At 64.0% G+C, this 57,671-nt stretch carries 49 protein-coding genes (2 of these 49 cut by a window edge); 24 read left to right on the top strand and 25 right to left on the bottom strand.

Annotated features, from left to right (window positions below; all coding sequences use genetic code 11):
* The 8 genes from FJ948_RS04880 to FJ948_RS04845 all read left to right on the top strand — a co-directional run.
* A protein-coding gene (locus FJ948_RS04880) for a hypothetical protein (RefSeq protein ID WP_140702040.1) crosses the window boundary here: on the top strand, positions 1-646 show its 3' portion. The gene continues 410 nt to the left of window position 1, outside the view; only the last 646 of its 1,056 coding nucleotides appear in the window; the start codon falls outside the window, past its left edge; the stop codon is at positions 644-646.
* The gene (locus tag FJ948_RS04875; protein WP_140702038.1) at positions 646-2,142 is read left to right on the top strand and encodes a sugar ABC transporter ATP-binding protein; all 1,497 of its coding nucleotides are present in this window, start codon (positions 646-648) and stop codon (positions 2,140-2,142) included. Before FJ948_RS04880 ends, FJ948_RS04875 begins: the two co-directional genes overlap by 1 nt.
* A 376-nt stretch (positions 2,143-2,518) precedes the next feature.
* Positions 2,519-2,929, top strand: coding sequence for a carboxymuconolactone decarboxylase family protein (locus FJ948_RS04870; protein ID WP_140615468.1), 411 nt, complete (start codon positions 2,519-2,521; stop codon positions 2,927-2,929).
* A 242-nt stretch (positions 2,930-3,171) separates the two neighbouring features.
* Positions 3,172-4,008, top strand: a complete 837-nt coding sequence (locus FJ948_RS04865) for a metallophosphoesterase (protein WP_140702036.1) — start codon at positions 3,172-3,174, stop codon at positions 4,006-4,008.
* Positions 4,005-5,162 carry an ABC transporter ATP-binding protein gene (locus FJ948_RS04860; protein ID WP_140702034.1) on the top strand — a complete coding sequence of 386 codons (1,158 nt, stop codon included), beginning with the start codon at positions 4,005-4,007 and terminating at the stop codon, positions 5,160-5,162. The genes FJ948_RS04865 and FJ948_RS04860 overlap by 4 nt, the downstream gene beginning before the upstream one ends.
* On the top strand, positions 5,155-6,078 hold the full coding sequence (locus FJ948_RS04855) for a sugar ABC transporter permease (protein WP_140702032.1): 924 nt from the start codon (positions 5,155-5,157) through the stop codon (positions 6,076-6,078). Before FJ948_RS04860 ends, FJ948_RS04855 begins: the two co-directional genes overlap by 8 nt.
* On the top strand, positions 6,075-6,905 hold the full coding sequence (locus FJ948_RS04850; RefSeq protein ID WP_140702030.1) for a carbohydrate ABC transporter permease: 831 nt from the start codon (positions 6,075-6,077) through the stop codon (positions 6,903-6,905). The genes FJ948_RS04855 and FJ948_RS04850 overlap by 4 nt, the downstream gene beginning before the upstream one ends.
* Positions 6,906-6,976: 71 nt before the next feature.
* Positions 6,977-8,242 carry an ABC transporter substrate-binding protein gene (locus FJ948_RS04845; protein WP_140702028.1) on the top strand — a complete coding sequence of 422 codons (1,266 nt, stop codon included), beginning with the start codon at positions 6,977-6,979 and terminating at the stop codon, positions 8,240-8,242.
* 175 nt (positions 8,243-8,417) lie between these two features.
* Here the strand turns inward: FJ948_RS04845 and FJ948_RS04835 are convergent, their stop codons facing one another.
* The 13 genes from FJ948_RS04835 to FJ948_RS04775 form a co-directional block, all read right to left on the bottom strand.
* A complete protein-coding gene (locus tag FJ948_RS04835; protein WP_140702026.1) occupies positions 8,418-9,701 on the bottom strand; it encodes a type II toxin-antitoxin system HipA family toxin in 1,284 nt (427 codons plus the stop codon).
* The gene (locus FJ948_RS04830) at positions 9,701-10,045 is read right to left on the bottom strand and encodes a helix-turn-helix transcriptional regulator (RefSeq protein ID WP_140702024.1); all 345 of its coding nucleotides are present in this window, start codon (positions 10,043-10,045) and stop codon (positions 9,701-9,703) included. The genes FJ948_RS04835 and FJ948_RS04830 overlap by 1 nt, the downstream gene beginning before the upstream one ends.
* 135 nt (positions 10,046-10,180) lie before the next feature.
* Entirely contained in the window at positions 10,181-11,065 is an 885-nt protein-coding gene (locus FJ948_RS04825) for an amidohydrolase (protein WP_181173554.1), read from the bottom strand.
* Positions 11,065-12,201 (bottom strand): VWA domain-containing protein, encoded by a 1,137-nt coding sequence (locus FJ948_RS04820; RefSeq protein WP_140702021.1) that lies wholly within the window; start codon positions 12,199-12,201, stop codon positions 11,065-11,067. Before FJ948_RS04820 ends, FJ948_RS04825 begins: the two co-directional genes overlap by 1 nt.
* 199 nt (positions 12,202-12,400) lie before the next feature.
* Entirely contained in the window at positions 12,401-13,279 is an 879-nt protein-coding gene (locus FJ948_RS04815) for a MoxR family ATPase (protein WP_140702020.1), read from the bottom strand.
* A gap of 9 nt (positions 13,280-13,288) precedes the next feature.
* Complete coding sequence (locus FJ948_RS30875; protein WP_135919316.1) at positions 13,289-14,290, bottom strand: molybdopterin cofactor-binding domain-containing protein; 1,002 nt, start codon at positions 14,288-14,290, stop codon at positions 13,289-13,291.
* Between the two features lies 1 nt (position 14,291).
* Positions 14,292-15,659: a xanthine dehydrogenase family protein molybdopterin-binding subunit gene (locus tag FJ948_RS30870; protein WP_140702019.1), complete on the bottom strand. Its 1,368-nt coding sequence runs from the start codon at positions 15,657-15,659 to the stop codon at positions 14,292-14,294.
* Positions 15,660-15,785: 126 nt separating this feature from the next.
* On the bottom strand, positions 15,786-16,268 hold the full coding sequence (locus FJ948_RS04800) for a (2Fe-2S)-binding protein (RefSeq protein ID WP_140702018.1): 483 nt from the start codon (positions 16,266-16,268) through the stop codon (positions 15,786-15,788).
* Positions 16,269-16,323: 55 nt separating this feature from the next.
* Positions 16,324-17,124, bottom strand: coding sequence for an FAD binding domain-containing protein (locus FJ948_RS04795; RefSeq protein ID WP_140702017.1), 801 nt, complete (start codon positions 17,122-17,124; stop codon positions 16,324-16,326).
* An 11-nt stretch (positions 17,125-17,135) separates the two neighbouring features.
* A complete protein-coding gene (locus FJ948_RS04790; protein ID WP_140702016.1) occupies positions 17,136-17,579 on the bottom strand; it encodes an SRPBCC family protein in 444 nt (147 codons plus the stop codon).
* 114 nt (positions 17,580-17,693) lie between these two features.
* Positions 17,694-18,521: an AraC family transcriptional regulator gene (locus FJ948_RS04785; protein WP_140702015.1), complete on the bottom strand. Its 828-nt coding sequence runs from the start codon at positions 18,519-18,521 to the stop codon at positions 17,694-17,696.
* A 170-nt stretch (positions 18,522-18,691) separates the two neighbouring features.
* Positions 18,692-19,690, bottom strand: coding sequence for an ABC transporter permease (locus FJ948_RS04780; protein ID WP_140702014.1), 999 nt, complete (start codon positions 19,688-19,690; stop codon positions 18,692-18,694).
* Positions 19,691-19,751: 61 nt separating this feature from the next.
* Positions 19,752-20,495, bottom strand: coding sequence for an ATP-binding cassette domain-containing protein (locus tag FJ948_RS04775; protein WP_027047043.1), 744 nt, complete (start codon positions 20,493-20,495; stop codon positions 19,752-19,754).
* A 444-nt stretch (positions 20,496-20,939) separates the two neighbouring features.
* Between FJ948_RS04775 and FJ948_RS04770 the strand changes: the two genes are divergently transcribed.
* Together FJ948_RS04770 and FJ948_RS04765 are read left to right on the top strand one after the other, a co-directional pair.
* Positions 20,940-21,929, top strand: coding sequence for a sugar-binding protein (locus tag FJ948_RS04770; protein WP_140702013.1), 990 nt, complete (start codon positions 20,940-20,942; stop codon positions 21,927-21,929).
* 184 nt (positions 21,930-22,113) lie between these two features.
* A complete protein-coding gene (locus FJ948_RS04765; protein WP_140702256.1) occupies positions 22,114-22,896 on the top strand; it encodes a FadR/GntR family transcriptional regulator in 783 nt (260 codons plus the stop codon).
* 14 nt (positions 22,897-22,910) lie between these two features.
* On the opposite strand, the gene FJ948_RS04760 is transcribed toward FJ948_RS04765, so the two are convergent.
* A complete protein-coding gene (locus FJ948_RS04760; RefSeq protein WP_140702012.1) occupies positions 22,911-23,849 on the bottom strand; it encodes an NAD(P)-dependent oxidoreductase in 939 nt (312 codons plus the stop codon).
* A 119-nt stretch (positions 23,850-23,968) separates the two neighbouring features.
* On the opposite strand from FJ948_RS04760, the gene FJ948_RS04755 reads away from it, so the two are divergent.
* The 3 genes from FJ948_RS04755 (at position 23,969) to FJ948_RS04745 (ending at position 26,344) form a co-directional block, all read left to right on the top strand.
* Positions 23,969-24,865, top strand: a complete 897-nt coding sequence (locus FJ948_RS04755) for an NAD(P)-dependent oxidoreductase (RefSeq protein WP_140702011.1) — start codon at positions 23,969-23,971, stop codon at positions 24,863-24,865.
* 101 nt (positions 24,866-24,966) lie between these two features.
* Positions 24,967-25,743, top strand: a complete 777-nt coding sequence (locus FJ948_RS04750; RefSeq protein ID WP_140702010.1) for a FadR/GntR family transcriptional regulator — start codon at positions 24,967-24,969, stop codon at positions 25,741-25,743.
* A gap of 157 nt (positions 25,744-25,900) precedes the next feature.
* Complete coding sequence (locus FJ948_RS04745; protein ID WP_140702009.1) at positions 25,901-26,344, top strand: SRPBCC family protein; 444 nt, start codon at positions 25,901-25,903, stop codon at positions 26,342-26,344.
* A 36-nt stretch (positions 26,345-26,380) separates the two neighbouring features.
* On the opposite strand, the gene FJ948_RS04740 is transcribed toward FJ948_RS04745, so the two are convergent.
* A complete protein-coding gene (locus FJ948_RS04740) occupies positions 26,381-26,671 on the bottom strand; it encodes a DUF3175 domain-containing protein (RefSeq protein WP_181173553.1) in 291 nt (96 codons plus the stop codon).
* A 170-nt stretch (positions 26,672-26,841) separates the two neighbouring features.
* On the opposite strand from FJ948_RS04740, the gene FJ948_RS04735 reads away from it, so the two are divergent.
* The 7 genes from FJ948_RS04735 to FJ948_RS04705 all read left to right on the top strand — a co-directional run bounded on the left by FJ948_RS04735 (position 26,842) and on the right by FJ948_RS04705 (position 34,847).
* Positions 26,842-28,071, top strand: coding sequence for an MFS transporter (locus tag FJ948_RS04735; RefSeq protein ID WP_140702007.1), 1,230 nt, complete (start codon positions 26,842-26,844; stop codon positions 28,069-28,071).
* A gap of 160 nt (positions 28,072-28,231) precedes the next feature.
* A complete protein-coding gene (locus FJ948_RS04730; protein WP_140702006.1) occupies positions 28,232-29,260 on the top strand; it encodes a LacI family DNA-binding transcriptional regulator in 1,029 nt (342 codons plus the stop codon).
* A gap of 308 nt (positions 29,261-29,568) precedes the next feature.
* Positions 29,569-30,696, top strand: coding sequence for a sugar ABC transporter substrate-binding protein (locus FJ948_RS04725; RefSeq protein ID WP_140702005.1), 1,128 nt, complete (start codon positions 29,569-29,571; stop codon positions 30,694-30,696).
* Positions 30,697-30,770: 74 nt separating this feature from the next.
* Entirely contained in the window at positions 30,771-32,318 is a 1,548-nt protein-coding gene (locus tag FJ948_RS04720) for a sugar ABC transporter ATP-binding protein (protein WP_140702004.1), read from the top strand.
* On the top strand, positions 32,315-33,295 hold the full coding sequence (locus FJ948_RS04715; RefSeq protein ID WP_140702003.1) for an ABC transporter permease: 981 nt from the start codon (positions 32,315-32,317) through the stop codon (positions 33,293-33,295). Before FJ948_RS04720 ends, FJ948_RS04715 begins: the two co-directional genes overlap by 4 nt.
* Positions 33,292-34,296: an ABC transporter permease gene (locus tag FJ948_RS04710; protein WP_181173552.1), complete on the top strand. Its 1,005-nt coding sequence runs from the start codon at positions 33,292-33,294 to the stop codon at positions 34,294-34,296. Before FJ948_RS04715 ends, FJ948_RS04710 begins: the two co-directional genes overlap by 4 nt.
* 2 nt (positions 34,297-34,298) lie before the next feature.
* Positions 34,299-34,847, top strand: coding sequence for a gluconokinase (locus FJ948_RS04705; RefSeq protein WP_140702002.1), 549 nt, complete (start codon positions 34,299-34,301; stop codon positions 34,845-34,847).
* Here FJ948_RS04705 and FJ948_RS04700 read toward each other — a convergent pair.
* The 3 genes from FJ948_RS04700 to FJ948_RS04690 all read right to left on the bottom strand — a co-directional run bounded on the left by FJ948_RS04700 (position 34,842) and on the right by FJ948_RS04690 (position 37,693).
* The gene (locus FJ948_RS04700; protein ID WP_140702001.1) at positions 34,842-35,996 is read right to left on the bottom strand and encodes a hypothetical protein; all 1,155 of its coding nucleotides are present in this window, start codon (positions 35,994-35,996) and stop codon (positions 34,842-34,844) included. The genes FJ948_RS04705 and FJ948_RS04700 overlap by 6 nt on opposite strands.
* 10 nt (positions 35,997-36,006) lie before the next feature.
* Positions 36,007-36,456, bottom strand: a complete 450-nt coding sequence (locus tag FJ948_RS04695) for an Rrf2 family transcriptional regulator (RefSeq protein ID WP_140702000.1) — start codon at positions 36,454-36,456, stop codon at positions 36,007-36,009.
* A gap of 250 nt (positions 36,457-36,706) precedes the next feature.
* Complete coding sequence (locus FJ948_RS04690; RefSeq protein WP_140701999.1) at positions 36,707-37,693, bottom strand: sulfate ABC transporter substrate-binding protein; 987 nt, start codon at positions 37,691-37,693, stop codon at positions 36,707-36,709.
* A 243-nt stretch (positions 37,694-37,936) separates the two neighbouring features.
* On the opposite strand from FJ948_RS04690, the gene FJ948_RS04685 reads away from it, so the two are divergent.
* Both FJ948_RS04685 and FJ948_RS04680 read left to right on the top strand, forming a co-directional pair.
* Positions 37,937-38,218, top strand: coding sequence for a DUF1778 domain-containing protein (locus tag FJ948_RS04685; RefSeq protein WP_140701998.1), 282 nt, complete (start codon positions 37,937-37,939; stop codon positions 38,216-38,218).
* On the top strand, positions 38,218-38,703 hold the full coding sequence (locus tag FJ948_RS04680) for a GNAT family N-acetyltransferase (protein WP_140702254.1): 486 nt from the start codon (positions 38,218-38,220) through the stop codon (positions 38,701-38,703). Before FJ948_RS04685 ends, FJ948_RS04680 begins: the two co-directional genes overlap by 1 nt.
* Positions 38,704-38,746: 43 nt before the next feature.
* On the opposite strand, the gene FJ948_RS04675 is transcribed toward FJ948_RS04680, so the two are convergent.
* The 7 genes from FJ948_RS04675 to FJ948_RS04640 all read right to left on the bottom strand — a co-directional run bounded on the left by FJ948_RS04675 (position 38,747) and on the right by FJ948_RS04640 (position 51,564).
* Positions 38,747-39,787 carry a sulfate/molybdate ABC transporter ATP-binding protein gene (locus tag FJ948_RS04675; RefSeq protein ID WP_140701997.1) on the bottom strand — a complete coding sequence of 347 codons (1,041 nt, stop codon included), beginning with the start codon at positions 39,785-39,787 and terminating at the stop codon, positions 38,747-38,749.
* Between the two features lie 72 nt (positions 39,788-39,859).
* A complete protein-coding gene (gene cysW, locus FJ948_RS04670; RefSeq protein WP_140701996.1) occupies positions 39,860-40,744 on the bottom strand; it encodes a sulfate ABC transporter permease subunit CysW in 885 nt (294 codons plus the stop codon).
* On the bottom strand, positions 40,737-41,588 hold the full coding sequence (gene cysT / locus FJ948_RS04665; protein ID WP_140701995.1) for a sulfate ABC transporter permease subunit CysT: 852 nt from the start codon (positions 41,586-41,588) through the stop codon (positions 40,737-40,739). The genes cysW and cysT overlap by 8 nt, the downstream gene beginning before the upstream one ends.
* Before the next feature lie 22 nt (positions 41,589-41,610).
* A complete protein-coding gene (locus tag FJ948_RS04660; protein WP_140701994.1) occupies positions 41,611-42,639 on the bottom strand; it encodes a sulfate ABC transporter substrate-binding protein in 1,029 nt (342 codons plus the stop codon).
* A 211-nt stretch (positions 42,640-42,850) separates the two neighbouring features.
* On the bottom strand, positions 42,851-43,573 hold the full coding sequence (locus tag FJ948_RS04655) for a M15 family metallopeptidase (protein ID WP_246677449.1): 723 nt from the start codon (positions 43,571-43,573) through the stop codon (positions 42,851-42,853).
* A gap of 228 nt (positions 43,574-43,801) precedes the next feature.
* Entirely contained in the window at positions 43,802-45,892 is a 2,091-nt protein-coding gene (gene pbpC / locus FJ948_RS04645; protein WP_246677448.1) for a penicillin-binding protein 1C, read from the bottom strand.
* Positions 45,893-46,065: 173 nt separating this feature from the next.
* Positions 46,066-51,564, bottom strand: a complete 5,499-nt coding sequence (locus tag FJ948_RS04640) for an alpha-2-macroglobulin family protein (RefSeq protein ID WP_140701991.1) — start codon at positions 51,562-51,564, stop codon at positions 46,066-46,068.
* 281 nt (positions 51,565-51,845) lie between these two features.
* On the opposite strand from FJ948_RS04640, the gene FJ948_RS04635 reads away from it, so the two are divergent.
* Both FJ948_RS04635 and FJ948_RS04630 read left to right on the top strand, forming a co-directional pair.
* Positions 51,846-53,774, top strand: coding sequence for an autotransporter assembly complex family protein (locus FJ948_RS04635; RefSeq protein WP_140701990.1), 1,929 nt, complete (start codon positions 51,846-51,848; stop codon positions 53,772-53,774).
* Position 53,775: 1 nt separating this feature from the next.
* Positions 53,776-57,671, top strand: partial view of a translocation/assembly module TamB domain-containing protein gene (locus FJ948_RS04630; RefSeq protein WP_140701989.1) — the 5' portion only. The gene runs 2,158 nt beyond the window's last position; the window shows 3,896 of its 6,054 coding nt (coding positions 1-3,896); its start codon is at positions 53,776-53,778; the stop codon falls past the right edge of the window.

The following is a 57,671-nucleotide window of genomic DNA, read 5'->3' as shown; positions in this document are numbered from 1 at the left end:
GTCGCAATGGGCGGCCGATCTGATGAAGAAGGGCGCGTCCGGTTCGCTTTGGGAGCGGGATGCGGCAGGCGGCGAGTTCCGCAAGCTGGCTGGCGACATCGCGTTCCCATACGGGCTCCATCCCCTCGGTGGAGACGTGCTGGTGAGCGAGAGCTGGCGCCATCAGCTTGTCCGTTTCGATGGCACGACCGGCAATCGCTCGACCGTGCTGACGCATCTGCCCGGCTATCCCGCGCGGCTCGCGCCTGCCGCCGATGGCGGCGCATGGCTTACCCTGTTCGCGCCGCGCAACCGGCTGATCGAATTCGTGCTGCAGGAGACGCACTATCGCCAGGACATGATCGGACAGGTGCCGCCGGCCTACTGGATCGCGCCGGCGCTGGCGTCCAACCGCAGCTTCCTCGAACCGCTGCAATGCGGCGGCATCCGCACCATGGGCATCCACAAGCCGTGGTCGCCGAGCCGCTCCTACGGGCTGGTGGTCAGGCTCGATCAAAACATGCAGCCGCAATTCAGCTTGCACAGCCGCGCCAACGGCACGCGCCATGGCATCTGCAGCGTGGCGGAATGGGATGGCAGGCTGTTGATCGCTTCGAAGGGCGGCGATTGCGTGCTGGCCGTCGACCTTGCCTCGGGAGGTTTCTGATGGAACCGATCGTTCGCCTGGAGAATGTCACCAAGAATTACCGCGGCGTGCCGGCGGTGAAGAACGTCACCTTCGAGCTGCGCAAGGGCGAAATCCATGCGCTGCTCGGCGAGAACGGTGCGGGAAAATCGACACTGACCAAGATCATCGCCGGTGTCGTCGACGCCACATCAGGCAAGATGTTCCACAAGGGCCAGGAGATTGCCTACGCCTCGCCGCACGCCGCGCTCGAGGCGGGCATTGCCATGGTGTTTCAGGAGACCAGCCTGGTGCCGTCGATGACGGTGGCGCAGAACCTCTATCTCGGTACTGAAAAATTCCTCAACCGGCTGCGCGGCACGTATATTTCAGCACAGCAGTTCCTGCAGTCGCTGAATTTTCCCGTCGATCCCAACGCCATGGTGGCAACACTGGGCGCCGCCAAGCGGCAGATGGTCGAGATCGCGCGCGCCGTGCACCACAATGCCGAGATCATCATCTTCGACGAACCGACAGCGACGCTGACACCGGAGGAAAAGCGCCACTTCTTCGCGCTGATCCGGAGGCTGAAGGCGAGCGGCGTGTCGATCGTCTTCATCAGCCACGCGCTGGAAGAGGCGCTCGCAATCGCCGACCGCATCACCATCCTGCGCGACGGCGAACTGGTCATCACCGACGACACTTCGGCCTTCGACCGCGACAGAATTGTCGCCGCCATGGTCGGACGCACACTGTCGGGCCAGATCTATCGCCAGCGTGACGAGGCCAGGCTGCGCAAGGCCGGCAAGAAAGTGCTCTCGGTGCAGGACATTTCGATGAGCAATGTCGTGCGCAACACTTCGTTCTCGATCTTCGAGGGCCAGATCACCGGTGTGTTCGGCCTCATCGGCTCCGGCCGCACCGAGACCTTCAAGATCGTGTCCGGCATCTACAAGCGTGATTTCCTGCGCGGTGGCGCGATCGAACTGAACGACAGGCCGGTGCGCTACCTCGTGCCGAGCGAAGCGGTTGCCGACGGCATCGTCTATGTCACCGAGGATCGCAAGAGCGAGGGCATTTTCGAGACGATGGGAATTGCCGAGAACCTGTTCGGCGGGCTGCTGGCGGCGGGCCGTGAAAAGGCCTGGGTGATCAACCAGCAGGAGATGCGGCAGCTTTCGGCGGAATGGACGAAAACCCTCAGCATCAAGGCGATCAACGACAATGCGCGCGTGGTCGAGCTGTCGGGTGGCAATCAGCAGAAGGTGGTGATCGGCAAGGGGCTGGTGCAGCAGCCGCGCATCGTCATCTTCGACGAGCCGACGCGCGGCGTCGATGTCGGCGCGATCGCCGAGATACACCAGATCATCAACCGGCTGGCCGACGAAGGATTGGCCGTGGTGGTGATCTCGTCCTATCTGCCGGAGATCATGAACCTGTCGGACCGCATTCTTGTCTGCCGGCAAGGCCGGATCGTCGAGGAGTTTTCACCGGCGGAGGCGACGGAGGAGAAGATCATGTATGCGGCGGTGCATTAGATTCGCTGAGGCTTGGCGGTACATGCACGTTGGCAATTGGCGAAAACGCCCGCCCCTTCGTCATCCTGGGGCGTAGCAAGGAGCGAAGCGACGCGGCGCAGACCCCAGGATCCGTGCCGGGACTCAGGTGTGCTGCTGCGGTGCAGGATTTGGCTCCGCCGCGCTCTACGGTGAAAGTCACGGAATGGATCCCAGGGTCTTCGCGACGGCGCTTCGCGCCTGCTCCGCCCAGGGATGACGAAGTTTGGGTACTTCGGCCGAACCTTCAATGTCCTGCGCCGTTGAGCGCCAAAAACTGAGGCAAAAAAGTCGGTTAGCCATATTTGCTCGAAACTTGATTCAACGACCTAATTCATCCAAACGAAAGGACCAGATCATGGCCACCACAAGACTCCTCAGCGATGCCGAGGTCGAAAAAATCCCGGCGGTGAAGGCGGTGTTCGACGACATCAGGGCAACGCGCAAATCGGATTTCGTCAACAATTTCTGGCGTGGGCTGGCCAATGATCCGGCGGCGCTGAAGCGGATTTGGGAGCAGTTGAAGGTGGTGATGGTCGCCGACAGCGCCATCGATCCGCTGACCAAGGAAATGATCTACATCGCAGTGTCGACGGCCAATGGCTGCTCCTACTGTGTCCACTCGCACACGGCCGCCGCCCGTGCCAAGGGCATGACCGACGCGCAGCATGGCGAGCTGGTGTCGATCATCGGCCTCGCCGGCCAGACCAACCATCTGGTGACGGCGATGCAGATCCCGGTCGACCCGCAATTCGAGGTGAAAAGCTAGAGCCATTTCCGGGAAGGCGCATTACGGCTTTCCATCCGAAATTGCGTAAAAACAAAGAGTTGGAGCGGTTCGGCAATTCTATCAAACGCTGAACCGCACCGGCGGCCAGCCGGCCCATCGGCGCGGCGCGAACATTTGTCCCCAGCCTGTTAAGGAAGTGACATGTAACGGCACTAAGGAGACCCTACGCGAAGTTGCGCGCCGGTGGTTCTCCGGCAGCCGGCTCTCGCAGTGGAGCCGGCATGAAAATCGTCCAGATCACCGATACCCATTTCAGCCCGACCAAGCCGCATTTCAACGGCAATTGGCAGCCGCTCGCGGCCTGGATCGAGCAAAGCGGCGCTGACCTCGTCGTCCATACCGGCGATCTCAGCGTCGACGGCGCCGACAAGGACGACGACATCAGCTTCTGCATGGATCTGATGCGGGAAATCTCGGTTCCGATGCTGCTGGTGCCCGGCAATCACGATGTCGGCCATCTGCCCGGCTCGCTGCAGCCGGTCAATGCGGAACGTCTTGAGCGCTGGCGCCGGCTGGTCGGTCCCCATTATTGGATGGAGGACGCCGGAAACTGGCGATTCATAGGGCTCGACAGCCTGTTGATGGGCTTTGACGATGCCGAGGACGAAAGCCAGTTCGAATGGCTGCGCGCGGCGCTGGAAAGCCGTGGCGGCAGGCGCATCGCCATTTTCGCTCATAAGCCCTTATTCATCGATGAGCCGGGCGAGGGCGACACCGGTTACTGGAGCATCCGCCCGGCACAGCGCCGGCGTCTCTACGACCTGATCGCGGACCACGATGTCGCGCTGTTCGCCAGCGGGCACCTGCACCGGGCATGGCAAGGCAAATACCGAAACACTTCGCTGGTCTGGGGTCCGTCGGCGGCCTTTGTCGTCGGCGACATGGAGCGCGACATGCCGGGCGAGCGGCTGCTTGGCGCCGTCGCGCATGAATTCGGCGACACCGTCACCAGCGAGATCGTCGCCATCCCCGGCATGACCGTGCATGTCCTCGATGACGTGGTCGAGGAGGTTTACCCGCACGAGGCGCACAAGGTCCGCAAGAAAGTCGCATCATGAGCGCGCTCTCGCTTTGCGACTTGAAGAAGTCCTTCGGTGGCAACGCCATTCTGAACGGTGTCAGCCTCGATGTCGAAGCGGGCGAGTTCATCGCCCTGGTCGGTCCCTCGGGCTGCGGCAAGAGCACCTTGCTGCGCATTCTCGCCGGGCTCGATCATGCCGACAGCGGCGAGATCTTCGTCGGCGGCAGGGACATGTCGGCGGTCGCGGCGGCCGACCGCAACGTCGCCATGGTGTTCCAGTCCTACGCGCTCTATCCGCATCTGACGGCCGGCCAGAACATCGCGGTTCCCTTGGCCATGAAGCGGTTGAGCCGGACGCAGCGCCTGCCGCTGGTCGGTTCGTTCCTGCCAGGACAGAAAGAGATCCGCGCCGGCATTTCGCGGGATGTGCGCGAGATGGCGACCGTGCTCAAGATCGACCATCTGCTCGACCGCAAGCCTGGTCAGATGTCGGGTGGGCAGCGGCAGCGCGTGGCCTTGGCCCGCGCCATGGTGCGCCATCCCTCGATCTTCCTGATGGACGAACCGCTTTCCAACCTCGATGCCAATCTGCGCGTCCATGCGCGCGGCGAGATCGTCGAGCTGCACCGCCGCGCCGGCGTGCCGACGCTCTATGTGACGCATGACCAGGCCGAAGCGCTGTCGATGGCCGACCGCGTGGCTGTCATGATCGGCGGCAATCTGCTGCAGCTTGCCGCGCCGGAGGCGATCTACAACGATCCCGCCCATATCGAGGTCGCCCGCTTCGTCGGTCAGCCGAGGATCAACATCCTGCCCGCGCTCGCTGACGCTGGCCGTGTCGATTTCCAAGGCATCCGGCTTGCCCTGCTGGAGAAGGTGGCGAATGGCCCGGTCAGCCTCGGCATCCGGCCTGAATTCGTCAAGCTGTCGCCCAGCGGGCGGAGCGGCCTTGCCGGGCGGATCGAGCGCCTCGAATTCCTCGGGTCGGAAGTCATTGCCCATTGCAGGCTCGACGCGTCCGGCGACACCGTCATCGCCAAGCTCGCACCGCATGAGGCGAGGGACCTGATTACGGGAATGCCGGTGGGTATCCTTCTGTCCCCTGAACAGGCCATGGTCTTCGGGCCGGAGGGACGGCGGCTGCGTACGGCAAGTGCCGCGCCGGCACGGCAGGAGCCGGCCTATGTCTAGCATCGCGCTGGCGGGTAATGTCTCCAGCGTCGCGGCATTTCATCGGCGCAGCGAGGACCGTACCGCCTGGTTGCTGGCGGCTCCGGCGATCGTGCTGTTGCTGCTGTTCGTGCTGTTGCCGGTGGCTGCCGTCATCTTCCTCGGCTTCACCGATTTCGAACTCGGCTATGGCAAATTCCGCCTGGTCGGCTTCGAGAACTACGCCCATCTGATCACCGATCGAACCTTTCGCAAATCATTGTGGAACACATCGGTCTATACGGCGATCGTCGCACCGGTCTCGATCATCCTCGGTCTCGGCGTCGCCCTGCTGATCGAAGGCGAACCGCGTGCGCGCGGCTTCTTCCGCACCGTCTATTTCCTGCCGGTGGCGTCGCTGATCGTCGCCATGGCGACCGTCTGGCAATATCTCTTCCATCCGACGATCGGGCCGATCAACGAGTTGCTTGCGCTGGTCGGCATTCCCGGCCCGAACTGGCTCGGCGCCTCGAATACCGTGCTTTACAGCCTGTCGATCATCGGCGTCTGGCAGTCGGTCGGTTTCAACATGGTGCTGTTCCTGGCCGGCCTGACGGCGATCCCGCGCGAACTTTACGCCGCCGCTCATGTCGACGGCGCGAAATCGGCGCTCGACCGGTTCTTCCTTGTCACCTGGCCAATGCTCGGGCCGACGACGCTGTTCGTCGTCACCATCAGCATCACCAATGCGGTTAAGGTTTTCGAGACGGTGAAGATGCTGACCGATGGCGGCCCCAACAAGGCCTCCGAAGTGCTGCTGTTCACCATCTACCAGGAAGGCTTCGTCTATCTGCGCGTCGGCTATGCCTCGGCGATGACGGTCGTCTTCCTGGCGATCCTGGTCGTGCTGATGCTTCTCCAATACCGCGTGCTCGACCGGCGGGTGCATTACACATGACCAGCCTGCCTGCCGGCCGCATCATCCGCTTCGCGCTGCTTTCGCTCGGCGCGCTGATGATCCTCGCGCCCTACATCTTCATGATCTCCACGGCGGGCAAGACGCAGAGCGACATCTTCACCTCGTCGCTGTCGCTCATCCCCGAGCACTTCTACTTCGCCGAGAATTTCGCCAAGGCGTTAGCCAAGGTGCCGATGGCAACGCTGCTGTGGAATGGCGTCATCGTGTGCGGCCTGATCTTCTTCTTCCAGGTGCTGGTCGCCATCCCCTGCGCCTACGCCATGGCCAAGCTGAAATTCCGCGCCGCGCGATTGATGATGGTGCTGGTCATGCTCGGCCTGCTGGTGCCGATCCACGCCACCGCGCTGCCGCTCTATGTCGCCTTCGACCGCATGTCGCTCTTGAACAGCTATACCTCGCTGGTCGCGCCCTTCACCATTTCGGTGTTCGCGATCTTCATGTTCCTGCAGTTCTTCCGCGCCATGCCGGACGATCTTATCCACGCGGCGCGGCTCGACGGCATGTCCGAACTCGGCATCGTCGCCCGCGTCATCGTTCCCAACGCCTGGCCGGCGGTCACCGCCTTCGCGATCTTCTCGGTGGTCGCGCACTGGAACGATCTCTACTGGCCGCTGATCGTGGTCAGCAAGCAGGCCTACGCCACGCCGCCGCTCGGCCTGATGTATTTCCGCGCCGCCGAGGCCGGCGACGACTACGGCGCGCTGATGGCCGCCACGATGATCATCACCCTTCCACTCGTCGTCGCCTTCCTGTTCGCACAGAAGCGCTTCGTCGAGGGCATCACCATGACCGGCCTCAAAGGCTGAGCTTGCCAACAACTGAGTGGGCCAACAACTGATTGGGCCAACAACCGACTGGCCAAAAAGGAGCACGAGCAATGAAGCATTTTTCCAGGATTTTCGCCGCGGCGGCGGTGTCGCTTGCGGCGGCCCTGCCAGCCTATGCCGAGACGACGCTGACAGTTCATTATCCCATGCCCGGCTTCTTCAAGAACGTGATGGACACGATCTCGAAGAAGTTCATGGAAGAAAATCCCGACATCAAGATCCAGTTCGCCAGCCCGTCCGCGACCTATGAGGAAGGCATCCAGACCATCCTTCGCCAGGCCGGCACCGACGAGATGCCCGACATCACCTTTATCGGCCTCAATCGCCTGCGCATGCTCAACGAGCGCGACGTTGCCGTCGATCTTGGCCCATTGGTCAAGAAGGAAGGCAACATGGCGGAGCTCGGCTTCTCCGACACCATCCTGAAGCTGGCGCAGGTCAACGGCAAGCAGGTCGGCCTTGCCTTCGCCACCTCGAACCCGATCATGTATTACAATGCCGACCTGGTGAAGGCCGCCGGCGGCGACCCGGACAATCCGCCCAAGACCTGGGATGAGGTGATCGCGCTCGGCGGCAAGATCAAGGCGCTCGGCAATGGCGTCGACGGCATCGACTTCCGCTGGCAGGGCGACGATTGGATGTTTTCGGCGCTGCTGTTCGGCGCCGGCGGCAAGATGCTGAACGAGGATGAAAGCAAGGTAGCCTTCAACGGGCCGGAAGGCGAGAAGGCGATGGAGATCCTGGAGCGGATGGTGAAGGAGGGCGGCATGCCGGTCTTCACCAAGCCGGCTGGCGAGCAGGCTTTCGCGGCCGGCAAGGTCGGCTTCGAATTCCAGACCACCGGCGCGCTGGTCAACACCATCAAGAATGTCGGCGACAAGTTCACGCTGCGCACGGCCAAGATCCCGCTGATCGACCCGGTCACCGGCCATCTACCGACCGGCGGCAACGCCGTGGTCATCCTGACCAAGGACGCCGCCAAGCAGGACGCCGCCTGGAAGTTCGCGAAGTTCGCCGCCGGTCCTTATGGCGCGTCTGTCGTTGTGCCCGGCACGGGCTATGTCCCCAACAATGAACTGGCGGCGAAGTCTCCGCAATATCTCGGCGATTTCTACAAGAAGAACCCGCTATTCCAGGCCGGGCTCAGCCAGATGCCGCTGATGGTTCCGTGGTATGCCTTCCCGGGCACCAACGGTGTGAAGGTGACGCAGACCATCGTCGACAACCTGTCGCGGATCGTCGACCAGTCGGCAACGCCCAAGGAAGCGCTCGCCGACGCGGCAAGCGACGTCGAAGGCATGCTACCGACGCAGTGAGGGGATGGCATAGTACGGCCGCGCCAGTGCGGCGCGGCTGTACCCAAGCGCATGACCAACGTGAGTATGGCGAACTGGTGCCGATTATAGGACTGGCATGGCAGGGCAACCACTTGGTGAGGCTGATGCAGATCCTGGTCGATCCTGAATTCGAGATGAAAAGCTGATTTGGCGCCTACCGTCTTGTCTCCTGCACCAGGGCAAGTGTGTCCAAGCGGTTGACGATTTGATTGGCCCGCGTTTCCTCCAGGAGATCAAAACATGCTCTGGGCCATAGCTCGAGAGCTTTCTTGACGACAGCTTTCATGTCCCTCTCGATCCAGTCGGGGTCGAGCTTCAGGAATTCGGCAACACGCCGAAACCGTTTGAAGGTGACATTCGCGAATGCGTGTGTACCTGCAAACCGAAGTGCCAGATCGTCATTGGGTGCATAGAAAATGGTCGGAACAATATCGTAAGCCGGCGAAAGTCTTATCTCGCGATTGTCGGGAAACCAGAATGACCAGTTCTTGAGATGATCGTCTCCGTTTCCGATCAGGACGTCGGCAACGATCCGGCGAAATCCCTCCATAACGTCGGCCCGCCAGTCGGTGCTGAAGCGGCGGATCATGTTGAGGATGGTTTCGTAGGTGGCCATCGTATATTTACGCTCTCCAGTGGCCCCAACGATCTGGGCCGCATCTTCCATATGGATGCGCTGTTCTTCACCTGGCCGGTCGAAACGATCGGCAACGAAGGCCTGCTTGCCGCCTTCGAAAAAGGACGCCGGAATGGATTCGATGGCGCTGGTTGGGATGAGGCGACAATCCGCTGTGTTGACGCCAATCATCCGCGAAAGGGTCATGGCGGCATATTCCGCCTCTGGCAAACCAGGATATCGAGGGGTAGGCACCTTCAATATACAGCGACTTTCTCCGGCCCTCGCCGGGACGGTGAGACGGTCGCCTATAGCCAGGGCGCCGAATTTCAGCTGTACGCCAGCGAGTGAGAATTTCACAACACCCTCTGGGCGCACGAGATCAATGCCTTGAGCATTTTCGAGACGAAGCGGCCCGGCCGAAGCGGATGGCCCAGTTTCCGGCGTGGCTAGAACCGCGCCTGGCAAATCCGCACCAAGTCGTGTCAGCAAATCGAATTGGTCATGATTTCCTGGTCCCATCTCAGTCATAACCAGGTCGCGTAGGGCCCCTTCGGGGAGCAGTCCGGAAAACCACGGGGGCAAATAGCCGTGAAGGCCTATCTTGTCGCCGCGCGCCGCAAGCCGTGCCCGTGTGGCTTCTTCGTCACCCGGCACCACCCAGGCGAGGCTGAGAATGGGTCGATCCGGATTTCTCAGATAGGCCTCGTCGACCACGAAGGTGGTGGCTCTGTCGCGGTCGCGCGCCAGGATTCCCACGCGGATTCTTTTGCCGTGCCGATCCAAAAGATACACACCCAGAACCGCGGCTGGCTCCACCATTACTTGTCCCCCTCATCGGACAGGTCGACGAACACGTCTTCGAAAGCGGTGGATTGGCCGGATGATGTCTCACGCTCCACCCTCTTGGAGGAAATCAATTCGCGTGCGGCGGCAAGCTTGGAATTGGGTACAAGCAATGGCGTCAGGTCAAGAGCGTCACAGATATCGACCAGCAGGGAGAGCCTGTCTCGTCCGATGCGCTCTTTGGCAAGGTCGCGTTCCAGCTCGGAAATACGTGCACGGTCCCGCCCCAGTCGTTCGGCAAGAGCTGGCTGTGTTAATTGCCGACGCTGCCTGGCTTCCTTGATTTGAGCTCCAAGGGATTGAAAAATCGACTGGGACATGCGCTTTTCCGCTCTTTATGTGAAAAGAAGCGGAATTACGCATATTTTATCATTAGAAACATGTCAAGCGGAATTCCGCTCTTGTATGGAAATAAGAGCGGAATTCCGCGCTTCTGTGAAAGCCGTAAGCCCGGTTCAGGGCCGGTAGATCCGCTCAGCCGTGTTCCAGAAGATATCCGCCTCGGCGGCCGCGCCATGCTTCGCTACAGCCTCCCGATGCGCCTTGATCAGTTCGGCGTGGCTGGTCCACAGCTTCTCGATGGGAAAATTCGAGCCGAACATCAGGTGATCGGCTCCCAGAATCTCGATCGCGTTGTCGACGATATAGGCGATCAGCGCCGGGTCGTTGCGGTGGACGAAGGTGCCGAGGCCGGAGAGCTTGGCATGGAAATTCGGTGCCGCTGACAGCATGCGCAGGCCGGCCTTCCAGGCCTCGGTGGTTTCCGGTTCCATGCCGGTCAGCATGCCGGCATGGGTGAGAATGAAATTGGTTTGCGGGTTTTCGCCGACCAGCGTCAGTCCGTCCTTCATCTGGGCGGGGAACAACTGCAGGTCGAACGATAGTCCGTAATCCTTCAGCCTCGCCACATTGGCGCGCACCTTCGGATCGATGACCTGATCGGCGGAGGCGGCGAAGCGGAAGGCCGGCGTCTCGTGCCAGTGCAGTTGCATGCGCACGCCGCGCAGCAGCCTGTATTTCATCAGCCGATCGATCTGCGGCCTGACATCGTCGACCGTCATGTCGGCATAGCCGACAATGGCGTGCGGCCAGCCGGTCTCGTCAGCCGTCTTCTGCAGGAAGGCGACTTCCTTCTCGAAATCCCCCTTGGCCCAATTGGTCTGGACATAGACGGCCTTCTCGACGCCAGAACCTTGCTGGTCGGCGAGAAACTCCTCGATCGGATAATCGCGGCGGATCGGCTCGTAGGGGCCGAAGATGCGCGGCACCATCGGCCCGACCAGCCAGGGCTGGTCCTGCTGGCGCCAGATGTGGAAATGCGCGTCGATGGCTTTCTGCATCAGGATACCCTTTTCCAGAGTGTCGCAGCCGCCGGGGCAGGGCGGGCAAGCGACAGGATGAAATCGGTGAGACCGGCGAGTGACGAACCGTCGACCAGATCGTCGAGCACTGGCAGGATGGCGCTGAGCGCGGCGGTTTCCGGCCGGAAGCGAGGGTCGCCGGCCAAAGGGGTCGCCAGCGACAGCCGGAAGGCGCGGGCGCTCAGCCGGCGGATGGCCGTTTCCAGTTCGGCATGGCCGCCACGCTCCAGGGCGTCCGACAGGATGACGACAGCGGCGCCGCGCGCGAAGGACGAGAAGCGCGGCACCGAGAGGAAGGCGAGCAGTGTCGGCCCCATGCGGGTGCCGCCGTCCCAGTCGTCGACCTGGGCGGCCGCGCGCGCCAGCGCCTGATCGCGGTCGCGGAGGCGCAACGCCGCCGTGATGCGGGTCAGCCGCGTGCCGAAGGTGAAGATTTCCGCCCGGTCAGCACCCTGCACGGCGGCATGCGCCAACTTGAGATAGTCCGCCGTGTGCAGCTTCATCGAGCCCGAGACGTCGATGAGGATCAGCAGCTTGCGCGGCACGGTCTGGCGGCGGCGCAGCAGCGGCGAGGGGACATCGCCATCGGCGCTGACGATTTCGCGCAGCGAGCGGCGCAGGTCGAGCTTGCCGCGCGAATGGGTGCGCACGGTACGAAAGGAGCGGCGGGCGGGCAGGGCGGATGACAGTTGGCGGCGAAAGGCGGTCAGCCTGTCGTCGTCGCGCTGGAAGTCACGGGTGCTCAACTGCTCCAGCGCCGAGGACTGTTCGCCACCTTCTTGACTGTGCTCGGCGTCGGTCCGCTCGTCGTCGGCGCCGCCATCATCCTTGATACGGGTTTCCTCGTCGGCTTCGCCTTCGACCACGGCTGATGTGCTGCCATGGAAATAGCTTTGGAAATGAGCCTCGAACTCGTCGCGGCGGTCGGGGGGCGGCGCCAGCGTGGCAAGGGCGGCCTGGCGGATATCGGCCATCGAGCGGGGGCCGAGCAGGGTCACGGCTTGCATGAAGTTGGAGACTTGTTCGGGGGCGATGGCGAAACCGTAGTTGCGTAGCAGCCGGGCGAAGCCGAGGAAGGCAGCCGCGGCGCGGGGCAAGCTTGTTTCCCGCATCATTTCGTGGCGCCCCCCTCTGTCCTGCCGGACATCTCCCCCTCTAGGGGGGAGATTGGCAGCTTCGATGCTTCGCCTGGTTCCGCGATGTCGCGAATTAGCGAAAGCCGGGATGACAGCCGATCTCCCCCCTAGAGGGGGAGATGTCCGGCAGGACAGAGGGGGGCGCTGTCCCGCCAGCGTTGCCCAATGAGGTCCCGGCTCACCCCAGCGCCTCCTCGACAATCCGGCCAAGCTCCGGCGCGATGTAGGACAGGTCTTCCTCGTCCTTGATCAGCACGCCGATGGCGCGGCGGAAGGCTTCCGGCCAGGGGCTGCCGCCTTTTTCGAGGATGGTCGCGGCATTGGCCCATTCGACCGCCTCGGCGATACCCGGCGGCTTGGCCAGAGGGCGGGCACGGATGGTCTGTACCGCCGCCGCCACGGCACGCGCGGTGTCTTCGGCCACATCGCCGGCGCGCAGCATGATGATCGCGGCCTCGCGCTCGGCGTCGGGATAGCCGATCCAGTGATAGACGCAGCGGCGGCGCAGCGCCTCGGCAAGTTCGCGGGTGCGGTTCGACGTCAGGATGACGATCGGCTGTGCCTCGGCGCGGATCGTGCCGCGCTCGGGAATGCTGATCTGGAAATCGGAGAGGAATTCGAGAAGCAGCGCCTCGAATTCATGGTCCGAGCGGTCGATTTCATCGACCAGCAGCACGCGCTGCCGCGGCGCCTTCAGCACCTGCAGCAGCGGCCGGGCAATCAGGAAACGATCATCATAGATGTCGATCTCCTGTTCGCCGGCGTGGCGGATGGCGAGCAGTTGGCGCTGATAATTCCATTCGTAGAGCGCGTGCGCGGCGTCGATGCCTTCATAGCATTGCAGCCGCACCAGATCGCGGCCGAGCAGTTGGGCGATCGCCTTGGCCGCTTCCGTCTTGCCGACGCCCGGCGCGCCTTCGAGCAGCAAAGGCTTGCCCAGCCGGATGGCGAGAAAGATGGCGGTGGCGAGGCTGTCGTCGGCGAGATAGCGCGAGGCGGCAAGATGCTGCGCCACCGCCTCCGGTGACGTCGCGACAGCCTCGTTGACATCAGGCATTTCGGCCACTCAGTTCGCTTGCGCCTTCAGCGCGCGCAAAATGCGCTCGGGCGTGATTGGCAGCGTGTCGATGCGCACGCCGACGGCGTCGAAGACGGCGTTGGCGACGGCGGGGATCTGCGGGTTGGCGCACATTTCGCCCGGACCCTTGGCTCCATACGGTCCATCGGCCGAAGGCCGCTCCAGCACGATGATTTCGGTTTCGGCGAGGTCGCCGGGGCCGGGCATCAGGTACTGGTTGAAGTCGGTGCCGCCATGGTCGCGGTTGGGATAGTAAGGCTCGGTCGTCTCATAGAGCGCGTGGCTGATGCCCATCCAGGAGCCGCCGACCAGCTGCTGCTCGACCATTTTGGGATTCAACGCGCGGCCGATCTCGAAGACGTTCTTCACCGTCAGCACCGTGACCTCGCCGGTCTCGTCGTCGACTTCCACCTCGGCCACCGTGCAGGCATGCGCATAACAGGTCGACGGCTTCATCGCGCCGGTTTCTTTCTCCGGATAGGAGCGCGGGATCAAAAACATGCCGCGGCCGGAGATCGAGCGGCCGCGCTTGAAATGCGCCGACAGGGCGACATCGAAGATCGAGATCGACTTTTGCGGCGCGCCCTTGACCAGTATGTTGCCCTGGCCGTCGGTTTCGAGGTCGGAGGCGTTCACTTCCAGCTCTTCGGCCGCCACTTCCAGCATGACCTGGCGCGCTTCCTTGGCGGCCTGGATGACGGCATTGCCGGCGCGGTGGGTGCCGCGCGAGGCGAAAGTGCCCATGCAGTGCGGGCCGGTATCGGTGTCGGCGGTGTCGACGACGACACGGTCGGTCGGCACGCCGATCGTCTCGGCGCAGATCTGCGCCATGATCTGCTTCATGCCCTGGCCGAGATCCACACTGGACAGCGTCACCATGAAATTGCCGGTCGGGGTCGAATGCACCAGCGCCTGGGTCGGGTCGCCGCCGAGGTTCATGCCGGTGGGATAGTTGATCGCGGCAACGCCGCGTCCGCGCCTGATCGCCATCTCAGGTTCCCTTCACGTAGGAGGACATCGCCATGTATTTCTCAGCCACCGGCCAGTTGGCGGCGCGCGAGGCTTCCTGCATGCACTCGATCAGCGCTGCCCCCTCCGTCGGCTGGCGATGCGCCTTCATGTCGCCGTCGCGATAGGCGTTGATGAAGCGGAATTCGAGCGGGTCCATGCCGATCAGCCGCGCCAGCTTGTCCATCTGCACCTCCAGCGCGAAGTCGCCGATGGTGACGCCGAAGCCGCGCATGGCCGAGGATGGCGTGCGGTTGGTGTAGACGCAGTAGGTGTCGATCCAGACATTGGGGATGGTGTAGGGGCCGGGATAATGGCCCGCGCCCTTCTGCGCGCCATAGGGCGAATGGCGCGAATAGGCGCCGGCATCGGTATAGCCGGTGACCTTTCGGGCGACGATGCGGCCGTCCTTCATGACGCCGTCCTTGATGACGACCTTTTCGGCCGCGCGCGGCGACGAAATCTGCATCTCCTCCTCGCGGCTGTAGACAAAACAGACCGGTCGTCCGGTTAATTTCGCGCCGAGGATAGCGATCGGCTCGACGATGACATCGACCTTGCCGCCGAAACCGCCGCCAACCGTGCCGCCGACGAAATGCAGCTTCGAGCCCGGCATCTGCAGGATGATCGAAGTGTTGTCCAAGGTGAAGAACATCGCCTGCGTGTTGGTGTGGCAGGTGAAGCGGTCATTGCCCTCTGGCACCACGATACAGCCGGTGGTCTCGGTCGGCGCGTGCTCGATGGGGGAAGATTGATAGCTTTGCTCCAGCACGTGATCGGCCTCGGCAAAGCCCGCCTCGACATCGCCGAAGCGCACCTTGCGGCACTCGCCGCTGTCATAGAGGTAATAATTCTGGCCGTGATATTCGTTGACGATCGGCGCGCCGGGCTTCAGCGCCTCCTCCATGTCGAAGACCGCCGGCAGCACTTCGTAGTCGACCTTGACCTTGGCGGCGGCTTCCTGGGCGGCCCGCTCGGTTTCGGCCAGCACCGCCACCACGGCCTCGCCCCTCCAGCGCACCTTGCCGTCGGCCAGCACCGTCTCATCCTCGGGCCCGACCTGGATCAGGATCAGGATGGTGTAGACATTGTGCGGCACGTCCTTGGCCGTCAGCACCTTGACCACGCCCGGATGTTTTTCGGCCTCCGATGTGTCGATCGAGCGGATGCGGGCATGGTGGTGCGGACTGCGCACCATCTTCAGGTGCAGCATGCCGGGGAAATTGCGGTCGGCGAAAAAGGCGGTCTTGCCGGTGACATGGCCAGGCGAATCCGAGCGTGGCCGGGCCTGGCCGATCTCGTGCAGATCGTCCTTGCGGACATCGGCGAAGTAGCTCTTGCGCAGTTCCATTGTTTTGGTCCTTCAGAGCATGATGCCGAAAAGTGTGAAGCGGTTTTCGGGCGACATCATGCTCTATCTCTTTGATTTAGAGCCGGATTCAGATTTCAGGTCTGTTCGACCAGAAATCATCCGGCTCTAGGCCGCGTTCTGCGAGTTGGCACGGGCGGCGGTGAGCACCGCCTGGATGATCGGCTCGTAACCGGTGCAACGGCAGATGTTGCCCGACAGCGCCTCGACGACCTCGTCGCGGCTGGGATTGGGCGTATGGTCGAGCAGCACCTTGGCCGCCATGATCATGCCCGGTGTGCAGAAGCCGCATTGCGTGGCGAACGCATCGAGAAAGGCGCGTTGCAGCGGGTGCAACACGCCGCCTTCGGCAAGGCCCGATGTGGTGGTGATGGCGGCGCCATTGCAGGTTTCGGCCAGCGTCAGGCAGGAGAGCCTCAACTCGCCGTCGATGATGACGGAGCAGGCGCCGCACGTTCCCTGGTGGCAGCCACCCTTCGGCGAGGTGTCGCCGATCTTGTCGCGCAAGGCGTTGAGCAGTGTCGTGCCGCTGTCGATGAATTCGGCCTTTTCAGAGCCGTTGAGCGTGAATTGAACCGGGACCTTTGCCATTCTTCCTCCTTGCGCGCCTGCCCCGCGGGGCAAGCGCGCGCCCCCCGACGTGTTTTCAGGCCAACCCAAGCAGCAGCCGGCCAAGATGGACCGGCAGCACTTCGGCACGATACCAGGCGCTGGCGATTGGATCGGTGATCGGCGCGGTGCCTTCACCCGCGGCGGCCAGCGCCGGTGCTATGCCATCCGGGTCGAGCGTCCTGCCGATCAGGGCTTTTTCCGCTGCCTTGGCGCGCACCGGCCGATCGGCCATGCAGCCGAGCGCGATCCGCGCCGAGGACACGGTCCCGTCTCCAGCCTGTTCCAGAACGACGGCGATGCTCAGCACCGAGACGCCCTTGGGCTTGACCCGCGACACTTTGAGGAAGCGGAAGCTGTCGGCCCTCGGAAGCGTCAAGCTCACCGATGTGACGATGGCGCGACTGTCGCCCCGTCCGGCCAGGAAGGTCTCGATGGGGCGTTCGCCGTCATCGGTGCCGACCGCTGCATCGAGCGCCAGCAGGGCGACGGCGAAATCGCCATAGGGCGCTGGCGCGAACAGATTGCCGCCGACGGTCGCCATGTTGCGGATCGCCGGGCCGCCGACGGCGCGCGCGGCCTTGGCAAGGGCGCCGAGCTCCGGATGGCGGGCGATCTCCGCCATGGTCACCGAAGCGCCGATGCGGACCTTGCCGCCGCCGACGTCGATGGCCGACAGGGCCGGGTCGGTCGACCTGACAAGCCCGGAGACCGAGACGTCGCCTTCATTGGCCGCGCGGACCACGAGTGTACCGCCGCCGAGATAGCGCGTGCCGGCGGCCTTCAGCGCGCCATTGGCGTCCTTTGCCGTGGCAAAAGTCTGCAGTGCCAGCGCCATGGCCCGCTCCTTCAGCTCTGGCCGGCGAAATGGTTTTTCAGGGCATTGAAGCCGCCTTGAAAAACATTGGTTCCCATGCCTTCGGCCAGCTTGTCCGCCTCCTCGGGGGCGGCGTCGAAGCTGGCGGTCCATTCGGCAAAGGTGCGGTCGCCGTCGGTGACGCGCCGCAGTTGCAGCGTCGCCTTGTGATTGGTGAGCGGCTGCGGCGTTTCCAGGATGGAATAGCTGACGAGGAAATCGCAATCGGAAAAGTCGAGCAGTTGTTCGCGCAGCCGCGCGCCGCTGGCGAGCTGGAAGTTGCGCACGCAGCCGATCGTACTGGCGTCCTTGCCATCCTCGATGTGGCTTTCGACCATGCGTGGATGCCATCCCGGCAGGTCGTTGAAGTCACGTATGCGCGCCCAGACCTTTTCGACCGGCGCGTCGATGACGCTGGAGATGGTGACTTTGGGCATATGATGTTCCCTTGCCAATGATCGTTGCGGCAAGGGTAGGGCGCTGGAGCGGGCGGCGCTTATCAATGCGTCTTGAGCGTGTATCAACCAGTCTGAAAAACAGGGGGCGCCGGCTCAGGCCATTGCCCGCGCGGCCTCGCGGTAGAGCGTCGGTGGCACGCCGACATGGTCGCGGAAGAAGCGCGAGAAATTGCCCTGCGTGGTGAAGCCGAGATTGCAGGCGACCGAGATCAACGGCTCCCGCGACCACTGCAACTGCCGCACCGCTTCCTCCATGCGCAGCGTGTTCCAGTAGACATTGGGCGTCAGATTGGTCTGTTCCTTGAACAAAGCGAAGAAATGCGGCCGGGACAGGCCGACGGCGCGCGCCACATCGTCGAACGAGATGCGCTCGCAGACATTGGCCTTCATCAGCTGGATCGCCTTGCGGACGCGGAAATCCTGCATGGTGTTGATGCGGCCGCGCGCCTCGGGCGGGGCCGAGGCGTCGGCGGCATCGAGCACGGAGTCGATAAAGCGCTCGATCTCGTAATTGGCGATGTCGTCGACGCTTTCATTGTCGGTGAGATGGTCGAGCAGGCTGGCCGCGGCCTGGTGCAGCCACGGCTCGAGCGCGATCGCCGCCTGCGAGAACAACGGCGCGCTGGATGACAGGTCGCGGCGGCGGCGGGCCCAGTCCGGGTCGATGTAGAAGGCCAGGAACAGACCCGGCCGGCCGTCCTGGGACAGGACGTGGCTATGCGGCTGTAGCGAGTTGATGCCGGCGGCGGTACCCGGGCCGAGCCGGACGGTCTCGCGGCCGATGGTCATCTCGCCGGCGGTGCCTTCGAGCCAGATGATCAGATGCGCCTCGACATGGGCATGGGTGACGAAGTCGCTCGCGACATTCAGGACAGAAACATGTCCGAACCGGCCCCAATAGAGCCTGATCGCTTCCGTCATGGGTATATCCTCCCGCAAGCGACTGGCCTCCCTTCGCCTGCGGGAGGGATTGTGCGGCCGGTTTTCGGCATCCGTCAAGGTGTAGGCCGCTGGCCGGTAACCAGGGCCCTCTGCTTCAGCCGATTTTCAGACTGAGCGATAGCAACCAGAACGAATAGCGCTTCGGGCTCTCAGTCGCTGCGCCTGAAATTGCGGATGCGGTCGAACAGAACCGCCAGCAGGATGGCGCCGCCGATGAAAGTGCCTTGCCAGAAGGCGTTGATGCCGAGCAGGCCGAGGCTGTTGCGGATCACCTCGATCAACGCCGCGCCGACAATGGCGCCAAAGGCGGTGCCGACGCCGCCGGCGAGGTCGGCGCCGCCGATGACGGTGGCGGCGATCACCTGCAGTTCCATGCCGTTGCCGAGATTGGTGGTGACGGCGCCGAGCCAACCGGTCTGGATGATGCCGGCAATGCCGGCCGATAGCGCCGAGATCATGTAGACGGCGACCTTGATCTGCTTCACCGGGACGCCGGTCAGCGTCGCCGCGTGCTCATTGCCGCCAATGGCGAAGATGTGCCGGCCGAACTTGGTCCAGCGCAGGATGAAGCCGGTGATCAGCGCCAGGATGATCATGTAGAGCACCGGATTGGCGATGCCGAACACCCAGGCGCCGCCGCCGAGTGCGAGAAGCTTCTGGTGATCCGGTCCGAACTGGAAGACGACGGTGTTGTTGGAGGCGACCATGGCAAGGCTGCGCGCGATCGACAGCATGCCGAGCGTCACCACGAAGGGTGGAAAGCCGAGATAGGCGATAAATATGCCGTTGAAGGCGCCGATGGCGAGCGCGGTGGCGATCGAGGCCAGGATGCCGATTTCGATCGAGTAACCGGCATGCATGGTCACCGCCAGCACCATCGACGACAGGCACAGCACCGAGCCGACCGACAGGTCGATACCGCCGGTGATGATGACGAAAGTCATGCCGAGCGCGACGATGGCGACGAAGGTGACGTTGCGGGTGATGTTGTAGAGGTTCTTCGATGTTGCGAAGGCGTCGGTGGCGAACGACAGGAAGATGCAGGCGAGGATGACGGCGATCACCACCCAGAAGGTCTGGGTGGAGAACAGCCGCGACAGGAAAGTATGCTGCTTCTGCGCGATCGTCTGATCAAGGGTGACTGCCATTATCGACCTTTCCTGCCGGCGGCGAGGCACGCCAGCCTGGTGAAATCCGGATTAGCCGCGCTCACGAGACCTGCTCGATGGCGCCGGTGATGAGCCCGGTGACCTCCTCGGGCGAGCTCGAGGCGATTGCCTTGTCGGCGACCTTGCGTCCCCGCCGCATGACGATGACGCGGTCGGCGACGTCGAACACGTCGGGCATGCGGTGGCTGATCAGCACCACCGCTATGCCTTGGTCGCGCAGATGGCGGATCAGGTTGAGCACTTCGGCCACTTGCCTCACTGAGATCGCCGCCGTCGGTTCGTCCATCAGAACGATCTTGGCCTGCGACAGCATGGTGCGGGCGATCGCAACCGCCTGACGCTGGCCACCCGACATCTGCTTGACGAGATCGCGCGGGCGGGTCTCGGACTTCAGCTCGGCGAAGAGCTGGCCGGCCCGCTTGTACATGGCGGCATAGTCGAGGATGCGGAATGGGCCGACGCCGCGCCGCAGCTCGCGGCCGAGATAGACATTGGCGGCGGCCGTCAGATTGTTGCAGAGCGCAAGATCCTGGTGGACGATCTCGATGCCGTGCTGGCGGGCTTCCGCCGGCTTGTTCAGGATCAATTCCTTGTCGTCCATGCGCATGGTGCCATGGCTCGGGTGGAAATTACCGGCGATCATCTTGACCAGCGTCGACTTGCCCGCGCCATTGTCGCCCATCAGCCCGACGACCTGGCCGGGTTCGATCGACAGCGACACGTCGTTGACAGCCTGGATGGCGCCAAAATGCTTCGAGATGTTGGTGAGTTCGAGAACCGCCACCAGCCATTGCCTCCCCATGCCTTGCCGCATGCCTTTTCCAGGCCGCGGCTCCTCTATCGTGCTCCCCATTCCTCCCGGAGGCAACGATCTTCGGCATTTACGCGAATGCCCGCGCGGGCGTCAATTGTCGAAATGTGCTATTTGTCAGACGAATAAGAGGATGCGGTTCCGAAAAATCCGTTTTGTAGGACAAATAGCAATTGACGTTGGCGTCGCGCCGTTATTAGTTGATGGTCGGAGAAAGATTTCCGGTCCCAGGCCATTGCCGCGGAGGGACCGGTGGGAGGTTATCGGCCGTTACGGCACGTTGCCGGTCCGGCCGCATCTGAAAATGCTTACCGGCCTTGCCTGGCGGCACGAGCATTGGCTCTGCCATCTCGCATACGGGCGGTTTGTGTGTGTGGCGGGCACGCCGTGTCCGTCTGTTTTAAAGGGAGGACTGACATGAGGAAAACAGTATTGCTCGCCGCCGTCGCCGCCATGGCGTTGGGCGCCGGGCCGGCCTTGGCCAAGAAGCAGCTCGTCATCGTGGTGAAAGGTCTCGACAATCCGTTCTTCGAGGCCATCCACCAGGGCTGCGAGAAGTGGAACAAGGAGAACGCCAGCTCGGAATATGAATGCTTCTACACCGGTCCGGCGTCGACTTCCGACGAGGCCGGCGAGGCACAGATCGTCCAGGACATGCTGAGCAAGCCCGATACGGTGGCGATGGCGATTTCGCCGTCCAACGCGCCTTTGATCGCGCAGACGATCAAGAGCGCCAATCCGACGATCCCGATCATGACCGTCGATGCCGACCTTGCCAAGGAAGACGCGGCCCTTCGCAAGACCTATCTCGGCACCGACAACTACCTGATGGGCAAGAAGATCGGCGAGTATATCAAGAAGGCCAAGCCGAATGGCGGCACGATCTGCACCATCGAGGGCAACCCGGCGGCCGATAACATCCTGCGCCGCGCGCAAGGCATGCGCGACGCGCTGACGGGCAAGGAAGGCCTCACGGCATTGGCCGGCGAGGGCGGCTGGACGGAAGTCGCCGGCTGTCCGGTGTTCACCAATGACGACGGCGCCAAGGGCGTGCAGGCGATGACCGACATCCTCGCCGCCAACCCCAAGCTCGATGCGTTCGGCATCATGGGTGGCTGGCCGCTGTTCGGCGCGCCGCAGCCCTACCGCGATCTGGTCGGACCGCTCAAGGACCGGCTGGCCAAGAACGACTTCGTCATCGGCGCCGCCGACACGATCGGCGACGAGGTGGCGATCGCCCGGGATGGCCTCGTCACCGCGCTGGTCGGCCAGCGGCCCTTCGAAATGGGCTACAAGGCGCCGACGGTGATGATCGACCTGATCGAAGGCAAGAAGGTCGACGATCCGGTGTTCACCGGCCTGGACGAATGCACCAAGGACACGGTCGACACCTGCATCCAGAAGTAACTTGCGATACCGGGGCGTCCTTTCCGGGCGCCCCGTCAACTCCCTCAGTGACAAGGACAGGCAGCATTGTCGGGGCAGAGGCTCCGGCTTGTCGGGCTCGTGCGTCTTGCCGTTCGGCATGGACAATGGCGGGCACGGACAATCCGGACGGCTTCCAGACAAGATCGCCGACGCCGGAACGAAGATGCCGGACGACAAATCTAGAAAGCGATCCGCTGGGCTCGAAGCGCCGCCCAGCCCGCCCGCCGCTACTGTTCGCCGGCCTGAAATGGCGTGGAACCCGGGATCGAGCGTGCATGCCTCGCTGGCCGGCGAAATCGGCCTCAGGATCGTCCGTGGCGACTATCCGCCGGGCACCATCCTGCCCAATGAAGCCAAATGGTCGGAAACGTTCAACGTCAGCCGCTCGGCGGTGCGCGAGGCCATCAAGATGCTGATGGCCAAGAGCCTGCTTGCGTCGCGGCCCAAGATCGGCAGCTGGGTCGAGCCCAGGGAACGCTGGAACCTGCTCGACCGCGACGTGCTGGCCTGGTACGCGACCTCGCCCGACCGCGAAGTGTTCCTGCGCACCGTGCAGGAGTTCCGCCACATCATCGAACCGGAAGCGTCCGCCTTCGCCGCCATAAGGCGCAACGGCGAGCAGATGGCGGAGATCAGCCAGGCCTGCCGCGAGATGGGAACGGCGACGAACCTGCAGGAGCGCACGCGCGCCGACACACGTTTCCATCTCGCCATTCTCAGGGCCTCGGGAAACGATCTTCTGGTGCCGCTCGGTGTGCTGATCGAATCGGCGCTCGACCATCTCTTCGTCTTCGTTACGCGCGAGCACGGCGACCAGCGGCGCGCCCAGTCGCTGCACGAGGCGATCGAAAAGAACATCCGCCTGCAACGGCCGGCCGCCGCCAGGGCCGCGGTGCACAAATTGCTCGCCAACACCGACGAGGTCATTGAGCGGTCGCGGCGGTAAAGCCGTTCGAGCCCTCAGATCGTCTGCTTTTTGCCATCCTTCATCGGCATCAGATCGACGCCGTTCACCTTGGCGATATGGGTTGCCAGCATCGGCACGAACTGCTCGGCCGGACCGGTTGCGTGAGCGCCGGCGAAGGAGTTCTTGGTGGCGTTGCCGAGCGGGTTGGCAATGCCCGCCGCACCCGCCATCGATTCCAGATAGGTCAGGTCCTTGAAGGCATTGGCGATGGTGAATTTGTGGGCGTCGCGGTCACCTTCCAGCGTCCAGCGCATGAAAGTCTGGTAGAAGCCGCAATCCATGCGGCCGTTGCGGATGACGCTGTCGAAGCGCGGTGGCGAGATGCCGACCTTCTCGGCCAGCGCCAATGCCTCGGAATAGAGGGCGGCGTAGCCCAGCGAGATGAAATTGTTGAGCAGCTTCATGCGGTGGCCGTCGCCGGTGTCGCCGATATGGACGATGCGGCCGGCCCAGGTGTCGATCACCGGCTTGACCCTGGCGAAGACGGCGTCGGGCGCGCCGACCATGGCGTCGAGCGTGCCTTCCCAGGCCTCCTTCGGCGTGCGGCTGAGCGGCGCGTCGACATAGTCGACGCCGAGCGCCTTGAGTTCTGCCGCGAGCGCCACCGTCGAGACCGGATCCGAGGTCGAGCAGTCGACGACGACCGAACCCTTCCTCAAGCCCTCCTTGAGGCCACCGGGACCGCGAATGATGGCCTCCACCTCGCGCGAGCCGGTGACACAGATGAAGATGATATCCGATGCCGCCGCCACGTCGCGGGAAGTCGGTGCCTCGCGAGCGCCCCGGCCCAGAAGATCCTCCGCCGGTTTGCGGTTCTTGCGGCCGAGGAAGGTGAGGGAATAGCCCTTGTCGACGATGTTCTTGGCGATGCCGTGACCCATCAGGCCAAGGCCGACAAAGCCGATTGTCTCGCTGGTGGCGGAGGTGTTCATGCTGTCTGTCCTGTTTTGCGATTATCGATAATGTCGCCGCTGTTTTAGCCATAGACGGTTGCGGAAAGCAATATTGTCTGACAATAGACGTAAATCCCAGGACTTTCGTGGAGACCACAATGACGAAGCGGATCATGTTCACCGGCGGCAGCGGCAAGGCTGGACGGCATGTCGTGCAATATCTGGTGGAGCAGGGTTGCCAGGTGCTCAACATCGACACCAGGCCTCTCGACAATCCCAAGGTGCGCACTCTGATCACCGACATCACCGACAGCGGCCAGGTGTTCAACGCGCTGTCGAGCTATATGGGCCTGCACGAATTCGATCCGTCGCTGCGGCCGCAGCCGGTGGACGCCGTGGTGCATTTCGCCGCCATTCCACGCATCATGATCACGCCCGACAATGAAGTGTTCCGCATCAATGCGATGGGCACCTACAATGTCATCGAGGCCGCGGTGAAGCTCGGCATCCGCAAGGTGATCATCGCTTCAAGCGAGACGACCTACGGCCTGGTGTTCGCCAACGAGCCGCGCGATCCCGAATATTTCCCGTTGGACGAGGTGTATGACGTCGATCCGATGGACAGTTATGCGCTGTCCAAGGTCGTCAACGAGAAGACCGCGCGGGCATTCGCGCAGCGCAATGGCACCGATATCTATGCCTTGCGCATCGGCAACGTCATCGAGCCGCATGAGTATTCGCTGTTTCCGAAATGGTTCGCCGACCCGGGGTTTCGCAAACGGATCGCCTGGAGCTACATCGACGCGCGCGACCTTGGCCAGATCACGCTGCGCGCCGTCGAGAAGGACGGGCTGGGCTATCAGGTGTTCAACGCCGCCAATGACGACACCTCATCCGATCTGCCGACCGCTGAACTGTTGAAGCGGTTCTATCCCGGCGTGCCGGTCAAGGCCGATCTCGGCGAATACGAGACGCTGCTGTCGAACCGCAAGGCGCGCGACAAGCTCGGTTTCCGGCCGGAGCACAGCTGGCGCAAATACGTCAAGACCGCCTGAGCGCGGTCGAATCGCGGCTGGGTTGTGCATAGCCCAGGGCTTTGCCGCCCAAGGTCCGCGCCGCGCTTGACAGCTTCCTTAAACCGGCCTCTCTGGAGTCCATGCGGGACGCGAAGCCGAACAAGGAAAAATCGCCTGGAAAGGCTGGGGCCGCCGAGCGCCAGGCCGGTGTTCGCCGGCCCGACGCGGCGCGCATTCCCGGCTCCAGCGTGCACACCTCGCTGGCCAGCGAGATTGGACTGAGGATCGTGCGCGGCGACTATCCGCCCGGCACCATCCTGCCCAATGAAGCCAAATGGTCGGAGACCTTCAGCGTCAGCCGATCGGCGGTGCGCGAGGCGATCAAGATGCTGATGGCCAAGAGCCTGTTGGCATCGCGCCCCAAGATCGGCAGCTGGGTCGAGCCGAAGGAGCGCTGGAACCTGCTCGATCGCGATGTGCTGGCCTGGTACGCGACGTCGCCCGACCGAGAGGTGTTCCTGAAGACGGTGCAGGAGTTCCGCCACATCATCGAACCGGAAGCGACCGCCTTCGCCGCCATGCGGCGGACCGACGAGCAGATGGCGGAGATCAGCGAGGCCTGCCGGGAGATGGGCGAGGCGAAAAGCTTGCAGGAACGGACCCGCGCCGACACCCGCTTCCATCTCGCAATCCTGCGTGCTTCCGGCAATGACCTGCTGGTGCCGCTCGGCGTGCTGATCGAGTCCGCCTTCGATCACCTGTTTGCCTACACGACCCGGGAACTCGACGATTTGCAGCTCGCTCAGAAGATGCACGAGGCAATCGAAAAGAACATCCGCCTGCAGCGGCCGGACGCGGCGCGCAATGCCGTGCGCAAGCTCTTGGCCAATACCGACAACGTCATCCGTTCGCGCTAGATTTCCGCGACACGGCCAATCGGCGCTGGTGTTCCCGCCCTGCAGGCTCGACGCAATTCGGGGCCGTCACCGTCAAAAAATTCAAACGCCGGTGTCGGATCGGCCGTGTGGCACGCGTCCTTGGGATATCGAAGAGGAACCACGAAGGAGTATCGACATGCCCAGCACCGTTCGTCTGCATCGCGTTCTGACCACCAGCCCGGAGAAGGTCTACCGCGCGTTTCTCGAAGCCGACGCCCTTGCCAAATGGCTTCCGCCGAACGGCTTCACCTGCACGGTTCATCATTTCGAGGGTAAGGTCGGCGGCACGTTCAAGATGTCGTTCCGCAACTTCACCACGAGCGACAGCCACTCGTTCGGCGGCGAATATGTCGAGCTCGTTCCAGGAGAACTCCTGCGCTACACCGACAGGTTCGACGATCCCAATTTGCCCGGCGAGATCGAGGTGACCGTGACGTTGAAGAAAGTGTCGGTGGGCACCGAAGTGAACATCATCCAGGCCGGCATTCCGGACGTCATTCCCGCGGAAGCCTGCTATCTCGGCTGGCAGGAATCGTTGCGCAACCTGGCCAAGCTCGTCGAACCAGATATCAAGCAATAGGCGCTCTGTTCAGGAGCCATTGGCGGGCGAGGGCGGCTAATCCTCCTTTGGCCGCCCGAATGCTTCGCGCAGTTCGTCCTTGGCGTCCTCGAGGACCTTCTTGCGCGCCGCGGGCAGGTTCTTGCCGGCCCGGTTGATGTAGAAATTCAGCATCGACATGGCGGACTGGAACGGCTCGGCCTTGCGGCGGTGGCTGTGTTCGGCCGACCGCTTGAGCGAGGCGGCGATCTTCCTGGCGTCGTCGGATTCGAAGACGTGCTCCTCGAGATCCATCGCATCGCTGTGCTCGGTCACCTCGGCCGACCATTTCTGCTTGGTGGCGGTCATGGCTGGACTCCTTTGCGGTTGTTGATTGGAAACTCCGCATATTGGGGTCGGTTCCCGCATCCTTGTCGGCCTGGAGCCACGGATTTGCCCGCTGTGGCGCTGCTGTGCGCCGAGAATGCGTCGATAGTGGCCAAAACAGCAGCGGCTGAAGCCGCCGACAGGAAACGCCTTTGACCCGAAGAGACTTGAGCCGGCCCGGTCCCGGTATCGACAGTTCCTACGCCTGGATGCGCCTGGCCATCTCGATGCTGCTGGCGACGATCGGCGCGGTCGGCATGTGGGCCGTTGTCGTGGTGCTGCCGGCGGTACAGGCCGAGTTCGGCGTCGACCGCGCCGCAGCCTCCATGCCCTACACCGCGACCATGGTGGGCTTTGCCGCCGGCAATGTGCTGGTTGGCCGCGCCATCGACCGCATGGGCTACTGGGTTCCGGCGCTGATCTCTTCGGTCGCGCTCTCCGCCGGCCTGCTGCTCGCCGCGCTGTCGACATCGATCCTGCAATTCACCCTTGCCCAGGGAGTGCTGATCGGCGTCGGCACCTCGGTGATCTTCGGGCCGCTGATCGCCGACATCTCGCACTGGTTCAACCGCCGCCGCGGCGTCGCCGTAACGGCGGCGGCCGCGGGCAACTATCTTGCCGGCGCGATCTGGCCGACCATCATGCCAACGCTGATGAAGGCGGAAGGCTGGCGCTTCACCTATGCGGCAATCGGCGTTTTCTGCTTGGTCACCATGGTGCCGCTGGTGCTGTTGCTGCGGCGGGGCGCGCCAGCGGCGGCGACCGCCGGCTCGCCCGGGAGCAGGTCCGTGCAGCCGATGCCGATGTCGCCGGCGGCAATGCAGGCGCTGCTGGTCGTTGCCGGCCTCGGCTGCTGCGTGGCGATGTCGATGCCGCAAGTGCATATCGTCGCCTATTGCATGGACCTTGGCTACGGCATGGCGCATGGCGCCGACATGCTGTCGATCATGATGGCGGCGGGCGTCGTCAGCCGGCTTGCGTCGGGCTTTGTCGCCGACCGCATCGGCGGTGTCAAAACCTTGCTCATCGGCTCGGTGCTGCAATGCCTGTCACTGCTGTTCTATATCCCGTTCGACGGGCTCGCCTCGCTCTATGTCGTGTCGCTGGTCTTCGGCCTGTCGCAGGGCGGCATCGTGCCTTGCTACGCGATCATCGTGCGCGAATACCTGCCCGCCAAGGAGGCCGGCCAGCGCATCGGTATCGTCATGATGGCGACGATTTTCGGCATGGCGATCGGCGGCTGGATGTCGGGCTGGATCTACGACCTGACGGGCTCGTATGCCGCCGCGTTCCTCAACGGCATCGCCTGGAACCTCTTGAACATACTGGCGATCGGGCTGTTTATGTGGAAGGCAAGGCAGAGCGCTGCCGTCGCCGCCTGAGGAAGGCCAGGCACTGCCACTCGGTGGCTCGCCTTGACAACAGGCAGTCACTGCGCGACGCCAGGGGCCGATGGGTGCGGCAACAGGCCGGTGAGATGGCGACAGCTGGAAAGATCGCATTGCGGACGCGCCTCGATGGCCATGCGCACGGGGCGAGGCCTTGATCAAGCCACGTTCGCGCCGGGGCGGCGGCCGCCCGACCCTGTCGGATGTGGCGCGCAAGGCCGGCGTCGGCGCCATCACCGTTTCACGCGCGCTGCGCGACCCGGCGCGCGTTTCAGAGGAGCTGCGCCGTCAGATCCAGGCCGCCGTCGACGAGCTCGGCTATGTGCCGGACCCCAATGCTCGGGCGCTGGCGTCGGCGCGGGCGGAAGTATTCGGCGTGCTGGTGCCGTCGCTGACCAACAACGTATTCGCCGAGGTGGTGCGTGGCATCTATGACAGCTTGTCGGACAGCCCGTTCCGCATCCAGCTCGGCAACACGCACTATTCCGGACTTGAGGAAGAGCGGCTGCTGCAGCTGTTTGGCTCCCAGCGGCCGGCAGCGCTGATCGTTGCCGGCATCGACCAGACACCCACCTCGCGAAAACTGTTGGAGAATGCCGGTTGCCCGGTGGTCCAGGTGATGGAGACCGGGCCCGATCCCGTCGACATGATGGTCGGCTTCTCGCATCTCGACGGCGGCAGGACGGCGACCGAGCACCTGATCGAGGCGGGGTATCGCCGGATCGGTTTCATCGGTGCGCGCATGGACCCGCGCTCGCAGCGGCGCCTCGCCGGCTACCGGGTGGCGATGGAGAAGGCCGGCCTTTCGGACCCACGCCTGATCACAACCACGCCGGTGCTTTCCAGCGTGCCGCTTGGCCGCGAGCTGTTCCGCGATGCCCTGGCCAAGATGCCGACGCTGGACGGCGTGTTCTGCAACAATGACGACATCGCGCTCGGCGTGCTGTTCGAATGCCATCGCGCCTCGATCGACGTGCCGAAGACCATCGGCATTGTCGGCTTCAACGATCTCGACATGATGCAGGTGGCCTTTCCCTCGATCACCAGCATCCGCACTCACCGCTATGAAATCGGCAGGCGCGCGGTGGCGATGGCGCTGGCGGCAATCTCCGGTGATCGGCCGCGGGAGCGTGTCGTCGACCTCGGCTTCGAGCTCAAGCGCCGCGAGAGCACGGCACGTTGAACACGGTTTCGAGAACACCCGCGAATGGCGCTTTACACAACGTCATGGTAGCGCTACCATTTTTCCCTGGGAGGCTTCGTCACCGAAATGGTGAACTTGTTTATTATACATAAGCAACAGCTCATGCTTGTTTATTATGTATAATATGATAGCTTTTCCCCGACCGAAGGAGCCTGCAAGGGGAGGGATTCAGGAAGGTCTTCGGCATCAGGCAGGCCTGACCGCGCAAGGCGGAAGGTGTCAGCCGGAAGCTCGAAATTGCATAAAACTGAACCGACAAATCGGAACTGCAATCGGGAGGATTATCGATGATCAAGTCACTTGTCGGTGGCATCGTTGCCGCCAGCGCCTTCGTCATGCTCAACTCGGCCGCCATGGCCGCCGGCCCGGAGATCGTCTCCGGCCCCGCCGCCCAGGCCGACTGCTTCGCGCCCTGGAGCGCGGACACCAAGTTCTTCAAATTCCCCAAGAAGGAAGGCCCGTACCGCATCGCCTTCGCCAATGGCTATATCGCCAACACCTGGCGCATCCAGATGGTGCAGACGGCCAAGGCCTATGCGTCGCAGCCCGACGTGAAGGCAAAGATCAAGGAATTCAAGGTCGTCTCGACCGGCGAGGACGTGCCGGCGCAGATCTCCGCGATCAACAACTTCATCGATTCCGGCTATGACGCCATCGTCACCGATGCGCAGAACCCGACCGCCTTCGGTCCGGTCATCAAGCGCGCCAAGGAAGCCGGGATCGTGCTGGTCGCCTTCGACAACATCCTGGATACCAAGGACGCCATCAACGTCAATGTCGACCAGAAGGGACTTGGCGAATTGTGGGCCAAATGGCTGGTCGAGAAGATCCCGAACGGCGGCAAGATCCTGGAAGTGCGCGGCGTCGCCGGCACCTCCGTCGACACCGATCGCCACAACGGCATCCATGAGGTGTTCGACGCCTCGGGCAAGAAGTGGGACGTGACCGAAGTCGCCGGCAAGTGGGATGACGGCGTGGCGCAGAAAGTGACCGCCGATGCGATCGCCACCAACGGTCCGTTCGACGGCATCACCGGCCAGGGCGGCGACACCGGCATCGTGCAGGCGATGATGGACGCCAAGCATCCGTTCGTGCCGTTCGGCGGCGAGACCGAAAACGGCTTCCGCAAGTTCTGCGCGGCGCATTCGGCCGATGGCCTGAAATGCACCTCCGCCGGCTCGGGTCCGGCCCAGGTCGCCGTCGCCATCAAGACGGCGATCGCGGCACTCGAAGGCGAGGTGGTGCCGCAGGAGGTGAAGCTGCCTCTGGCCGTCGCCACGGATCCGGATATGAAGGAAGGCACGGATTACTTCCCCAAGGAGTCCGACAATTTCTTCGTCGGCAACTCCTTCCCGACCTGCGGCATCAATTTCAGCGCCCAGGAAATCATGGGGCAGACCAAGGAAAACCAGTAGTCGCTTCTATCGTCTGGCGCCGTGGCCTGGTCCGCGGCGCCAGCCTGCAATCCCACAATCACCCTGGAGGGTTGATGGACGGTGCGGCTCCACTCTTTCGCATGGAAGGCATTTCCAAGCGCTATGGCGGCGTGCGGGCGCTGGAAAAGGCCGAACTGACGGTCGAGGCCGGCAGCATCCATGCCATTCTCGGAGAAAACGGCGCCGGCAAGTCGACGCTGATCAAGGTCATGGCCGGTGTCGTGGCGCCCGACGAGGGCCACATGATGCTGGACGGGCGCGAGGTGGCCTTCGCGTCGCCGGGTGCGGCGAACAAGGCCGGCATCGTCTGCATCTTCCAGGAACTGTCGCTGATCCCCGAACTCAGCGTCGCCGACAACATCGTCATTTCGGATCCGCCCAAACGCTTCGGCATGATCGACCGCAAGGCGCAGCGGCGCATCGCGGAGGACGCGCTGGCCCGCGCGGGTGCCGGCGACATCCATCCACTGGCGCTGGTCAAGGACCTGCCGCTGTCGCGGCGGCAGATGGTCGAGATCGCCAAGGCCCTGGCGCGCAAGCCGCGCATCCTCATTCTCGACGAGGCGACATCGGCGCTGACGGCGGCGGACGTTTCGAAGATCTTCGGCGTGCTGAAGCGGCTGCGCTCGGAAGGGCTGGCGCTGCTCTACATCTCGCACCGCATGAACGAGATCGCCGAACTCGCCGACCAGTGCACGGTGTTCCGCAATGGCCGCAATGTCGCCAGCTACAAGGCCGGCTCGAAGAGCGACAATGAGGTGGTCGAACTGATGATCGGCCGCGAGTACAGCCATATTTTTCCGCCCAAGCCGCCTGCGGCCCCGGCCGGCGCCGCCCCCAGGCTCGAGGCGCGCAGGCTGTCCTGGGCCGACCGGCTGCACGACATCTCGCTGACCGTCAGGGCAGGCGAGGTGGTTGGCCTCGGTGGGCTCGATGGCCAGGGCCAGCGCGAATTGCTGCTTGCTTTCTTCGGCGTGCTGCGCGGCCTTTCGGGCGAGGTGCTGATCGACGGCAAGCCGGTAACGATCACCAGCCCTGCGGCGGCCCGCGAGGATGGCATCGGCATGGCGCTCATCCCGGAGGACCGCAAGACCGAAGGACTGATGCTGCCGATGACGGTGCGCGAAAACCTGTCCTTCGCCGCGCTCGACCGGCTGTCGAAAGGCGGCATCATCGACCGTGCCGCCGAACAACGGCTGATCGACGACATGGTCGGCCTGCTGGCGATCAAGACGGGCGGTCTCGATATCCCGGTCGGCGCGCTGTCGGGCGGCAACCAGCAGAAGGTGGTGATCGCCAAATGGCTGATGCGCCAGCCGCGCATCATCCTGCTCAACGATCCGACGCGCGGCATCGATGTCGGCACCAAGCAGGAAATCTACCAACTGATGCGCAAGCTGGCGGACGCCGGCGCGGCGATCCTGTTCTATTCGACGGACTATGACGAGCTGATCGGCTGCTGCGACCGCGTGCTGGTGCTCTATGACGGCGCGGTCAAGCGCGAACTGGTCGGCGCCGAAATCACCGAGCGGGCGCTGATATCGAGCGCGCTTAACATCCATGGCGAGGAGAGCCCGGTGGGCCTGGGAGCAAGCCTGTGAAAGATTGGCGCTACTGGCTGGCCGAGCAGCGCGGAACGCTGCTGGCGCTCGGCATCTTCATCGTCATGTTCGTCATCTACACGTCGAACCATCCGGCGGGCTTCACCGCCAATGTCGTGCAGACGGCCGCGAACAAGGGCGTGCTGCTTGCCTTCGTCGCCATGGCGCAGACGCTGGTCGTGATAACCTCCGGCATCGACCTGTCCGTCGGCATGATCTTCCTGCTCACCAACTGCCTGGCCTCCTGGCTGGTGGTGGGCACGCCGATGCAGACCACGCTCGGCGTCATCGCCGTGCTGGCGGCGGGCCTTCTGTGCGGCGCCATCAACGGCGCCATCGTCATCTATGGACGGCTGCAGCCGATCGTCGCCACCATTGCCACCGGGGCCGTCTATTACGGCATCGGGCTTCTGCTGCGGCCCTTCCCGGGCGGTTCGGTCAATGAGGATCTTGCCGATGCGCTGACCGGCCGCGTGTTCGGCTTCGTGCCGGCGAGCCTGGTGGTGCTGCTCGCCATCGTGCTGGTGATCTGGGTGCCGTTCAGCCGCTCCGTCCTTGGCCGCGCCGCCTACGCGGCGGGCTCTTCGGAAACGGCGGCCTATATGTCCGGCGTGCCGATAAGGCGCGGCAAGTTCGCCGCCTACACGCTGGCCGGGCTGCTGGCGGCGATCGGCGGGCTGTTCCTCACCTTCTTCACCTATACGGGCGAGGCTGCCTATGCCAGCGGCAACTCCTACACGCTGTTCTCGATCGCGGCGGTCGTGCTGGGTGGTGTGTCGCTGTTCGGCGGCAAGGGCAGCGCCATCGGTGCGATCTTCGGCGCGCTCGCCTTCCGCACCATCGGCGACCTGTTGTTCGTGTTCGATTTCGATCCGCTCTGGCAGCCGCTATTCCAGGGCGTTATCCTGCTGGTCGCCGTCAGCCTCGGCGCCTTCGCTTTGTTTCGGGTCCGCAACCGGCTGGAGTGGTTCCTGTGAGCGAGACGACGCCGATGGTTGGGAAGAGCGACAGCGGCATTGCCGGCCGCATGCCGAAATTCATCCGCCGAGCCGATCCGGCGGTGTTGACGGCCTTTGCCTGCATCGTGGTGCTGCTGTTGGTCGGCAGCCTCTATTCGCGCAGCTTCCTGTCGCCTGAATATCTCTTGCAGCAGCTCAAGGTGGCCTCGTTCCTCGGCGTCATCGCCACCGGCATGATGCTGGTCATCCTGCTCGGCCAGATCGACCTGTCGGTGCCGTGGTCGGTGGCGGCGGGCGCGATGATGGCTTGCGCGGCGGCCGCCTATGGTCAGGCCGGCGTGGCGCTGGCGATCCCGTTCGGCATCTTCTGCGGTGTGCTGATCGGTGTCGTCAACGGCATCGGCGTCGCCTATCTGCGCATTCCCTCGATGATCATCACGCTGGCCACCAACGCCGTCGCGCAAGGGCTGATGGTGGTCTACACCGGCGGCTTCTCGCCACAGGATTCGGCCACCGGCGCCATGCGCTATCTGGCCACCGGCTTCACCATTCCGGGCGTTCCCAACGCGGTCATCATCTGGGCGCTGATCGGGGCCGCGATGGTGTTCGTGCTGACCCGCAGCGGTTTTGGCCGCGCGGTCTATGGCATCGGCAACCGCGAGCGCGCCGCCTATCTCTCCGGCGTCGACACGCGGCGCGTGGTGATGATCGCCTTCGCCGTGTCCGGCGGTCTCTCCGCCTTCGGCGGCGTGCTGCTGGCCGGCTACGCCTCCAAGGCGGCGCAATCGATGGGCGACGCCTACCTGCTGCCGTCGATCGCAGCCGTCGTGCTCGGCGGCACCTCGATCCTGGGCGGGCGCGGCTCCTATCTCGGCACGGTTGCCGGCGTGATCCTGATCACGCTGCTGCAATCCATCCTGTCGGTCATGCAGATGCCGGAGGCGGGGCGGCAGATCATCTATGGCGTCGTCATCGTCGCCATGCTGCTGCTTTACGGCCGCGCCCCGGCGAGCCGCTGACCATGGACGAAAGGGCAGCGCGGGCGCCGGCTGGCGCTCCCGGCTCGGTGCCTCCGGCCATCGTGGTGATGGGCGTCGCCGGCTGCGGCAAGTCAGCCGTCGGTATCGCGCTGGCCGCCGCGCTGGACGCCCTCTTCATCGAGGGCGACAGGCTGCATCCACCGGAAAACGTCGCCCGCATGGCACGTGGTGAGCCGCTCACCGACCAACTGCGCGAAGGCTGGCTCGATGCGATCGGCAAGCAGATCGCGGCGTCGGCCGGCAAGGTGCAAGGCGTGGTCGCCGCCTGCTCGGCGCTGAAGCGCGGCTATCGCGAGCGCCTGCGCGGCTTTTGCCCTGACATCGTCTTCCTCTATCTGGAGATCGATCCGGCAACCGCGCGGCGGCGCGTCGGCAACCGCAAGGGCCATTTCATGCCGGCAAGCCTGGTCGACAGCCAGTTCGCCATCCTGGAGCCGCCGGAGGCCGATGAACGGGCGTTGACGCTCGACGCGACGCGGCCGGTCGACGAACTCGTCGCCGACGCAATGCGCTCGATGCGCTGGTCATGAGCCTTCTTCAGCACCGATACCGATACTGTCCTGAGCTTGCGTCAACCGCTCATGGCGTGACCAGGACATCATCTGCTCGGGGCACTGTTTCAGCGCTTGCATCAGGCGGTCGCGTTTGAGCAGGGCGTAGCGCGCCTGCAGGGCTATGTTCTTGGCCCCGTTCTTGGCTCCGTCCCTGGTCGTGTCCACTGCCGTGACCGCTGGCACAAGTTCGGGGCTCAGGATGGCCCGGTATTGCCGGAACGGCACCATCTCGAAGGTCGACATGGCAAACAGGGCCGTCTTGCCTCGGGCGGCGAAGTTCGCCGGTGCCGAGGCAAGGTGCGTCCAGCCGCTTTCGCCAAGAGCGGTTTCGGTGAAGGTCGAGCCGGCGTGGATGGTGTTGGTCATCATCACGACGCCATTCTGCTTCAGCATCTTCTGGATGCGGATGGTGACCTGATAGGCGTCGTCGCGGTCGAAGACGATCCGGCTTTTCAGGAACCGGTTCTCGACATGGACCATTGGCGGGTTGAGGAAGCGCAGGCCGAAAGCCGTCTCGGACACGCCATGCGTGTCGACGCTGACCTGATGCGCCTCGATGCCGGCCTCGTATATGGCGCGCTTGCCGATCATCGTCTGGGCGGTGAACTGATCGCACCACAGGATCGCGCCATGGCCGCGCTGCAAGGCGGCCTGCAAACCGTCGAGCCCTTCCAACCGGATCGTCGGCGCCCAGCGGCGGGCGACCAGATGCGCGGCAAGCTGCATGCGGCGGCGATGGCGGGCCGCGAGCAATGCCTCGAACAGCTTGCGCGCATCGACGCCGTCGCCGAGCACCGCGCGCGTCGCGGCGGCATAGCCTGGAAATTCCTTGCGCATATGGCGCTTCAGACGAAACCTGGACGCCCAACCGCAGATCGGCGCCCAGCAGCGCACAGGCAGCGCTGCCGCGACGGCGAGATAGAAGAGGGCAACCAGACTTTCGCGAAGATCCCTGGTGGAGAACCGGCGCAGCCTGCCGGGATTGACCACCTTGCGGCTGAAGAAGCGCACGTCCTCGGCATATTCGGGGACAAAGACGTCGGCGATGATCTCGGTGCGAAAGCTGGCTGCCGATGGCTGCTTGCGGGCGGCTTTTCGGGATTTCGTAAATCTCGACAGCCTCATTCATCCGGCTCTAGATCTGGGACGTCAACTCGACCGGAAAATCGTCATTGTCGGCATCGCGCATGGCGGCGAGGCTGCGGTTGTCCAGCACCTCGGCGATCGCCTGGCGCACCTCGAGCATCATGTGACGGACCTGGCAGGTCGCTTCGTCGCAATCCTCGCAGCGCTGGTATTGCGTGCGGCTGGCGCAAGGTATCGGTGCCAGCGGACCGTCGAGCACCCGCACGACATGGCCGATCTTGATCTCCGAGGCGGGGCGGGCGAGGCGATAGCCACCTTCCTTGCCCTTGCGGCTCTGGACGAAGCCGGCGTTGCGCAATTCGCCGAGGATCGCATCGAGGAATTTCTTCGGGATGTTGTTGGCGACGGCGATGCCGTTGACGAAGGCCAATTGGCCAACCGGAAGATTGGAAAGATGCACGAGGGCCTTGAGGCCGTATTTGCCCTTTTTCGTCAGCATGCCCTGATCAACCCGTTTAAGCCCCAACCACTCCGCATCTGGCGGCTGTTTGTGTGCAAATGATGACGGTCTTGCCTTCGCACGCCGCCGTTCCGCGAAAAACAGCCACTCGAAGGCATGTTAGGCACAGCGCGTTGATTCTTTGTAACGTTTTGCACGAAGGGCGCCGGATTTGCCGTATCGACCTGCATAAACGAGGAAAGCCGGCCGGGGCCGGCTTTCCTGATCTTCCTATCTGGCCGCGGAGACTTCAGCGGCTGCCATAAGCCTGGTCGAGCAGGCCGCCGGCGGCGAAATGCTCTTTTTGGACTTTGTCCCAGCCACCGAAGACGTCTTCCACCGTCAGCAGGCGCACATCGGGAAAATCCGCCTTGTATTTGGCGGCGACAGCCGCGTCGCGTGCGCGCAGGCCGTTCTCAGCGGCGATGCCCTGGCCCTCGGCTGTATAGAGGAAGTCGAGATAGCTCTTGGCCAGATCGCGCGTGCCGTGCTCGTCGGCGACCTTGTCGACGATCGCCACCGGGAATTCCGCCAGAAGGCTGACCGAAGGCGTGACCTGCTCGAACTTGTCGTCGCCATATTCCTTGCGGATGCCGCGCGTCTCGGATTCGAAGGTGATCAGCACATCGCCGATCTCGCGCTGCACGAAGGTGGTGGTCGCGGCGCGCCCGCCGGTGTCGAAGATCGGCACGTTGTTGAACAGCTTGGTGATGAATTCCTTCACCTTGGCGTCGTCGCCCTTGAAGGCTTCCTTGGCGTAGGCGGTGGCCGCCAGGTAGGTGTAGCGCGCATTGCCCGAGGTTTTCGGGTTGGGGAAGATCACCTGCACGTCGTCGCGCACCAGATCGTTCCAGTCCTTGATGTGCTTTGGGTTGCCGGCGCGCACGAGGAAGGACGGCAGCGAATAGAAGGGCGAGGCGTTGTCGGGAAAATCCTTCTGCCAGTCGGCGGAAACGAGGCCCTTCTTGACCAGGAAATCGACGTCGGTGACCTGGTTGAAGGTGACGACGTCGGCGCCGAGGCCTTCGGCGATGGCACGCGCCTGCGCCGAAGTGCCGGCATGCGACTGGTCGATGGTGACACCCGGATGCCCTGCGATGAAGGCCTTGTTGACCTGCACGAACAGTTCGCGGCCGACGTCATAGGAAGCGTTCAGCAGCTTGTCGGCCGACCAGGCTTGGGAGGATGCGAGGAGGAGACCGGCGGCGGCGGCAACGCCAAGGAAAAATCGCTTCATGAAAAGGCTCCGGATGTAATGCTTTATTGTTCGAGCATAGCGGGGGTACAAAGGGGCGGCGAGGCATAGATTCAGGGCTTGGCACTCGTTGCTAGAAAACCGTTTCCCAAACAGGCTGATCCTAGGTTTTTCTTTTGAGCGGCATCATATTTGAGCTCGGTTCACATCAGCCTTTTTCCATGGAAGGAAAAATAGATACACAATGTGTATGCAGCATGTTATGGTGGAGCAAAGGAGCACTCCATGGTGAAAGCCGCAGCCGAAACCCACGCCAAGCCTGTCAATCTGCGCATTCGAGAGGATATGCGCATGCTGATTGACCGTGCCGCGAAGCTGCGCGGGAAAACCCGTTCCGATTTCATGATCGATGCCGCCTATCGCGCGGCCGAGGACACGCTCCTCGACCAAACACTGATCAAGGTGGATGCAGAGAGTTACCGGCACTATCTCGACATCCTCGATGAACCGCCAAGCGGGGAAGGTTTTGCACGTCTTATGAACGTGCCCAAGCCATGGCAGGACTGATGCTGTCGGCGCCCACGCCGCTGGCCGAGAACCACGATCTCGAACTTTTCCAAAGCGGAACCGAAAGTCTCGACCAATGGCTTCGCCGTCGCGCGCGCGCCAACCAGGTCAGTGGCGCATCTCGTACTTATGTGGTGGCGGAAGGCGTACGCGTTGTCGGCTACTACTGCCTGTCTTCGGGCGGGCTTGATCTGGCGGAAGCGCCGGGCATTGTTCGGCGCAACATGCCGGATCCCATTCCAATGGTCGTGCTCGGGCGTCTGGCGGTCGACGCAGGCTGGCAAGGGAAGGGACTGGGTGCTGCGCTTCTGCAAGATGCCGTCCTGCGCGCCGGTCAAGCCGCGACGATCCTCGGGATACGCGGAATTTTTGTTCATGCCATATCGGACGAAGCGAAAGCCTTTTATGAGCGCTATGGCTTTGCGGCTTCCCCGAAAAATCCCATGACATTGGTGCTGTCGTTGAAAGGCCTGGTGAAAGGGTAGGCGGCCGCCCTCGGCCAGGATGAAATTGGCGGCAGTCCTACCGCTACGCAGCCGGGAACAGCTTCCAGCGCCCCGGGCGGAACGCCACGCGGCTCTTCTGCGCGGCCGGATGATCGACCGGTAGCTCAATCTCGACGCGCTTGCGTTCGCCGCCGATTTCGAGCTCGACGCGCCGTGTGCCGGCGACGCGGCGGCTGGCGGCGACGGTGCCGGCGATGCAGCCGCTGCAGCCGTCGAGCAACTCGACATCATGCGGACGGAAGTACAGCGTCGCATCGCCCGGAGGCGCATGCGGAGCCTGCAATCCGATCGGACGGTCGGCCAGCCAGATCTCGCCATTCTCGATCTTGACCGGAAGGGCGCTCGATTCGCCGATGAAGCCGTAGACGAAAGGCGAGTTCGGCGTGTCATAGATGTCGTCGGCGGTGCCGACCTGCTCGATGCGGCCCTGGCTCATCACCACGACGCGGTCCGCCAGTTCCAGCGCCTCTTCCTGATCGTGGGTGACGAAGACGGTGGTGTGGCCGGTAGCGTCATGGATTTCGCGCAGCCAGCGGCGCAGTTCGCGGCGCACCTGCGCGTCGAGTGCGCCGAACGGCTCGTCGAGCAGCAGCACCTTGGGTTCGATGGCCATGGCGCGGGCGAGCGCCACGCGCTGGCGCTGGCCGCCCGAAAGCTGCGCCGGATAGCGTTTCTCCAGACCCGACAATTGGACAAGGTCGAGAAGCTCCGAGGCGCGGCGGCGGATTTCCTGTGCCGGCGGCCGCGACGGTCCGTGCCGGACCTTGAGGCCGAAGCCGATATTGTCAACCACCGTCATATGGCGGAACAGCGCGTAGTGCTGGAAGACGAAGCCGACATTGCGCTCCTGGATCGATTTCTGCGAAGCGTCCTCGTCACCAAAGAAGATTTTTCCACGCGTCGGCCGCTCCAGCCCGGCGATCAGCCTGAGCAGGGTCGTCTTGCCGGAACCGGACGGCCCTAGCAGCGCGATCAGCTCGCCCGACTTGATGTCCAGCGAGACGTCGTGGAGCGCGGGAAACCGCTCGAATTCCTTGCGCACATTGGCAACGCGAACTTCCATACAAATCCCTCAGTTGGTGATGCATGTCGTTGTCCCAAAACCGGAGCCCACTTTTGGGCGACATGCATTTAGTCAATGTCCGCGCGTCGCGGCGAGTTCGGCGCCGTAGCGCATCTCGAGCAGTGTTTTCAAGACCAGGGTGACGAGCGCCAGCCCGGCAAGCAACGAGGCGACGGCAAAAGCGCCGACGGCATTGTACTCGTTGTAGAGGATTTCGACATGCAGCGGCATGGTGTTGGTCAAGCCCCTGATATGGCCCGACACCACCGAAACCGCGCCGAATTCGCCCATGGCGCGCGCATTGCACAGAAGCACGCCGTAGAGCAGCCCCCATTTGACGTTGGGCAAGGTCACATACCAGAAGGTCTGCCAGCCATTGGCGCCGAGCGAAAGGGCGGCTTCCTCGTCACCATTGCCCTGTTCCTGCATCAGCGGGATCAGTTCGCGGGCAACGAAGGGGAAAGTGACGAAAACGGTGGCAAGCACGATGCCCGGCACGGCGAACAGGATCTGGATGCCGTGTCCCTTCAGCCACTCGCCGAGCAGCCCCTGGGCGCCGAACAGCAGCACGTAGACCAGACCCGAAATGACGGGCGAGACCGAGAAGGGTAGATCGATCAGCGTGGTCAGAAACGCCTTGCCCTTGAACTCGAACTTGGCGATCGCCCAGGCGGCGGAGATGCCGAAGACGACATTGAGAGGCACCGAGATCGCCGCGACAAGCAGAGTCAGGCGGATAGCCGAGCGTGCGTCCGGTTCGCCCAGTGCTTGCGTATAGGCGCCGACGCCTTTCGCCAGCGCCTCGTGGAAGACGATGATCAGCGGCAAGAGCAGGAAGATGCCGAGGAAAGCGAAAGCGATGGCCATCAGCACGGCCTGCGCCGGCCGGCTTTCGGTCACCGCCGCCGAGCGGCTCTCGTGATACGGTTCGTAGGATTTGATCTCGGGGTCAGCCATAGCGCTTGCGGCTCCATGTCTGCACGAGGTTGACGACCAGCAGCATGACGAACGAGAGCGCCAGCATGATTGCCGCGATCGCGGTCGCCGCGGGGTAATTGTATTCCTCGAGCCGGATGACGATCAGAAGCGGCGCGATCTCGGATTTGTAGGGCAGGTTGCCAGCGATGAAGATGACAGAGCCGTATTCGCCGACGCCGCGCGCGAAGGCAAGCGAGAAGCCGGTGATGATGGCCGGCGCCAGGCCGGGAAAGAGCACGCGGGTGATGATCTGGAAGCGGCTGGCGCCGAGCGTGGCGGCTGCTTCCTCAACTTCCTTGTCGATCTCCTCCATGATCGGCTGCACGGTGCGCACGACGAAGGGCAGGCCGATGAAAACCAGGGCGATGACGATGCCGAGCGGCGTATAGGCGACCTTGAGCCCGAGCGGCATCAGCAGCTTGCCGATCCAGCCATTGGGCGCGTAGAGCGTGGTCAACGCGATGCCGGCCACCGCCGTCGGCAGCGCGAAGGGTAGGTCGACCATGGCATCGACGATGCGACGGCCGGGGAAGCGGTAGCGTACCAGCACCCAGGCGACCAGGGTGCCGAAAACGACATTGACGACCGCGGCGATGAAGGCGGTGCCGAAGCTGATTTCCAGCGCGTTGAGCGTGCGGCGATCGGTGGCGATAGCCCAGAAATCGGTCCAGCCGAGGGCGGCCGAGCGCCAGATCAGCCCGGAAAGCGGGATGAGGATGATGAGGGTGAGGTAGGCAAGCGAGAAGCCGAGCGTCAATCCGAAACCCGGAATGACGCTCGGCTGCTTGAATCGCCACCCCGCCTGCGCGGGTGCTGTGGTCATGTCGTCCTGATCTAGATCTTGCTCACTGGGCCGGCTTGTAGATCTGGTCGAATATACCACCGTCACCGAAATGATAAGGCTGTGCCTTCTTCCAGCCGCCGAAAAGCGGATCGTCGATGGAGATCAGCTTGATATCGGGCGTCTTGGGAATATCAGCCGCGTCCACCAGTTCGGGCTTGGCCGGACGATAGTGGTTCTTGGCGATGATCGTTTGCGCTTCCTTGGAATAGAGCCAGCCGAGATAGGCTTCGGCCACCTTGCGCGTGCCCTTGGCATCGACATTGGCATCGACAATCGCCACCGGCGGCTCGGCCAGGATCGAGGTCGGGGGATAGACGATCTCGAAATTGTCTGCGCCGAATTCGTCGAGTGCCAGATAGGCATCATTTTCCCAGCCGATCAGCACGTCGCCGATGCCCTTTTGCGCGAAGGTCACGGTAGAGCCACGGGCACCGGTGTCGAGAACCGGGGCGTTGGCGTAGAGCTTGCCCACGAATTCCTTGTTCTTGGCTTCGTCGCCGCCATCATTGGCGTTGGCATAGGCCCAGGCGGCGAGGTAGTTCCAGCGTGCGCCGCCCGAAGTCTTTGGGTTGGGCGTGATCACCTGGACGCCGTCCTTGACCAGATCGCTCCAGTCGTGAATGCCCTTGGGATTGCCCTTGCGGACCAGGAAGATGATGGTCGAGGTGTAAGGCGCTGAATTGTTTTCGAACTTCTTGCGCCAGTCGGGATTGATCTTCTTCGATTTCGAGACGATGGCGTTGATGTCGCCTTCGAGCGCCAGCGTCACCACATCGGCGTCGAGACCATCGATCACGGCGCGGGCCTGGGCACCCGATCCGCCATGCGACTGCTGGATGGTGACCGTCTCGCCGGTCTCCGCCTTCCAGTGCGCTGCGAAGGCCTCGTCATAGGCTTTATAGAGTTCGCGTGTCGGATCGTAGGACACGTTGAGAATGGTGGTGTCGGCGAACGCGAAACCGAGCGTGCCTGATAGAACCGATGTGACGACCAGCGCGCCGAGCAGTTTCTTGAAATGAGGTTTGGTCATTTCTGCCTCCGTTGAACCCGCGCCAAATCTAGCAAATTGATAGAAATAAGATGCATCGAATGTTGTCTTTTTTGGCTTTCTGAAGAAATTCTTCGGCGATTTGTCGCGGCAATGGGAAATAGTTTCCTTGCGACCGTTCCGCGCGGAATCGGCCCGCCGTCCGACCTATTTAGAGGTGCGCGGTTGCGGGGCAAGATCGCTTTGGGCTGGTTTACTCGGCGGTCACAGGGAAATCGAAGCGCTGCTTTTGAAATGGCTCGTGGGCCAGCGTAAAATGCCACCATTCGCGCGCGTAGTTCCTGAAGCCTTGGGCACCCATCGCATCGCCAAGGAGCTTGCGGTTTGCCGCCGCTTCCGCGCCGAGCGGGCGGTGCGCCGTCTGGCTCGTCGGGTCGAAACAATCGAAGCCGGTGCCGAAATCGAGCGTATCGGCATCGATGGCGCCACAGGCCGGCTTCGACCTGGGCGGACCATCGGTCCCTGCGATGGCGACATCGACGGTCGAGCCACGTGAATGGGCCGACTGCCGGGCGACGTAGCCTTGGGTGACCAGCTCGCCGCGCTTGACCTTCGGATACCATTGCGGATCCGGCGGTCCGCCCGCGACCGTCCAGTCGCCCATGTCGGCAACGGCGCGGGCAGGGCGGTAGCAGTCGAAGACGACCAGCGTCAGACCCTTGGCGGCGATCGCCGTCTGGACGCTGGAAAGCGCCTCGGCCGCCTGGCGGGTGAGAATGCAGACCGGCGCGTCGTAGCCGTTCACCTTGCGGTGCAGGAAATTGTCGGAGATGGCGTAGCGAATGTCTTGGCGGATAGAAGGGGCGATATCGGAAAGGCGGACGAAGCCGGCGGGAAGGGGATCGGCCGAGGCGGGAAGAGTTACGAAGAAAGTCGCTAAAACGGCGGCTATGCTGCGTAAGGTATGGCGTGGCACGCCCCCCTCTGCCCTGCCGGGCATCTCCCCCTCAAGGGGGGAGATTGGCAGCTTTTGCGTCGCGCGCCGCCGTTGGTCATTGGCGAAAGCGGCCGGGCCATCCGATCTCCCCCCTTGAGGGGGAGATGGCCGGCAGGCCAGAGGGGGGCGCCTCGCACCGGACATCAGGCAATTTATCCCTTATCCCCCGACCTCGAAAGGCCAGTCTCCTGAATCCCTTGATGCAGACTATTCAACGAACACTTTCACACTCGCCGCCCGTCCCGCGGCGTCGATGACGGTCAGCGTCGAGTAACCGGCGCCGTCGGGCTGCCAGGTCGCGGTGCGGCGGCGGTCGAGGCCGATGAGGGGTTTGCCGTTGGCCAGCCAGCGGAACGGCGCGCGGCCGCCTTGCAGCTTCAGCACCAGCGGCGAGGCGTCGGCCGAGTTGGTGGCGAGATCGACGCGGGCGCCGTCCGGCGGGAAGATGATGGTCGGCGCGGGTTCGGTCGGCGTCGCCTGCACCAGGCCATCCGCGCCGGCGCCGAAGCGGGCAAGCGTCACCGGCAGCTCCTCCCGCCTGGGGGTGAAGGTGCCGGGCGGTTTGCCCGGCAGCGGCACGGTCGCCAGCCCCGAGCGGACGAAGCCCTCGAACAGGATCGGGGCGGCCGAGACATAGCCGGAGAGGCCCGGCACCGCGCCGGCATCGGGCCGGCCGACCCAGACGCCCAGCACATAGCGGCCGTCGAAGCCCACCGACCAGGCGTCCCGGTAGCCGTAGGAGGTGCCGGTCTTGTAGGCGATGCCGCGTTGCAAGGCGCCTTCGGGCGGCTTTACCCCCGAGAGAATGTCGATGATCTGCCAGTTGGCCTGGTCGTTGAGAATGGTGGTGGTCGAACTCACGGCATTGGCCGGCTCGGTGCCGTCGCGCAGCGAGTGCGTCTTGCCGCCATTGGCGAGCCCCGTATAGAGCTGGACGAGATCGCGCAGCGTGACGCCGACGCCGCCGAGGCCGATGGCCAGACCCGGAGCCTGGTTGACCGGCAGGATCGGGTTGACGCCGGCCTGGCGGAAGCGCGCCGTCAGCCGCGCCGGGCCGACCGCGTCGAGCACGCGGATCGCCGGCACGTTGAGCGACAGTTGCAACGCCTGGCGGATCGAGACATCGCCCTGATAGCCCATGTCGAAGTTCTTCGGCCGATAGCCGCCGAAATCGACCGGGCTGTCCTCGATCAGCGTTTCCTGCGCCACCAAGCCCTGCTCGAAGGCGAGGCCGTAGATGAACGGCTTCAACGTCGAGCCGGGCGAACGCACGACCTTGGTCATGTCGATCCAGCCGGAACGGCTGGAATCGAAGAAATTGGCCGAGCCGACTTCGCCCAGAATGTCGCCGGTGCGGGCGTCGGCCAGCACCATGGCGACGGACAGACGCGGCCCGAGCCGGGTGGCGGCGTCACGCGCGACCTGTTCCAGTCCTTGCTGGACGCTTTTGCGGATCGTCAGCTTGAGCGGCTGGCCGGGGACGGCCTTGGGCAGCATCGCGTAAGAGGCATGCGGGGCGAGCGCCGGCAAGGTGCGCCGCAGGCCCGACACATCGTCGAGTGCGGCGCGTGCCGCCTCGCGCTCACCGATCAGGCCCGATGAGACCATGCGGCTCAGCACACGGTCGCGCGCTGCGTGAGCGATCTTGAGGTTGCGGTCGGGCCGGCGCTTTTCCGGCAGTTGGGGCAGCGCCACGAGAAGGGCGGCTTCCGAGACGGTGAGCCGTTTCGGCTCCTTGCCAAAATAGGCGAGCGAAGCGGCGCGCACGCCTTCCAGATTGCCGCCATAGGGCGCCAGCGTCAGATAGCGTTCGAGGATCTCGCGCTTCGACAGCCGCCGCTCGATCTGGATGGCGCGCAGCATCTGCTTGATCTTGGAGCCGAGGCTGCGGCTTTCGCGCGGCTCGATCAGGCGGGCAAGCTGCATCGACAGGGTCGAGCCGCCGGAAACGATATGGCCGCTGGTGGCGAACTGGCCGGCGGCGCGCGCCAGCGCCAGCACGTCGACGCCCTCATGGTCCCAGAAGCGCTTGTCCTCATAGGTGACCAGCATGTCGACGAACTGCTTGTCGACCTGGTCGAGCCGGGTTTCGAGCCGCCAGTAGCCGTCGGGTGTCGCGAAGGCGCGCAACAACTGGCCGTCGCGGTCCTGGACTTCGGTGGAGACGGTGAGTTCGGCTGGCAAGGGGGGCGGGAAGGCGCGGTCGAGTTCCCAGAGGGCGGCGGTGGCGATTGCCGCGAACCCCGCCAGGGAGGCTGCCGTGATGGCTGAACGGCGAAGAAATTTCCTGGAGAGCATGGCGCTGCCCCTCATCCGCCTGCCGGCACCTTCTCCCCGTATAGTGACGGGGAGAAGGCAGCTGTCGCGGCGGTCGGCGCTAGCCCCTTTCTCCCCGTCACTATACGGGGAGAAATGCCCGGCAGGGCAATGAGGGGCAGCGCTAGCCTCACGTTCATATCCGCCAAGGCACCTTACGGCGCCTTGATCTCCATCATGCCGGTGGCGGTACGGGCCGAATATTGCGGCCGGTACATGTCCTCCACCGTTGCCGCCGGATGGGCGTAGGTGCCCGGCGTCACGGCGCGCACGACATAGGCGAGCGTCAGATTGTGGTCGTGGTCGCCGTCGGCCGGGTTGAACGCCGCGACGAAACGGTCGTCGCGGAATTCCAGATGCGCGGCGTCGGTCTGTGCCAGCCAGGAGAAGTTCGTCAACTGGGCACTGGAAACCAGGCCCGGATTGTCGATCTCGAAGCCGGCCGGCAATAGGTCGGTGACCAGCAGGCGCGATGGCCAGCTGTTCTGCTCGGTGACCTTGAGCACGACGACATAGCGTTCGTTCTGGGTTGCCTCCGTGACATTGGCTTCGGTGCCATCAAGCTTGTAGTAGGTACGGCTGATGGTGAAGCCGTCACCACCGGCCGGCAGGGGCTGGATGGGCGAGGCCACGGTGGTGACGACGGCCTGCAGCGGGGTCTTGCCGGTGTTGGCGATTTCGAGCGGACTGTCGACCAGCTCGGAACCGTTGACCTGGTTGGAATAGCCGCCGGAATGCGGCGCGCCATTGACGGTCAGCGTGATGGAGTCGTTGCCCTCCTTCAACGCACGGGCCGCCAACAGCATCCAGGAATCGTCCTGGGTGCTGGTCCAGCGGGCTTCGGCGCGTTTCCTGGTCACCAGCTTGATCAGCTCCGGCACGATGGTCGATACCGGCTTCGATTCCGCCGCCAGCGACAGCATGGCCGCGCCGTCACGCAGCGCCGAGCCGTAGTCGGAGCGGTACCAGTCGTAGTCGCTGCTCGATTTGGCGAGCTGCAGCGCGGTCTTGAACGTCGCCTCCGAACGCTGCGTGTCGCCATAGAGCGCCAGGCTCGCGGCCAGCTGGGCGACGGCCATCGGGCTCGAGAAGGCTTCGAGCTGCGTGTCTGCGTAATAGCGCAGGTCGCCGATCGAGGCCTTCTTGTTGCGGGCCAGCACGTAGAGCGCGTAGGCAATCTCGCTGCCGCGATCCTGTACGCTCTGGTCGTAGCCGAGCGAGTTCTGCAGGTTGTTGAGGGCCTGGTTCATCGCCAGGCTCGGGACGTCGTATTTCTGCTCCCGCGCCCGGGTCAGGAACTCGCTGACGTAGGCGTCCAGCCACAGATCGCCGGAGCCCGGGCCCCACAGGCCGAAGCTGCCGCTCGAGGACTGGTAGCTCAGGACCTTGTAGATCGCATCCTGGACGCGGCCATGCAGGTCCGGGTCGCTTTCCATGCCGACGCCCGATGCCATCTCGTTGACGTAGAGAAGCGGCATGGCGCGGCTGGTGGTCTGCTCGGCGCAACCATAGGGGTAGCGGTCGAGCGTCATCAGCAGCGAAGGCACGTCGAAGGCCGCCGCCTGCGAAACGCCGACCGAGACCGAAGCGCCGTCGAGCAGGCTGGCAGCCAAGAGTTCCTTGTCGACGCGTAGCGCGCCGCCATTGCCCTTGAGGTCGACCACAAGGCGCGTGGTGACCGGCAATTGGGCCGGGCGCACCGGCACATAGAGCGTCTGTTCGACCTTGGTGCCGTCGGCATGCGCCAGCTTGATGGTGAGCGAGGCATTGCCCGCCGTCCCGGCGATCAGCGGCACGGTCAAGGTCTGGCGCTTGCCCTGGGCGAGCGTCAGCTTCTGGGGCAGGGGCTTGTCACCCGTCGACAGGTCGCCGGTGGTGTCGATCGACAGCGCATAGTCGCCGGCCGGGCCGTCGGTGTCGGCCACGTCGAGCCGCATGACGGCGTTGTCGCCGGGCGCCAGGAAGCGCGGCAGGCCGGCGGTGATGACGACGGGATCGCGCACGATCACGTCCGCCTGGGCATGGCCGACCGCTTCCTTGGTCCAGGCGACGGCCATGACGCGCACGGTGCCGTTGAACTGCGGGATATCGAAGTCGATCCGCGCCTTGCCGTCGGCGTCGAGCAGGACGATGCCGGAGAAGAAGGCGACCAGCTTTTCGGTTGGCGGGCTGCCTTGCGTCTGCATGTTGGCGCCGTCACCGCCGGTCCTGAGCTTGCCGGTGGTGCCCAGCGAGCCGTCGATCAGGCGGCCGTAGATGTCGCGGATCTCCATGCCCAGCATGCGCTGGCCGAAGAACCAGTCCTCCGGATCCGGCGCCTTGTAGTTGGTCAGGTTGAGGATGCCGACATCGACGGCGGCAACCGTGACATAGGCATTGGTGCCCGGCTGTACGCCGGCCACGGAAACCGGGATCGACAGCTGCTGGCGCGGCACGGTCTTTTCCGGCGGCGTCAGCGTAACGGCGAGTTTCTTGGCGCCCGGATCGACCGTCAGCCATTTCACGCCGATGGCGCGGGCCGGCATGCGGCTTTCCTGCGCGTCGCCCGGCCGGAACAGGGTTGCCGTGACATAGGCGCCGGCGCCCCAATCGTCGCCGACGGGGATGTCGACGGTGCTGCCGCCGGCCGGTATGGTCGCCGTGATGGTCTTCAACAGCTTGTCGGAGCCGATATTGATCAGAAGTTCGCCGGCAAAATGCGGCGAGATTTTCAGCTTGGCCACTTCGCCGGCGGCATAATTGTCCTTGTCGAGGGCAATCTCCAGGCCGTCAGGTGTCTCGGTGGTGGTCGAGGCGACATACCAGCCGGCGTCGAACTCATAGCTGGTCGCCGGCCCTTCGGGATCGGATGTCTCGACCTCGAGCCGGTACTGGCCCCAGTCGACGGGAACGGAGACGGTGGCGTCGCCATCGGCGCCGAGGTCGATCTGGCCGTTGGCGATCGACTTGGTCAGGGAGACCGGCTCGTAGTTCCAGGAGTTGTTGGAGCGGTACCACTGATAATTGCGTTCGACCTTGACCAGCGACCACTGCGCGCCTTTCAGCGCCTCGCGCTTGCCGTCGGGATCGACGGCGATCAGGCTGAACTTGGCCGTGCCGCCCTGCGGCACTTCACCATCGGCGAAATCCGGACGGATGCCGATCATATGGCCTTGCGGGCGGATGCCGATGTTGAGCGAGCGTTCGATCGCGCGGCCGCCGGTTTCGCGCATGCGCACCGTCACCTTGCCGTCGACCAGCTTGGTGGTCGAGGGCAACTGGTCGACGGTAACAGGGAAGGTCGCCTTGCCGTCATCGCCGACCACCGGCAGATCGGTGAGCGGCGTGACCGTCGGCTCGGCCGACTGCTCGTCGGCGAGGCCGAAGGAAAAGTTGGGGAAGCGGTCCCAGTCGCGCGACGTCGACAGCGTCAGTTCGCCTTCCAGCGCCAGGCCCGCCGCCGGCGCGCCATAGAGGAAACGGCCGTCAATGTTGATGTTGGCGGTCTCGCCGCGCGCAATCTCCTGTTTGTCGGCCTTCATGTCGAATTCGATGCGATCCGGCACGAAATCCTCGACCAGGAACATCTGGCTGGCGACCGCCGGCTGCTTGGGGTCGGTATGGATCGACACCGACCAGGTGCCGCGCATGGCGTTGGGTTCGAGCGGCAGGTCGACGGCGTGGCCGCCGGCCGAGACGCCGTCGCTGACGATGCGGCGGTCCTCGACGCCATCGGGGCGCGAGAAGATGAAGGTGAGCGGCAGGTTCTCGACCGCCTTGGCCGCGCCGTCGCGGGCAAGTGCGGCGACATGGACGTCCTCGCCGGCGCGGTAGATGCCGCGCTCGGTCCAGGCATAGACGTCGAGCGCGCCGGGGGCGGCACGCCCGGTGACGCCACGGTCGGACAGGTCGAAACCGGCCTTGGCCATGTCGAGGAAGACGAAGTCATTGTCGCCCTGCTTGGCCATCAGCACGGCCGGCACCATGCCGCCGTCGCCGCGCGTCAGGCCGGGGTTGAAGACGGCGTGGCCGTTCGCGTCCGACGTCGCGGTGCCGAGAACCTCGTTGTTCCTGGCAACCAGCGTCAGTTCGGCGCCGGCAATCGGCTTGGCGGAGCCCAGCGAACGGGCGAAGACATTGAGCCCATCCTGGCCGGTATAGGTCGAGAGGCCGATGTCGGAGACGACGAACCATTGCGTGGCCAGCGAACCGTAGTCGTCGCTCTTGTCGTTGACGGGCTGCGCGGTCAGCACATAGACGCCGGGCTTGCGCTGCGGCAGCGCCTCGTCGACCGGGAAGGAGGTGGTGACTTCCTTGTTGAGGTCGCTGACGATGTCGAGTTGGCCCTTCCAGACCGGCTCGCCCATCTGCTCGGAAATGTTGGAAATGTCATAGCCGTCGAGCTGGTGCAGGAACTGGTAGCCCGACAGAAGCTGCGCCAGCGAACGGTCGCCGATGCGGTAGAGCTTCATCTCGGCGGCATTCATGTTGACGGTGACGATCGGAATGCCGCGACGCGCGCCGGCCGGCAGCACGAAGCTGTCGCCGGTGAAGCGGGCGGAGGGGGCGCGATCCTGCACGTAGATCGACAGCACCACGGGGGCGGCGGTGACTTCGCCGATCGCGGCCGGCAGGCCGGCGCGGAAGGTGACGTCATAATGCTGGCCGTGTTCGAGCCCTTCGACGCAGATCTGCTTGTCCTTGGCCTCGACGCCCTTCGGCGGGGCGTTGTCGACGGTGACGAACTGCGCGTAGTCGACGCCGGTCTTGACCAGTTCCTCGGAGAATTGCGCGCAGATGCGCGGCGCGCTGGTGTCGGCATCGACGGAGTGATCGATGACGCGGAACCCCTTGCGGGCCTTCAGATCGGCATATTCGGCCTGGACCGCGGGCGAGGTTTCCAGCGCAAGACTGGCCTCATAGGCCTGCAGCGCCGGCCGGTAGAGATCGCGTTTGTCGAGACCATTGCCAAGCAACGCCAGCACTTCGGCGCGCGTCCTGGTGGTGCGCAGCAGCTTGTAGGCGTTGAAAGCGGCCGACGTGCCGTTTGCCGGCAAAGTCGAGGCCTCGGAGGTGTTGGCGGCGGGCTGCACGGCCAGCGTTTCGCGCGCCAGCCTGAGCCAGAGCTGGCCGTCGTCAGGCATGACCGAGACCGCGGACTCGTATTTCTGCATGGCGGAGCGATGGTCGCCGGTCAGCACGGCCTGTTCGGCGGCATTCGTCAGCGCGGCCATGCCCTCGGCCGGCTTGTCGAAGGCGGGGCCGAGCAGCTTGTTGCGGTATTGCTGGGCCTGGTCGGCCATCCAGTTGGGGAAGAAGGCGAGTTCCGGCGGCGCGCCGATATCGGGATCGCCGTCGATGTTCACGACCTTGCCGGCGACCGCGCCGTTGAAGGATTTCAACTGGTTATAGTCGGATTTGAGAAAGCACCATTTTGCCTTGGTGTTGTAGGTGAAGGCGCGGCAAGCCGGATCGCCGAGACACGTCGTCTTGCACTGGTCGAGCGTGACGTTCTGGTCGGACCGGAGATCGAAGCCGAAATAATCGGAATTGTCCGTCGTTGCGATTCGCCGGGCCTCGGCCGCTTGCGCGACGCCGTTCCAGGCTAAGGCGTTGGCCCAGGCAAGGAAAAGAAGGACGAGAATCGACAGACCACGAGCCGCGCGCATTGCCATTACACCCTCCAGACAATTGCAGACGTCCGGGCATGTTCAAGCTTCAGTCGGGCTTGTCAACGCGCGGACGCGGCAGGTTGCCGCCTGCCAACGGTTTATTTTCCGGCCGAGGACCGGTATGCGGACAGTAACCTCCATAGGACAGGGGATCACGCATTCTTGCGGAAACGCAGAAGGTGTGAATTCCAAGCCCGCCCTATTTCAGACAATTGGATTGTGGCCCCTTTACGAGCGCTTCAGAACTTCATTCCAATTTTAGTTTTGTAACCTAGGTTGTCTTAATGCCGGCGCATGAAAAGCAGATGTCAGGAAGGAGAGCGCCAGGGCGCGCCCTTCCGCGCGCCCTGCTTTTGGCCATGATGTGCTCGACGGCGCTGCTTTGCCAATCGAGGCACGCGGCCGCGTTCGAGCTTTTCGGCATCAAGCTTTGGGGGTCGTCCAGCGACGAGGACGCCGACATTGTCGATCCGCTGCGCTACGCGGTGACCATCTCCGCGCCCGATGCCGACAAGGACCTCGTCAAGAAGCTCGAAAACGCCTCGGCGCTGAAAGGCGACGAGGACCGGCCGGTCTCGGGTTCGCTCGGGCTGATGGCGAAGGCGCGCGGCGACCGTGAACAGCTGGTCGCCGCACTTTACGCCGATGCCCGGTATGAGGGCGTCGTCACCATCACCATCGAAGGCAAGCCGCTCGACGAGTTGCCGCCGGACGCCGAGTTCAAGGGGCCACAGCCTATCCCGGTGGCAATCACTGTCGCCGCCGGTCCCAAATTCACCCTCGGCAATATCAGGCTGGAGGGCGACGCGGCGGGGCTGATGAGCGCCGATTACGGCCTGATATCAGGCGGCGACGCCGGGTCGGGCGCCGTGCTCAAGGCCGAGGCGCTGATCGTGCGGACGCTGAAGGAGCAGGGCAGGCCGCTGGCCAAGGTCACCGACCGGCAGATCGTCGCCGATCATGCCACCTCGACGCTCGACGTGACGCTGACGGTCGCCGCCGGGCCGGTCGCCGGCTATGGCGCCACCACCGTGGAAGGCACGGAAAAGGTCGACCGCGACTTCACCGAATACATGACCGGGCTGAAGCGCGGCCGGCAGTACTCGCCGCAGGAGATCAGCGACGCGCGCGACCGGCTGCTGGCGCTCGAGGTCTTCAACAGCGTGACGTTCAAGGAAGCCGACAAGCTCGACGCCGACGGCAACATCCCGATCGGCGTGCAGGTCAGCGAGCGCAAGCCGCGCTATTTCGGGCTGGGCGGCACGTTCTCGAACACGGAGGGGCTTGGCCTGGAGGGCTACTGGGGCCATCGCAACCTGTTTGGCCACGCCGAAAAGCTGCGCATCGACGGCGCTATCAGCGGCATCGGCAGCAACAATCTGTCGGAACTCAACTACAATGCCGGCATCATGTTCGAGAAACCCGGGGTGATCGGGCCGGCATCGAAGTTCTTCGCCAGCGTGAAGACGGTGCTGGAGCATCCGGACGCGTACGACCATTTCTCGGTCAAGGGCAGCACCGGGCTCTCCTACGAACTCGACAAGAAGCAGACCGTGTCGGCGGAAGTGGCGCTCGACTACTCACGCATCCATGACGCCTTCGGCAAGCACAAATACCTGATCGCCAGCATTCCGCTGCAATATGTCTACGACAACCGGGACAACAGGCTGAACCCGACCAGCGGCTTTAGAGTGCTTGCCTATGCGGAGCCCAGCTACGACATATTGAGTGGTGCCGCCTTCCTCAAACTGAAGGGCGAGGGATCGGCCTATCAGTCGCTGGACACGGCCTCGAAGTTCGTGCTTGCCGAGCGTGTCGCCGTCGGCTCGATCGTCGGTACCGGACTGCAGAACGTGCCGGCCGACCGGCGCTTCTATTCAGGCGGCGGCGGCTCGGTGCGCGGCTATGCCTATCAAGGCATCGGCCCCAAGGACTTCAACGGCCAGCCGATCGGCGGCCTGTCGTTCTTCGAGACCTCTGTCGAGATGCGCATCGCCGTCACCGACACGATCGGCATCGTGCCCTTCGTCGATGCCGGCACGGTGTCGACCAAGTCGGTTCCCGACTTCTCCGACGTGAAGGTCGGCGCCGGTGTCGGCCTGCGCTATGTCACGCCGTTCGGTCCGCTGCGCATCGACGCGGCCGTGCCGCTCAACCGCGACCCCGGCGACCCGCATTTCGGCATCTATGCCGGCATCGGACAGGCGTTTTGAAATGAAGACGGTCCGGCGCATCCTTCGCATTGTCCTCTATACGCTGCTGATCGTGGTCGCGGGCGCCATTGGCGCGCTCATCGTGCTGACCAAGACCGAGCGCGGGCGCGACAATCTCGCCGGCATCATTTCGCGTCTGGCCTCCAGCGACGACAGCAAGGTCACCGTCAGCGGCATCGACGGCATCTGGTCGGGTAATCTCAGCGTCGACCATGTCGTGCTGGAGGACCGCGAGGGTGCCTGGCTGGTGGCGCGCAAGGTGGCTGTCGACTGGTCGCCGACGGCGCTGCTGTCGAAAAGCTTCAGCGCCGGGCGGATCGCGGCCGAGCGCATCGAACTGGCGCGCCTGCCGGTGGCCGGTTCGCAGCCGCCAGCGCAGGGCGGCACGACGACGCTGCCGGTCTCCATCGACATCAAGCAGATCGACCTGCCGGAAATCGCGCTCGGCGAGCAGCTGGCCGGCAGCGGCATTGCCGAGCTCGCGGCCAAGGGAATGCTCAAGGCCGATGCCGCGCCACTGGCGGTCGAGACGGCGCTCAACGTCACCCGCCACGACGGCAAGCAGGGCAATGTCGACGCCAAGATCCATTTCGCGCCCGCCGACAACAAGCTGGACCTCGACCTCAAGGCGTCGGAGCCGGCCGGCGGCATCATTGCCAATTTGCTCAAGCTGCCGGATGCGCCGCCGGTCGATATCGTGGTTTCGGGCAGCGGGCCGCTCGCCAACTGGAGCGGTGTCGGCACCTTCCTCGTCGACCATCAGATCGTCACCCAACTCACCGGCCGCCACCAGCTCACCGACAAGGGCAATCATGTCGAGGCCAAGGGCGACGGCGATTTCGCGCGCTTCCTGCCGGAAAACCTGAAGCCATTGTTTGCCGGCAAGACCAGCTTCGATGTCGCCGGCACCGCCACGTCGGCTGGCGGTATCAGCATCGACAGGGCCAGCATCGAGAGCGATGCGGTGCACGGGGCCGCCTCCGGCATCGCCGATCCCGCCGGTGCCAGCGATCTGTCGGTCGAACTCGCCGCCAAGGGCCCGCCCGTGGTGATCAGCGTCGGCAGCAAGGCGCAGCCTATCACGCTCGCGATCAAGAACGCCACCGCACGCGCCTTCGGCGACGGCAAGGCGCCGATCGTCGATATCGGCGTTTCCTTCGTTTCGATCGTCGCCGGCGGCACGCGGCTGGACGATCTGGCGGCGCAAATCCATTCCGACGGCTTCGATATCCAGAATCGCTCCGGCCCGGTCACGGTCAAGCTCGACGCGGGCGGTCTGAAAAGCGACGTCGCGACGTTGGCGCCGCTAATCACCGGCAAGGTCCATGTCGATCTGGCCGGGTCAGTCAGCAAGGACGCCATCGCCATCGATCAGGGCACGCTGCGTTCCGATGCGCTCAATGCGTCGCTGACGGCGACGGTGGCGCTCGCTGACATGTCGATGCAGCTCAAGATGAATGCCGACGCCGTGGCGACCGCATTCCCGCAGCAGATCGCCTCGGTGCTCGGCGGACGGGTGAAATTTTCGGCCACGGCATCGCGCGATCCGCAGGGGTCTTTCGCCGCGAACTCGATCGAACTCACTTCGGGATCGCTCAGCGCCAGCGGTACGGCCAGCATGCAAGGCACGGACATCCAGGCCGACATCAAGGGCAAGTTGGGCGACGTTTCGGTGTTGTCGCCGACGGTCGGCGTACCGGTTGCCGGGGGGGTCGATTTCGCGCTGTCGGCGACCGGCGCGATCACCGCGCCGGATTTCACCGTTACCGCCGACAGCGACAGCCTGACCGCCTCGGGCCGCACGGTGAAGGCCATCAAGCTGACCGCGAGCGGCAAGGCCGACATAACGAGCCCTTCCGCCAACGTTTCGCTGACCGGCGCCGTCAACGACCAGCCTCTCGATATCAAGGCGGCCCTGGTGACCAGCGAGGGCAAGCGTTCGATCAACGGCTTCCTGGTCTCGCTGGGCGACAACAAGGTTTCGGGCGACCTGGCACTGGATGACAAGTTCAGGCCCCTGGGCACGCTGACGCTCGCCGCGCCTGCCATCGACCAGTTGGCCGCGCTCGCCGGCCAGGCGGTGACCGGCGACATCAACGGCACCATCCTGTTTGCCAAGGACGGCGACGCGCCTTCCATTGCCATCGATGTCAAGAGCACGTCGGTGGCGCGTGGCGAGGTGACGGCCAAGGCGATCGCCATCAATGCGCTGATCGCCAATTATCTCGAGGCGCCGGCGATCTCGGGCATTATCAAGGCCGACGCGGTCACTTCGGGGAGCACCGAAATCGGCGGTATCGGCGTCGACCTCAAGCGCGACGGCGACTGGACCAATTTCAGCGGCGGCGCGACCATAGCGGGCATTCCGGCGACCGCCGCCGGCCGGGTGAAGATCGCCCAGGGCACCGCCAGCGTCGAGATTGCGTCGGGCGAGGCCACCGTTCGCGGCATCAAGGCGGCGATTGCCGAACCGTCGGCTCTGACCATCGCCAACGGCACGGCCAACATCGACAAGCTGGCGCTTGATATTGGCGGCGGCCGAGTGGCGCTGTCGGGCAGTGCCGGCGAGACGCTCGATCTCGCGGCGCGGGTCTCAGCTTTGCCCGCCACGCTTGCCAATGCGTTCTTGCCCGGCCTGGAGGCCGCGGGAACGCTTGACGGTATCGCTGAAGTAAGCGGAGCGCCGGCCGCTCCCGACATCCGGTTCAACGCGAAACTGGCCGGCGCCGAGACCAGCCAGACCCGACAGGCAGGGCTTGGACCACTCGCCGTCGAAGCGGTCGGCAGCTATACGATTGCCGGCGGCGTCGCCCTCGATCATGCCACCCTCACCGGCGACAAGGTCTCCGGCCAGGCCGCCGGCACCATCAACCCGAACGGGGCCAGCGATTTCGCGATCGATCTGACCTCATCGGGTCCCAGTCTACCGCTGACGCTCGGAAGCGCGGAGAGCCCGGTCAAGATCGAGGTCCGATCGGTGTCGGCCAAAATCGCCGGCGAAAGCACCCATGCCAGGCTGGATTTTTCCGCGATCCTGCCCTCGGTCGTCACCAGCCCCGCGAAGGTGGACGGGCTTACCCTGACACTGCACTCGGACGCGTTCGATCTCGGGAATCGCGCCGGGCCGGTTTCCGGAACGGTATCGGTGGACAAGGTTGGGCTCGACAATCCCACGATCGCGCCGCTCATCGCCGGCAAGGTCACGGCGGCGCTCAGCGCGCGGCTCAGCGCCGACGCCGTCGCCATCGACAGCGGTTCGCTGAAAAGCGATGCGCTGAGCAGCCAGGTCGCCGGCCAGGTATCGCTGCGTGACGGCGCCATCGATCTCAAGCTGAATGCGGATGCGCCGTCCTCGGCCTTGCCGGCCGCGGCGCGCGGCATGCTTGGTGAACGCGCGCAGATAAGCGCCGCGCTGAAACGCGACCCCAAAGGTGCCATAAGTGTCGATGGGCTGAAGCTGGTGTCGGGCGGACTGACCGCACAGGGGCAGGCGAGCCTTGCCTACAACAAGGTGGCCGCCGACATTACCGGCGTTCTTGCCGATATCTCGCCGCTGTCGAAGGATGCCAAGGGCGCGATTGCCTTCGCGCTGAACGCTCAGGGGCCGGCCATCGCGCCGGATCTGTCGCTGACGGTCAACAGCGATCGGCTTGTCGTGGCTGAGCGCGAGATTACCGGGCTGAAGCTCACCGCCACCGGCAAGGCGGACGCCGCCAATCCGGCGGCCAATGTGCAGCTCACCGGCAATGTCGCCGGCCAGGCGCTGCAGGGGAGCGCCGTGCTGGCAACGGCGGACGGCAAGAGCGCCATCAATGGGCTGCTCCTGTCGCTGGGCAAGAACAGGATCTCCGGCGACCTGGCGCTGGACGACAAATTCGTGCCCGAAGGCACCATCTC

This window comes from Mesorhizobium sp. B2-3-12, from assembly GCF_006442205.1.
In the GTDB taxonomy this organism is placed as follows: Bacteria; Pseudomonadota; Alphaproteobacteria; order Rhizobiales; family Rhizobiaceae; genus Mesorhizobium.
Note: the sequence above shows the minus strand (reverse complement) of the source record. Positions and strands in the feature narration are given on the sequence as shown.

What these genes read in the sequence shown, in the direction of transcription:
- FJ948_RS04680 (WP_140702254.1), top strand. Translation starts at nt 38,218, where the DNA reads ATGCTGTCGGCGCCCACGCCGCTGGCCGAGAACCACGATCTCGAACTT.
- FJ948_RS04755 (WP_140702011.1), top strand. Translation starts at nt 23,969, where the DNA reads ATGACGAAGCGGATCATGTTCACCGGCGGCAGCGGCAAGGCTGGACGG.
- FJ948_RS04800 (WP_140702018.1), bottom strand. Translation starts at nt 16,268, where the DNA reads ATGGCAAAGGTCCCGGTTCAATTCACGCTCAACGGCTCTGAAAAGGCC.
- FJ948_RS04770 (WP_140702013.1), top strand. Translation starts at nt 20,940, where the DNA reads ATGAGGAAAACAGTATTGCTCGCCGCCGTCGCCGCCATGGCGTTGGGC.
- FJ948_RS04815 (WP_140702020.1), bottom strand. Translation starts at nt 13,279, where the DNA reads ATGCCTGATGTCAACGAGGCTGTCGCGACGTCACCGGAGGCGGTGGCG.
- FJ948_RS04725 (WP_140702005.1), top strand. Translation starts at nt 29,569, where the DNA reads ATGATCAAGTCACTTGTCGGTGGCATCGTTGCCGCCAGCGCCTTCGTC.
- FJ948_RS30875 (WP_135919316.1), bottom strand. Translation starts at nt 14,290, where the DNA reads ATGGCGATCAGGCGCGGACGCGGCGTTGCCGCGATCAACTATCCCACC.
- FJ948_RS04795 (WP_140702017.1), bottom strand. Translation starts at nt 17,124, where the DNA reads ATGGCGCTGGCACTGCAGACTTTTGCCACGGCAAAGGACGCCAATGGC.
- FJ948_RS04660 (WP_140701994.1), bottom strand. Translation starts at nt 42,639, where the DNA reads ATGACCAAACCTCATTTCAAGAAACTGCTCGGCGCGCTGGTCGTCACA.
- FJ948_RS04785 (WP_140702015.1), bottom strand. Translation starts at nt 18,521, where the DNA reads ATGACGGAAGCGATCAGGCTCTATTGGGGCCGGTTCGGACATGTTTCT.
- FJ948_RS04780 (WP_140702014.1), bottom strand. Translation starts at nt 19,690, where the DNA reads ATGGCAGTCACCCTTGATCAGACGATCGCGCAGAAGCAGCATACTTTC.
- FJ948_RS04720 (WP_140702004.1), top strand. Translation starts at nt 30,771, where the DNA reads ATGGACGGTGCGGCTCCACTCTTTCGCATGGAAGGCATTTCCAAGCGC.
- FJ948_RS04825 (WP_181173554.1), bottom strand. Translation starts at nt 11,065, where the DNA reads ATGCAGAAAGCCATCGACGCGCATTTCCACATCTGGCGCCAGCAGGAC.
- FJ948_RS04695 (WP_140702000.1), bottom strand. Translation starts at nt 36,456, where the DNA reads ATGCTGACGAAAAAGGGCAAATACGGCCTCAAGGCCCTCGTGCATCTT.
- FJ948_RS04750 (WP_140702010.1), top strand. Translation starts at nt 24,967, where the DNA reads ATGCGGGACGCGAAGCCGAACAAGGAAAAATCGCCTGGAAAGGCTGGG.
- FJ948_RS04875 (WP_140702038.1), top strand. Translation starts at nt 646, where the DNA reads ATGGAACCGATCGTTCGCCTGGAGAATGTCACCAAGAATTACCGCGGC.
- FJ948_RS04745 (WP_140702009.1), top strand. Translation starts at nt 25,901, where the DNA reads ATGCCCAGCACCGTTCGTCTGCATCGCGTTCTGACCACCAGCCCGGAG.
- FJ948_RS04865 (WP_140702036.1), top strand. Translation starts at nt 3,172, where the DNA reads ATGAAAATCGTCCAGATCACCGATACCCATTTCAGCCCGACCAAGCCG.
- cysT (WP_140701995.1), bottom strand. Translation starts at nt 41,588, where the DNA reads ATGACCACAGCACCCGCGCAGGCGGGGTGGCGATTCAAGCAGCCGAGC.
- FJ948_RS04685 (WP_140701998.1), top strand. Translation starts at nt 37,937, where the DNA reads ATGGTGAAAGCCGCAGCCGAAACCCACGCCAAGCCTGTCAATCTGCGC.
- FJ948_RS04820 (WP_140702021.1), bottom strand. Translation starts at nt 12,201, where the DNA reads ATGATGCGGGAAACAAGCTTGCCCCGCGCCGCGGCTGCCTTCCTCGGC.
- FJ948_RS04860 (WP_140702034.1), top strand. Translation starts at nt 4,005, where the DNA reads ATGAGCGCGCTCTCGCTTTGCGACTTGAAGAAGTCCTTCGGTGGCAAC.
- pbpC (WP_246677448.1), bottom strand. Translation starts at nt 45,892, where the DNA reads ATGCTCTCCAGGAAATTTCTTCGCCGTTCAGCCATCACGGCAGCCTCC.
- FJ948_RS04700 (WP_140702001.1), bottom strand. Translation starts at nt 35,996, where the DNA reads ATGAGGCTGTCGAGATTTACGAAATCCCGAAAAGCCGCCCGCAAGCAG.
- FJ948_RS04845 (WP_140702028.1), top strand. Translation starts at nt 6,977, where the DNA reads ATGAAGCATTTTTCCAGGATTTTCGCCGCGGCGGCGGTGTCGCTTGCG.
- FJ948_RS04675 (WP_140701997.1), bottom strand. Translation starts at nt 39,787, where the DNA reads ATGGAAGTTCGCGTTGCCAATGTGCGCAAGGAATTCGAGCGGTTTCCC.
- FJ948_RS04870 (WP_140615468.1), top strand. Translation starts at nt 2,519, where the DNA reads ATGGCCACCACAAGACTCCTCAGCGATGCCGAGGTCGAAAAAATCCCG.
- FJ948_RS04830 (WP_140702024.1), bottom strand. Translation starts at nt 10,045, where the DNA reads ATGTCCCAGTCGATTTTTCAATCCCTTGGAGCTCAAATCAAGGAAGCC.
- FJ948_RS30870 (WP_140702019.1), bottom strand. Translation starts at nt 15,659, where the DNA reads ATGGAACTGCGCAAGAGCTACTTCGCCGATGTCCGCAAGGACGATCTG.
- FJ948_RS04790 (WP_140702016.1), bottom strand. Translation starts at nt 17,579, where the DNA reads ATGCCCAAAGTCACCATCTCCAGCGTCATCGACGCGCCGGTCGAAAAG.
- FJ948_RS04760 (WP_140702012.1), bottom strand. Translation starts at nt 23,849, where the DNA reads ATGAACACCTCCGCCACCAGCGAGACAATCGGCTTTGTCGGCCTTGGC.
- cysW (WP_140701996.1), bottom strand. Translation starts at nt 40,744, where the DNA reads ATGGCTGACCCCGAGATCAAATCCTACGAACCGTATCACGAGAGCCGC.
- FJ948_RS04765 (WP_140702256.1), top strand. Translation starts at nt 22,114, where the DNA reads ATGCCGGACGACAAATCTAGAAAGCGATCCGCTGGGCTCGAAGCGCCG.
- FJ948_RS04740 (WP_181173553.1), bottom strand. Translation starts at nt 26,671, where the DNA reads ATGACCGCCACCAAGCAGAAATGGTCGGCCGAGGTGACCGAGCACAGC.
- FJ948_RS04835 (WP_140702026.1), bottom strand. Translation starts at nt 9,701, where the DNA reads ATGGTGGAGCCAGCCGCGGTTCTGGGTGTGTATCTTTTGGATCGGCAC.
- FJ948_RS04635 (WP_140701990.1), top strand. Translation starts at nt 51,846, where the DNA reads ATGCCGGCGCATGAAAAGCAGATGTCAGGAAGGAGAGCGCCAGGGCGC.
- FJ948_RS04705 (WP_140702002.1), top strand. Translation starts at nt 34,299, where the DNA reads ATGGACGAAAGGGCAGCGCGGGCGCCGGCTGGCGCTCCCGGCTCGGTG.
- FJ948_RS04640 (WP_140701991.1), bottom strand. Translation starts at nt 51,564, where the DNA reads ATGGCAATGCGCGCGGCTCGTGGTCTGTCGATTCTCGTCCTTCTTTTC.
- FJ948_RS04855 (WP_140702032.1), top strand. Translation starts at nt 5,155, where the DNA reads ATGTCTAGCATCGCGCTGGCGGGTAATGTCTCCAGCGTCGCGGCATTT.
- FJ948_RS04690 (WP_140701999.1), bottom strand. Translation starts at nt 37,693, where the DNA reads ATGAAGCGATTTTTCCTTGGCGTTGCCGCCGCCGCCGGTCTCCTCCTC.
- FJ948_RS04850 (WP_140702030.1), top strand. Translation starts at nt 6,075, where the DNA reads ATGACCAGCCTGCCTGCCGGCCGCATCATCCGCTTCGCGCTGCTTTCG.